Raw genomic sequence first — 56,411 nt, forward strand, 5'->3', positions numbered from 1 at the left:
AGGGCCTCGACGTCCCTCACCCCGCAGCCCAACTCACACCGGCGCGCCGCTCACCCCCACCGCAAGTAGGAAGAGCCGCATTCACTGCACGCTTCTTCGAGCTGCTTCCCGGATGCAAGTTGTCGTATTTGCCGACGCACACGATGATGCTGACCCTGGATGTCGCGCGCATGCTCGTTGCCGCGGCGGGTGCCCTGTTCGTTGCTGCAGAGATGACGAACTCTCCCGGAGTCAGTTTTACGTTGGCCGCAGATGCCAGTTGCTTGGCGGACGGCGCGGCCACGTGCTTACTGAGGACCGTTGTCGCCTGGGCGGTCGTTGCTCCAGCGGGCGCGGCACCAAGGCTGAGCAGCATGCCCAAGGCCAATGCGGTGGCAAGAATTCCGGCTCGTTTCTTCATGATTCCTCCAGTGGAAAGTTGACGACGCGGGCACCATAGCAAGTTAACTAACATCGTTCTATAACAGTTCTACAACCTAGGATGCCCGGCATGGACAACGGATGGGTGCGCAATGCGGCATCGTGGCTGGAGCGGGCGACGACGGATCGATTCGGGCGGCTCTACCCGGCCAGGGTCGCGATCTTGCCTCCGGGAACGCAGCAGGTCGACGATCCGGAGCTACCGTTTTCGGCCGGCAACCCGAACGACGAGCGAATGTCGGACGAGCAGGTGGCGCTCCTGAGTCGCTTGTTGCTTTCCGTCGGCGGGGCGGGGCAGGCGGTCACGGCTGCCCTGTACGCGGGCTTCCTCCGGGCCGACGAGCTACCGCGAGAGCGGGACGGAAGCCAGTGGGATCCCGCGTGGATGGACGTCTACTCCCTGCGCTTCGCGGTGGTTCAAGGGGCGCTCGGGGAGCTGATTCCAGCAAGCAGCCTCGAGCGCTGGGGCCCCTGGATAGAGCTGAGCTATCTGTGGGCCGACGACGGCTCCTGGGGCCTGACCTCGCCACCCGACCTCGCCTTCAGCCAGCTGGGCGGGAGCGAGGAGCTGATCGCCAGCGCGCTCGCGACGCCCGGGCTTCACGCCGTGCCCTGGCCCGAGTAGTCGGCCGTTCAGGCCGCTGCAGCGGCGGCCCGCTCGAGCCGGCCCAGGTGTTCCATCCAGCCGTCGCGGTGCTCGCCGTGCAGGCGCGCGCCGTCGGCGAGGGCGCTGAATCCGGATTCGACGAGGAAGAGCTGGGTGCCGTGGGTGGCCGGGGTGAGGACGAATTCGACGGTCAGCGGCGCCTCCCAGCCGTCATCGATCCAGTCGAAGCCGAGTCGGCGGTCGGGGTCGGCCAGGGTCACGGTCCCGCTCGACTCGTGCGTCACGCCGGCATGGTCAACCCACGTTTCATGCAGCACGGCCCCGGCATGGGGCTCGAAGCGCATGTTGCTCCACCAGCGCGCCCGCCCGGTCGTGAGCGCGTGCCACACGCGTTCCGGGGTGGAGGACAGCGTGACGCTGAGCGTGATCTGGTCGGGGCACGTGGCGGTGGAAACCATCCGAGCAGTCCATCACTTGAGGCCGCGCTTGAAAAGAGAGGGATGGGTCGATGCACTGTGATCACGCGGATTCTTCTTCAAAGTCTGGACGGTTCGTCGGCGCGTCGCGCGGCGTGGTGTGCCTGGTTTGTGAACGGCGTGAGGGAAAGTTCCCGGCGCCGCGATGCCGGGCCGGGAGCTGACCCTCCAGCGCCAGCGCCTCGGCGCTGGCGGTGGCCACCTCACGCTCCCGGTGTGCGTCCCACGGCAGGGGAGCGCCGTGGCCGGGGATGGCCTCGGCGAGCGTGTCGCGCCAGCCCGCGGCCCACCGCTCGGGGAAGCAGGTCTCGAGGAGCTCGAGCATGATCGGCACGCCCGTGGACGCGCCGGGGGACGCACCCAGGAGGCCGGAGACGGACCCGTCGGCGGAGGTGACGAGCTCTGTGCCCTGGCGCAGCTCGCCCGCCACGCCCCGGCCCGGCGCCACGAGCTGGGCGCGCTGGCCAGCGGGGATGAGCTCCCACTGGGCGTCCTTGGCCTCGGGGTAGTAGCGGAGCAGGGCCGCGAGCTTCTTGGAGCGCGGCTTGAGCAGCTCGGAGACGAGGTGGCGGATGAGCGGCACGTTGCGGACCGCGGCCGAGGCGACGGTCTTGAGGTTGCCCCAGCGCACGGTGGAGAAGAAGTCGCCCCAGCTGCCGGCCTTGAGCAGCTTGGTGGAAAAGGTGGTGTAGGGGCCAAACATGAGGGCGCCCGCGCCGTCCACGACGCGGGCGTCGAGGTGCTGGACCGACATGGGCGGGGCGCCGATCTCGGCCTGGCCATAGACCTTGGCTCGGTGCTTGGCGACGACCTCCGGGTCGGTGCAGCGCAGGAACGCGGCGCCCACCGGGAGCACGCCGTAGCCCTTCACCTCGTCGATGCCCGTGGCTTGGAGCAGGCGCAGCGCCATGCCGCCGGCGCCGACAAACACGTGCTTGGCGCGCCATTGGCGCGTGGCACCCGTGGCGAGGTCGCGCGCCGTCACGAGCCACCCGCCGTCGGGCGTCGTGGTCACCTCGGTGACCTTGGTTCCGGTGTGGAGCGAGCCGGCCGGGAGCATCGCGAGCATGGAGCGAGTGAGCGCGCCGAAGTCCACGTCGGTGCCGAAGGGGTGGCGCGTGGCGGCGACGCGCTCGCCGGGGGCGCGGCCGGCCATGGTGAGCGGCGCCCAGCCCGCGATGGTCGCGGGGTCCTCGCTGTGCTCGAGGCCCTCGAAGAGCGGGTCCTCACAGAGGGTGGCGTGGCGCGCGGCGAGGTAGTCGGCGTCGGTCTCGCCGAAGACGAGGTCCATGTGCGCCGTGGTGTGGATGAAGTCGCCCGGCGTGAGGCTGCCCCGGCGCGCCAGATGCGCCCACCATCCGCGGGTCAGATGGAACTGGCGCACGATGTCGGCGGCCTTGACGCCGTTGGCCGGATCCGGCATGTAGTTCAGCTCGCAGTAGCCGCTGTGGCCGGTGCCGGCGTTGTTCCACGGGTCGCTGGACTCGGTGCCGGGCTGCGCCTGGCGCTCGAGGACCGTGATGCTGAGGCTCGGGTCCAGGGTGGTGAGCATGGAGGCGAGGGTCGCCGACATGATGCCGGCGCCGATAAGCACGACGTCGGTGGGCTGGGCTTCGCTGCTGGGAGCGCTCATGAGGGTCCTCGGCTTCGTTGACGGGGTGGGTGATGCTCGCTTCCCTCATGGTGGGCGTTCGTCATTTGTGCCGTCCAATGAACGATCGTCTGGTTATGATCCGTTCATGGAACAGTGGACGGTTCGTCTTGCGCCGCACCTGCGCGCGTTGGTGGAGCTCGACTCGGCCGGCGGGCATATGCGGCAGGCCGCCTCGGAGCTCGGGATTCCCCAGAGCTCCATGTCGCGGCGCATCAAGACGCTGGAGGACGAACTGGGCGTGCCGCTGCTGATCCACGAGGGGCGGACCGTGCGGTTGTCGGATCCGGCGGTGGAACTGGTGCGGCGCGTGCGCGGGCCGCTTCGGCAGGTGGACGAGGCGCTCGCCGGGGCCGTGGCCGGGGTGGACGCGGCGCACGGGACGGTGCGCTTTGGCTTCCCGCTGACGCTCGGTGCCGCGCGCACCGCTGACCTCTTGGCGGGGTTCCGGGCCTCGCATCCCAAGGTGCGGCTGCACCTGAAGCAGGCGCACGCGGCGCTGCTGCGCGGGGATCTGGGGGACGGGTCCTTGGATGTGGCTTTGGTGATCCCGCCGCCGCCGGGGTTTGCCGGAGACGTGGTGGCGTCGCAGCAGATCGTGGCCGTGGTCGGGGCCGGGCACGCGTTGGCTGATCGGTCGTCGCTGGCGCTGTCGGAGCTGGCGTCGGAGCCGTTTGTCTTGAATCCAACGTCCTACCAGCTGCGCTCAGTGACGGAGGAGTGGTGCCGGGAGGCGGGGTTTGCCCCGGATGTTGCCATGGAGGTCACGGAGTTCTCGACGATGCGCGAGCTCGTGGCGCGCGGCCTGGGCGTGGCAATGTTGCCGGCACATGAGGCGGCGGTGGCCGGCGTGGTCGAGGTGCCGCTGTCCGGCGGGCCGTACCAGCGCGACATCGCCCTGGTCCGCTCGCAGACGAGCCACACGCCCGTGGTGGAGGCGTTTGCCGAGTACCTGCGCGGGGAGTTTGCGTGACGGTCGGCGGTGGCGTGGAGCTGAGGAAGGCCGAGGCCAGCGATGCCGCAACCTTTGCCGCCTGGGAGCTGGATCCAGTGTTCTGCGCGCACAACGACTGGAGCTTCGGGAGCCCGCAGGACGAATCCATCGAGTGGTGGACGCGGTCGCTCGGTCAGCCCGATGTCGAGCTGACGAGGCTCGTGGCTCTCGTTGAGGGTGAGGTCGTCGGCTACGTGGACCTGCACGGAGCCGAAGCTGACATCAAGGAACTGGGCTACGCGGTGGCGCCGTCGGAGCGGTGGGGGACCGGGATGGGCACCGCTCTGGCGCGCACAGGGCTGGCGTACGGCTTTGAGCAGCTGCGGCTCGAGCGGATCTGGGCCGAAGCGATCGAGGCGAACGCGGCGTCCGTTCGGATTCTCGAACGCGTGGGGATGCGGGAGATCGGACCGGGGGAACCCGCGGTGTTGCTAGGACAGACGTCGCGCTACCGTCGCATTGAGATCAGCCGGGTGGAGTTCCTGGCTGCGGCACCTGGATGACATCACCGTCAGGGCCGGGCGGAGCGGGCATGAACGCCCGAGTGTTCCTAGTGGGTCCCCAGGGCAAGGGTCTCCTTGGCAGTCAGTGACGACCCGCAAGCCTCGCCCTCGTCAGAATCGGTCCAGTCGAGGGTGGCGAGGCCGGTGCCCACGGTTTTTCCGTGTCGATCGAGGGCCCGGAGTTCAACGACGAGTGGTGCGTACGAGGTCTTTTCGTAGGCAGCCTCGCCCAGGTCAGCCAGCCACGCTCCGTCACGTTTCTCCGAGGACATGTAGTCCTCCCATGGGGCACAACCGGGATTACTCAGGGGAGAGGCGGTGACGGCTGAGACCTGTCCGTCGTCGCCGAGCACCGTCACGGAGAGCGTGGAGACCCACTTCGCGTCGGCGCATCGATCGCTCAACCCGCATGCGCTTGCGTTGAGAAGCACCGCGCCGGCGATCAGCGCGACAGCGGAGCGGAGGGCTGCCCTGAGGACTCGCGTCATCCGCGCTCCCACTTGGTCTCAGTGAGAGACACGGTGGCTGTGGCCTTGAAGGTGCTGCCGCACTGCTCGTCCGCCTGGTCGGTGGTCCAGACGAGGGAGACGCGCTGCTTCGTGAGGACCTTGTCGTTCGCGTCGACGGCGTAGACGTCGACCTCGGACGGCTTCTCGCCGGCCGGGCTGACGTTCATCATCCGGGGGCCGGGCGCGCGTGAGGCGTATGGATCCCCCGGCTGGCGCGGGACCACACAGTCCTTGACGGTCGTGGCGCAGACGAAGACGCGATCGACCTGGGAATCGTCGCCGTCCAGCGTGACGGTCACCGTGTTCGCCCTGAGCGCGGTGTCGCAGGCGACCTGTGCTTGGCACGCGCTCAGCGTGGCGGCGAGGGTGAGCAGCCCGACGGCGGCCAGGCCGCGGAGGGTGAGCGAAGCGTTCATTGAATGCTCCCGATGGTCAGATTGGCAAGGGCGACACTGCTGGAACCGCAGGCGTCGTTGGGCCGCTCGAGCTTCCATGAGAGGGTGACAGTGGCCTGGGCAAGCACCTTTCCGTGCTTGTCGAGGGCGCGGAGCTGCATCTTGTCCACGTCCGGCGGACCGCTGCCGTCCTTCCGATACCCAAGGGTCACGTTGTAGCGCCCAACGGCGTTCTTGACCGCCGGTTCCGCGGGCAGCCCGTCGACGCAATCCAGCGTGTCGAGCGGGCAGGCCGTGACGGCATGGAGCTGTGAGGTGTCGCCGTAGACCGACGCCTGGATGAAGGGCATGTGGGCGATCGCGGGGCACGCCTGAAATTCGGCGCACGAGGACAGAGCCAGCGGCATGGCGAGGGCCGCCGCGCACGTGACGGCCCAGGCCGAGCGCTCTCGTTTCATCCCACGATGCTAGGGAAGGGCGGTGGACTGACCTAGGGTTCGACGCCGATCGTGATGCCTCGGTGATGGGTGTTGCCGCGCCGAGACGCAACGGTGACCGGGTACGCCCGAGGCCTACTTCGGCTCGTCTGGATTCTCAGCTGTGCCACCGAGCAATCGGTGCAGGCCTGGAGACGCAGCTAGCCCCATTCGAGGTCGTGGTCCCAGGCGGGATGGCCACCCATGCCGCGGACGGTGTCGTTCCGGGCACCGGCGCGCCTGTGCGCCGCCGCGACCCAGCTCCGGCCACGTGGCGCCCGCGAGAATCGAGCTAACACCGTAAAATCCCTTCCCGCAATGGCGAGAAGGGATTCACATGGTGCCCTCGAAAGGATTCGAACCTTCGACCTTCCGCTCCGGAGGCGGACGCTCTATCCACTGAGCTACGAGGGCCTGTTCCGCAACCGGTGTCAGCGGAACGTGTTCAACCCTAGCACCCGCGCGGGGCTGGTCCGCACAGCGGGCTGCGCCGCGTCGGGCGCACGATGATGAGTCGTGAGGTCACCCAAGCCCGCCGCCGCCCAGGCGGCGCCGGGCGCCCAACCCGGCTACCCGCCGTCGTGCATCCCACAGTGCTGGCGGGATCTGAACCCGCTAGCCGCCCGGTAGAATCACGCGAGTGACTCCTGAAGAACTCTCCGCAGCCCTCGTCCGCATCCTGAACGCCCTGGCCTCCGATGGCCGAGTGAGCGTCGAGATCCCCGAGACGGTGCGAGTGGAGCGACCCAAGAACAGGGAGCACGGCGACTGGGCCACCAACATCGCGCTGCAGCTCGGCAAGAAGGCCGGCATGAACCCGCGCGAGTTCGCCCAGCTGGTCGCCGACGAGCTGGCCAAGGAGCCGGGCGTGTCAAAGGTGGACATCGCCGGCCCGGGCTTCATCAACATCACCCTGGACGCGGCCGCCGCCGGCGAGCTTGCCAAGGCGATCGTCGAGGCGGGCGCCTCCTACGGCACCAACGACACGCTGACCGGCCACAAGATCAACATGGAGTTCGTCTCCGCGAACCCCACGGGCCCGCTGCACATCGGCCACACCCGTTGGGCCGCGCTCGGCGACGCGATTGTGCGCGTGCTGCGCGCCTCGGGCGCGGAGGTCTCCGCCGAGTACTACATCAACGACGCCGGCAACCAGATGAACACCTTCGCGCTGTCCATCTACAACCGCCTGCACGGCCTGCCGGTGCAGGAGGGTGGTTACCCGGGCGAGTACATCCAGGAGCTGGCCGACGCCATCGCCAAGGATCACCCGGAGGTGAAGGGCCTCACCGAGGAGGCTGCCATCCCGGTGCTGCGCCAGTTCGGCTACGAGCTGCAGATGGCCGACATCAAGAAGACCCTCGCGGACTTCGGCGTCTCCTTCGACACCTACTTCTCCGAGTCCACGCTGCACGAGTCGGGCGCCATCGAGTCCTCGGTGGAGCGCCTGCGCGAGCAGGGGCACGTCTTCGACGAGGAGGGCGCGGTCTGGCTGCGCACCACCACGTTCGGGGACGACAAGGACCGCGTCATGATCCGCGCCAACGGCGAGCCCACCTACTTCGCCGCTGATGCCGCGTACTACCTGAACAAGAAGGACCGCGGCTTCCCGGAGAAGATGTACCTCCTCGGCGCCGATCACCACGGCTACGTGGGTCGCCTCAAGGCGATCGCCGCCGCCGCGGGTGACGATCCGGAGTTCAACATCGAGATCCTGATCGGCCAGCTCATGTCGGTCAACGGCGCCCGCCTGTCCAAGCGCGCCGGCAACATCATCGAGCTGCGCGACCTGATCGATTGGCTCGGCTCCGATGCCCTGCGTTACTCGCTCGAGCGCGTTCCGGCCGATTCCCCGATCACGGTTGACCCGGAGCTGCTGAAGAAGGCCTCCAACGACAACCCGGTCTTCTACATTCAGTACGCGCACGCCCGCTCCCGCCAGGCCGCGCGCCAGGCCGAGGCCCGCGGCGTTGACCGTTCGGTCTTCGACGCCTCGCTGCTGACCGATCCCACCGAGAACGAGCTGCTGGCCGCGCTGGGCCAGTTCCCGTCCGTGGTGGCCGGCGCCGCCGCGTCGCGCGAGCCGCACCGCGTGGCGCGCCACATCGAGGCCGTCGCCTCCGCGTACCACTCCTGGTACGCCGCCTGCCGCATCACGCCCGTGGGTGAGGACGCCGTGGAGCCCGTGCACAACACGCGCCTGTGGCTCAACGACGCCGCCACCCAGGTGATCGCGAACGGCCTGGGCCTGCTTGGCGTTTCGGCGCCGGAGAAGATGTGATTTCTCGCCTTTCCTAAGGGAAGGCCCGACGCCGCCCTTCCGCGCTTTGGCGCGGGAGGGCGGCGTCGTTCTGTCTAGGCTTCTGGCATGAGCGAGAAGCGGAGCGAGTGGGTCACGCAGACCCATGTGTGGGCGAGCGACGTCGACCCCGCGCATCTGGAGCAGGCGCGGCGGGAACCGCCGTCGCTGGTGCACAGCGTGCTGGAGATCCTGGCCTACGCGAACGACGAGGCGGAGTCCCAAGGCCGCCGTGGCCGGGCGGTGGTGAGCCTGGGACCCGGCGATGTTCGGGTGGACGACGACGGGCGCGGAACGGACACCCGCTTCGACGAGGCCGGGCGCGCCGTGCGCAAGCCGGTGATGGCCACCCGCGACGTCCGCTTCTTCGGGGTGAGCGACGCGCCGTTGTTGCCGGACGGTGAGCCGCGGCGGGGAATGTCGAGCGTGGCGGCAAACGTGCAGCGGCTGTGGCATGAAAACCACCGGGAGAACGGGGCCTGGCGCCAAGAGTATCGCTGGGGTGTTCCGGTGGATGAGTTGGTCGAGGTGCCGTTCCGCGGGAGCACGGGGACATGTGTGGAGCTGGGCGTCGGCGAGCCGGGCGCATCCGAGCCGGCGGCGCTCTCGGAGCGCGAGGTGGAGCGGCTTGCGCTCGGCTTCGGCTGGCTTGAGGTGACGGTGTGGCGTGAGGGGAGCGCCTCCTAGGCCACGGAGCACGACGTCGCCCTTCCGTGCTGTGAGCGCGGAAGGCGGCGTCGTGCCGTGTCAGGGCTGTTGTGGTGCCCGACGACGCGTGGCCCGGCTGGGCGCCGGGCCGCGCGTTAGGGCGTCACTTGGTGACGGTCTTCGAGGTCTTGCCGATCACGGTGCTCGTGGCCTTGAAGGTGATGCGGTAGCTCTTCTTGGCCTTCTGGCTCACCTTGACGACGGCGGTGCCCTTCTTGAAGGTCACCTTCTTGTTGACCTTGACCCACTTGGAGCCCTGCTTGACCTGGACCGTCGCGCCCTTGGGGTTGTAGGCGGTGGTCTTGCCCGTCTTGACGCTGAAGTACGTGGCCTTGGCGGTCAGCGTGACGGTCTTGCCGGAGCGCTTGGCCGTGAGGGTCGTGGCAGCGTCCTGGCGGATCTTGAAGGAGCCGGTGACCTTGGTGGGGTTCGTGAACTCATTCTTGAAGTTGAAGTCGGTGGAGCCAACCACCGCGAAGTCGATGCGCCCCGCGCGGTCGCAGACGAAGGCGGATGCGCCAGTGGTGGCGAGCGTCTTGCTGCCAGCCATGGCGGGAGCGAGATAGACGAACTCCGGCTCGGCGGCGTAGCGATTCCCCATCGCGACGGCGCCGATCCAATCCAAGTGGGCATTCTTCTTGTACTCGGTGTACTTCAGGCTCATGGGCACGTTGAAACAGCGCTTGCCGAGGCCGGAGATCCTCTGGACCTTGGTGCTCTTCTTGATGACGACGTCCTTGACGATCACCTTGGTGATGTCGACGGGCTTGTCCTTGCTCGCGGCGGCCTGGGCGGGGGCGGCCATGGACGTGGCGATGAGCGCGCCGGCGGCCAGAGCGGCAGCAGCGGCGGAAAGGCGCTGCAGGGTGCGCACGGATCCTCCTGGAGTATCGATGAATAACATTTCCTAGCCTAGTGGCTGAGGTCTCACAAGGCGCATTCGCGGCGCCTGTGGACAGTATCGAACTGTGAGGGAAAAGCTTCGAAAGTATCTTCGAGAAAAGTGTGTTTTGGCCCGGAAATCCGTGGATCTTCGGAGGCGGTTCTGGGAGAATGGATGAGGTCAGGCGGGGGAGGGGGACTCCGCGAAACTGCTGGTTCCGGAGCAGAGGTTCGGGGGTGGTTGTGGTGTTGGACGTGGAAGCGATCCGCAACGCGACCACCCTGCTGCGTTTTGTCACCGAGGTGGGCCCGGAAGCATGGGATGGCGCGCCGGAAGAGAATGTGGTCCAGGGGCTCCAGGCCGTGGCCGAGGCCGCTCGCGTCATGGATGCGCTCAAGGTCTCGGCCGCCGGCGCCGTGGAGCGGCGCAGCGACAAGTACACGCGGGCCGAGTCGCTGTGCAGCCGGCTTGGCTACGGCGGCACGCGCGGGCTCATCGCAGACGTCTTCGGGACGGGTTACTACCAAGCCAAGGCCTTCCTGGATCTCGCCGCCGACACCCACTTGGCCACGGGATCCTGGGCTCCTCGGCGTCCGGCCCTGGCCGAGGCGCTGAGACGGGGTGAGCTGAGCGTCGACACGGCCAAGACCATCAGGGATGCGCTGGACGAGGTGACGTCCGAGTCCATTCCGGGCGGCACGCTGGCCGCCGAAGCCACGCTGGTGGCCAACGCGACGGCCGGACGGGTGAACCTCTTTGCGCGGCAACTCCGCGCGGCCGCGGTCCCTGCAAGCACCGGAGACTCCGGCGACGAGTTCTGGCGACTTCAACGCGCCGACGGAACCGCGGATGAGGCCGGCGAGGCGGGCGCCGGTGGCCCCAGCGGACCCGGTGTTCCTGGTGGACCCGTCGGGGCTCACGGTGCGGTGCCCGCGTCGGGGGCGGCGGCGGGCCATGGTGTCGCTCCGGGCCAGGGGACCGGGACGGATTATTGGCCAGTGGTCCCGCCGCGCACCTCGGAAGAGCTTGGGCAGGCCGCGGTACTGGGCGCGGGCGGTGGAGCAGGCGGCCTGGATGATGCCGGTGCTCCCGAGAGTGTTGGAGGTTTGTTCCTGCAGGCTGCTTCCGCTGAGCGCCCGGACGGACGCGCTGGCGAGACGTCCGGTGAGTTCCACGGCGGTCAGCCGGAGCGGAAGCCTGGTGTGACGACGGGTTCAGGCGTGGGTTCTGCCGCTGGCGCGGGCCTGGGCGCCGGCGCCGGTATCGGCGGGCGCGGGGGATGGCGTGGCGCGCCCCAACGCGGGGGAGTGTTCCAAGGTGCTGGAACGCCAGCGGCCGGTGGACGTCCCTCGCTGAAGAACGTGAAGCAGCAAGCCAAGGGCTGGGGCGACATCCTCGAGCCGCGCAAGACGGAGCTCAACCACGCGGCGCAGCAACGCGCCCGCAGCTTCAGCATCACGCCGGCCGATGGCGGCGGCTTCAAGATCGCGGGCTACGCGCCGGAGGTCGAGGGTCAGGCGATCCTCACCGTGCTCGACGCCTACCTCTCGCCGCGCTCCGCCGATCCCGTGGAGTCGGGAGCGCCCTGGTCGGCTTCGGAGCCCGATGGAGTGGGGGCTGAAGGCGCGAGCGCGGCCAAGGGTGCCGGGACGGGTGCTGGTGGGTCCAGGGACGGCAGGAGCCGCGCGCAGAAGTCCTTCGATGCGCTGGCACAGGTGTTCCGCTCCCATGCGGCATCGGACGACGTGCCGCAGGCCGCCGGCGGTGCACCCACCCTGCTCATCACCGCGACTCTCGAGGCGCTGGACGCACACCTGCGGGAGTGCGCCGATCATGAACGTGGCGAGGGCGCGGTAGGGCTTGAACACGGAGCCGCTTGCGGCGGCCCTGGCGCCGGTCATGGCGGCGGTCTTGGCCGGGGGAGGGGTTCGTCGAGTGGAGACGACGGCCAGGGCGGTCTCGGCAAGGGCGGTGGAACGGGCTTTGTGGGAGGTGCGCGTTCCGGGAGCGGCTGTGGCGCATCCCCGGGGCACGGCTGGTGGCCAACGAGCGTCGCCGACTTGCCGCTGGACCCGAACGGCATCCCGGACGCAGAAGCGCTGATTGATCTGCGCTTCGCCCGGATCGGGCAGGAGGGGCTGCCGGTGCCGTTCTCGGCCGTGGCTCACCTGCTGTGCGACGCCTCGATACAGATGTTGCTCCAAGATCCAGGCGGGATACCCCTGAAACTGGGACGGACCAGAAGGACCTTCAGCAAGGACCAAAGAAGGGTCTTGGCTGCGAGGGATAGGCATTGCAGGGCGCCGGGGTGTGAGATCCCAGCCAAGTGGTGCGAGGTGCACCATGTGACACCGTGGAATCAGGGCGGCAAGACCGACGTGGACAACGGGATCCTGCTGTGTTCGTTCCACCATCACGAAATCGACCGCGGTCGGCTCAGGGTAGAGGCCGTCCACGACCAAAGCGGTGGGTTCCGCGAGCGGCATCGTGTACGCATGCCGAGGGTGGGGTCCGCACGAGAAGCCTTGCTACCCGACCTCGGGGTCGGCGCGGCGTAGGCGCCGCGGCAACGCAGTATCCCGGCAAGGCAAGGCCGCCAAGGCGCGGCGAGCCACGGCGGCGTGGGGCCCGGAACGGCAGAGCGGGGACAAGCATGGCCGGGCAGGGGGAGTGCTGGGGAAGGTGGCACTGCGCAAGGTGGGGGCGGCCCGAGGCGGACCCGGGTTGCGTGCCCGGGGTGCGGTGCGGGTAGTCGGGTCTTACTTCAGCGGGAATACTTCGCCGCAGCCGCCCTGCTTGGCCGACCAGCAGAACTGGGTGTTGCTGTCGATCGTCTGGGGGTGCCGCCCACCTCGTAGGTGATGCGCAGGCCCTGGATCGCGCCGATCCAATCCTCGGCCGGGTTGGGCTTCACCTCGGCGGCGACACCGACCGACACGGATGTGCCCGGCTGATAGCCGGAGGCGCCAACGGTCCACTCATTGGGAAGCTCGGCGCCGACGGCAAACATTGAGTGCCCCGGCTTGTCCGTGCTCTTGCTGACCGTCTGGAACGCCGTGAGGCCAATGGACTTGATCGGTTCAACCGACTTCACGGTGATCGTCTCGTCCCCGGCGATCGTGAGGGCATCTGAAGCCGCAACAAACTCACCGGCGCGCACGTTGACTGCCGATGAATCAAAGACCAGAGCACCGCCGTCGTCGTTCGGCTCACCGAACAGCACGACCATCCCTGGGTGCACGAGTTGCGAACTACGCGGCGAAGCACCTGATCCGGACGAGCAGGCGGTGGCGGCAGCAAGCAGTCCGAGGGCGGCGAGAGCGGCCGCTGCGCGATGCAGATTTCCCATGGGGCCTGTCTATCAGCCCCGAATCTGAGCCCGTCAGCGTGCCCGACGCCTTGGTACCGCATCGTTACCGGGGGACCGCTCACGGACGTTGGTCGCCGATCGGTGGGCCGCATGCCGGTAGGGGGCCCCTGCCCGGGGCAGGCCTTGAACGATTCGGGAGGGCGGCGAAGCATGCTGGGCATGGTCCAGGGTGTGGAGTTTGTGGAGGGTCGACAGCTGCGGATCGCGTGCGAGCGCTCCGGGACGAACGGCGGCTGGCCGGTTGTGCTGCTCCACGGCTTTCCGTACGACCCGCGGCGCTACGACGACGCCGCGTCGCCGCGCTCCGGGGAACCGGGGGCCCGCGCGGACCACTAGCCGCGCGGTGCGCCCGTCACCGAGGCGTGGGCCTGGGGGATGCGCGCGGCATCGGCCTCGGGTGCCAGGGGTGCGCGGGCACCGCTAGGCCCGCAGGGCGCCCATGACGAAGTCGATGGCCTCGGAGATGCGCTGGCCGCCCGTCTCGGGGGATTCGAGCACGTTCTCCACGGCGGTGACAAGCGCGCCGGCGATGAGGTCGAAGAGGAAGGCAGTGTCGGCGAAGGCGCGGAAGACGCCGCCCTGCACGCCGTCGTCGATGGCCTCCACGAGGAACGGGATCAGCTCCTGCGATCCCTGCGCGGCGACGTCGAGATCCGCCTCGGTGCCGTGGTGCATGAGCGCCTTGAAGACCGTGGGGCTGATGGGGGAGTCGAGGAAGCTGGACATGGCGACCTCCAGCATCCCGCGCAGACGAAGCGCAGCGTCCTGCACCTGGGAGGCCTGCTGCAGCGGCAGGAACAGCCGGCCGATGTGGCGCTGGGCCGCGGCGGTGAGCAGCTCCGACTTGTCGCTCGCGTAGTTGTAGACCGTGTTCCTCGCGACGCCGGCGCGGGCCGCCACCGCCGCGATGGAGACCTCCTCGTAGCTCTGCGCGAGCAGGAGCTCCTCGAAGGCATCGAGCAGCTGGGTGCGCACGAGCGCCTTATGGGCGCTCAGATTGCTGGCGCGGATCTTGGGCACGGTGCTCCTCAAGCAAGCTCATGTGACGAGCGTTACCTTCTCCCGTCACCCACCATTTTACGACGGGGTGTCATGATTATTCGTGGCACACCGTCGCAAAAGCGCCGTTCCCGCGCGTGCGTCGGCCCTCCCAACCCCAAGGAATCGCAGTGGCTGAACTCCTATACCGACTCGGAAAGTGGTCCGCCCGCCGGGCCAAGACCGTCCTGGCCCTCTGGCTCGCGCTCCTCGTGGCGCTCGCCGCCGTCGTCGGCGCGGTGGGGATCAACCTCTCTGAGAACCTCGACGTGGGCCAGACCGAGACCACGCAGGTGGCCGACCGCCTGCAGGCGGTCATGGCCTCCTCGGAGCGCGAGGGTGGAACCGACTCGGTGCAGATGGTCGCCTCGACGGCGAACGGCGAGCCCTTCACGGACGCCCAGAAGGCCGGCATCGAGGAGAACATCGCCGCGGCCAAGAAGGTCGAGATGGTCTCCGATGTGGTGAGCCCCTTCGCGACAGAGCAGGAGCGCACGGACCAGGCCCAGCAGATCGCTGACGGCCAGAAGCAGCTGGACGCCGCCAAGGACAAGCTGCAGGAGGGGCGCGAGCAGCTCAAGGCCGGCGCGAGCCAGGCCGAGGCGGCTGAGGCCCAGCTGGAGGCCGCCCGCAAGCAGGCGCAGGCCGCCGGCGAGGCCGCCTACGCCGCGGCCAAGCCGCAGCTCGATGCGCAGCAGGCCCAGTTGGACGCGGCCGACGAGAAGCTGCAGGCCAGCCACGAGCAGCTTGACTCGGGCGAGCGCGAGGTCCAGGCCAGGCAGAAGCAGCTGGACCAGGGCGCGGAGCTGATGAATCTGGCCAAGGGCATCAAGCTCGTCTCCGACGACGGCAGCACGGCCATCGTGACGGTCACCTTCACCACGAGCACGGGCACGGCCCCGGCCGCCGCCCAGAACGGCATCGACGCCGTCTTCCAGGACAACGCGGTGGACGGCGTCGACTTCAAGCTCTCCGCGGGCGCCTCGGCGGACGCCTCCAAGCTCATGGGCCCGGGTGAGGTGATCGGCCTCGTCATCGCCGCCATCGTCCTGGTCATCATGCTCGGCACCCTGCTCGCCGCGGGCCTGCCCATCCTTACCGCCCTGCTGGGCGTCGGCGTCGGCATGATGATCACCGTGGCCCTGGGTTCCTTCCTCGAGGTCGCCTCCGTCACCCCGATGCTCGGGCTCATGCTGGGCCTGGCCGTGGGCATCGACTATTCGCTCTTCATCGTCAACCGCCACCGCCGCCAACTGCGTCAGGGCCACGGCGTCATCGAGTCGGTCGGCCTCGCGACGGGGACCTCAGGCAACGCCGTGGTCTTCGCCGGCGCCACCGTCATCGTGGCGCTCCTGGGCCTGAACATCACGGGCCTGCCGTTCCTTGGCCTCATGGGCACCTCCGCCGCGGTCTGCGTGCTCATCGCCGTGCTCATGGCGATCACGCTCACGCCGGCGCTGCTGGGCCTGGCCAAGGAGCGCGTGCTGCGCAAGGCGGAACGCGCCGCGGCCCGCGCCGCCACCCCCGCCGCCTCGGCCGAGGAACACCACGCCGAGGAGGCCGCCGCGATCAAGGTGCTGCCGCGCTGGAAGGCGGCCCTCGCCGTCGTCGCCGGTGTGGTGGTGCTGGGCGTCTGCGCCCTGCCGGTCACCGATCTGCGCACCGGCCTGCCGGACAACGGCAGCGAGGCGCACGACTCCTCCGCCTACCAGGCCTACACGACCCTCGCCGAGAAGTTTGGAGCGGGTCAGAACAGCCCGCTGGTGGTCCTGGCGGACCTCCCCGCGGGGCTCGACGACGCCGGGGTCACCCAGGCGCAGCTGCACATCGCCCGCGCGCTCAAGGGCATGGACAACGTCACCGCCGTGGCACCTGCAGCGACGGCCGAGGACAAGAGCGCCGTCGTGTTCCAAGTGATCCCCTCCGAGGGTCCCTCAGCCGAGTCGACGGAGGAGCTCGTGCACGCGCTGCGCGCGGCCTCGCCGCTGGAGGGCGAGTACCCGATCGGCGTGGCAGGCATGGCCGCCGCGAACATCGACATGTCCGCCAAGATCGTCTCGACCCTGCCCGCCTACCTCGGCGTGGTCATCGGGCTCTCGTTCCTGATCCTGGTCCTCGTCTTCCGCTCGCTCCTGGTCCCGCTCATCGCGACCCTGGGGTTCGTGCTCTCTTACGCGGCGGCGCTCGGGGGCGTGGTCGCGATCTTCCAGTGGGGCTGGCTCGGCGAGTTCCTGAGCCTCGGCACGCCCGGCCCGATCCTGAGCTTCCTACCGACCATCATGCTCGGCATCCTGTTCGGCCTGGCGATGGACTACATGCTCTTCCTCGGATCCGGCATGCGCGAGGCGTACGCCCACGGCACGGAGGCGCGCGCCGCCGTGGTGCAGGGCGTGCGGGCTGGCCGCTCGGTGGTGATCGCCGCCGCGATCATCATGATCTCGGTGTTCGGCGGCTTCCTGTTCTCCCACATGAGCATGGTCCGGCCCATCGGTTTCGCCCTCGCCTTCGGCGTGCTGGCCGACGCGTTTGTGGTGCGCCTCGTCATCATCCCCGCCCTCATGACCATCCTCGGCAAGAGCGCCTGGTGGCTGCCGCGCTGGCTCGACAGGATCCTGCCGAACGTGGACGTCGAGGGCGCGGGGCTGGAGGCCCGCCACCCCAAGGTGGAAGCCTCACCCGCAGCGGCACCCGAAGCCGCGGCTAGCGCGGAAGCGGCGAGCGTCGGGAGGTAGCGGCGGCTCAGCGGGTCACCTCGAACCGCAGGCCGTAGCGCTTGGCGGTCCGCTCGAGCCCCTTCACGTCGGAGCCGCCGACCACCCAGTTCTTGCCGATGATCAGCCCCACGGGGCTTTCGCCGAACTGTTCCCCCGCGGCTCCGGTATTCGTGCCGCCCTCGTACAGAATGACGCTCGACGTGGTGACGACGTAGAAGGCCTTCGCGGTCACGCGCAGCTCGGAGTTCGGGCGCACCTCGTAGCGCACCTTGGTCAGCGGCGTCCTGGGATCCGCCCAGCCCGCAGCCTCGGAGGTGAAGGCGCCCTGCAGCTGGGTGAGGGCGTCGCTGATCGGGTTGGCGTGATCGTGCACTCCCTCGATGGGCGGCGTGACGTCGGCGGTGAGGTGTGCTGCGGTGGTCTTCGGGAGCCCCTCCGGCTTCGCCTCGAATCCGTCCTGGTACACCGACAACACGAGGTCCTCGGCCGGCGCGAGGACCTCGTGCTTGGCCACGTCTGTGTCCCCGGCCCAGGTGCCCGTCTGAGCGTTCGCGTAGTCGCCGACGCCGATCGTGAGCTGGATGAACTCGCCCGTCTTCGCGTTGACCGAGCGCAACACGGGGGAGTAGCTGCGTTCCAGTTGCCTGTTGGTTTCCCACGGAAGGGGCTCGGCGAGCCCGGGCCCGCTGCCCGTGTAGGTGTCCCTGCACCGGATCACACCGGCCTCCGGGGCGATCGGCTTGAGTTCATTGACCGTGCAGAATTGCCCGGCGGCGGCCACCTTCTCGGCGAAGTCCTGGGCCGCCCGCTGGGCCGGGGTGGTGGGGGTCCAAGACCACGACGTCGACGGGACCGGGTCCTCGCCCGACGTCGGCTGGGGCGATCCCTCGCCGGGTGACGGGCCGGAACCCGTCGGGCTGACGACGATCTCGGTCGCCGTGGCTCCCGGGCCCGTGCCGCCGCTGGGGGCGTCCGTGGCCCCCGGCACGCCCGGGAGCCCGGACGTGGAGCAGGCGGCGAGGCCCACGGCGGACGCCACGAGCGTCGCGGCGACGGCGGGCCTGAGCGAATTCCCGCGATGCACGATGTTCCCCCCCAACACTGTTGCGATTGCGTGCACCGAGTCTGGCACAGGCCGCCGCCGTTCGCCGCGCCCGCGTCAGGCGATGAGTTCCTTGACCGGGCCCTCGTGCACGGCGAGGTAGACCTCGTCGCGCAGGGCGTTGGCCTCGGCCGAGGTGAGGGTGCGCTCGAGCGGGCGGATGACGACGCGCAGGAGGGCGTTGACCTGCCCCTCGCGCACGCGCAAGCGCTCGCGTGCGGCGGGCGGCAGTTCGGCCGCGGGGGTGCGGGCGAGGAGCACGACGGACTCGAGATCCCCGGCCCGCTCGCCGAGCGCCTCCCGCACGGTGTCGCCGATCGCCTCGTCCGTGACCTGCTCGTCCACGACCACGGAGAGATCGCGCGCGATCGCCGGCTGATGTGACACGGGCCGATAGCGGCCGAGGTCCAGCATCTGCGAGGCCACGCGCTCGTCGGTGGAGCGCAGGAGGCGGATGTCGTCGATGCCCTTGCGCAGCATGAGCGCCCGATCCAGGCCCATGCCGAGGGCGAGGCCGCCGTAGGCGTTGGGCGAGAGCCCTGCCTGCGCCAGGAGCCGCGGCGCCACCGGGCCGCACTCGGCCAGCTCCAGCCAGGCGCCGTCGACCCAGACGTCCACCTGCCGCCCGCCCTGGGTGTACGGGTGCGCGGAGGCGACGGTGCGCCAGCGCGCCCCCGGCAGCACGGCGTTGACGACCGAGGCGACCATGGCCTCCATCGCCGCGTCCGCTCCAGCGTTGCCGGCGCGGCCGGCGGGACCCAAGCCCGCGGCGTCGAGCTTGTCCCGCGGTCCGATCCGCCACAGGTCCACCTGGTGCGGCTCGCCCACGTGCGTGCGGTCGATGCCGTCGCGGCGGTAGACCAGGCCGGGCAGGACGTGCAGGGCGTCGGGCCACTGCTGGGTGTCGAGCCCGCGGAGCAGGGGAGGGATGCCTGCGCTCGTGTGGCTGCGCAACATGACCGTCTCCGAGGCGTAGCGCGAGTAGCGCCGATCGCGCGTGACGTCGTCGGCGCTGAAGCCGAGGCGGTCGTAGTTGTCCTCGACGCTCACGAGCGCGGGCGTGCGGTGCCGGGCGGCCGGGATGACCCAGGCGGAGCAGAGCGCCTGGACGACGTCGGCGAGGAGCGCCTGCATCGCGTGGGGGCCGTGGGTCGGATCGCTGAGATCACGCAGCGTGAGGGCGGCCGTGAGCTGGGCGGGGGAGAGATACATGGTGGGTCCTTCGGGAATCGATGTCGGTGGGGAGGATCTCCCTCGACCGGCATCTACGAGGACCCGAGAATCAGACGCGCGCGTGCGGCCCCGGGCCTTTGACCGGCCGAGGGCGACTAAATCGCTGGATCGTCTGCATGCCCACCACGGTACACGCGCCGGGACAACGCGCCCGCGGAACGTGACCACCCGCCGTCGGGCAGGAGCGGCGCCACGACAGACGAAGCGGCGCTGCCTCCCCGGTGAGGGGAGGCAGCGCCGCCGTGGCTGAGGCCGTGTTCCGGGGGTCAGTTGCCCCCGAAGAGCTTGCCCAGGTTGGCCTCGAGGGAATCGCCGAAGCCCTCGTCGCCGGAGCCGCCGGCCCCGTAGTCGTAGCCTTCCTCGCCGCCGTCGAGGTTCTCGCCCTCCATGCCAGAATCGGTGCCGTAGTCGTAGTCCTCGTAGCCGCCGGTGGCGGAGCCGAAGGGGTCGAGCGGGCCGAAGTTCTCTATCTCGTCCGTCAGGTCCTTGCCGGTGATCTGCTCGGCCGAGTCGAAGACGAACATGAGTCCGCCCAGGATGGCGCGGCTACGCTCGTCCACATCCGACCACTTGAAGCCGTTGTCCTCGCCGACCTTGGTGATGAGCTTCTCGGCGAGGCCCACGCCGCGTTCGTTGCCGTGAAGGGCCGCAAGGTTGGTGAGCGTGTCGAGGGTGGACACGTGCCACGTGCCGTTCTCACGCACCGTCGCGACGCCGAGGCGGTTCGGGTTGGTGAGCACGCGCCCGAAATCGACGGTCTTGCCCTCGGAGGTGACCTTGGCGCCGTCGAAGGTGACGGTGTCGCTGGAATCTCCGTTGAAGGTGAGCTTGGAGGTGCCCGGACCCACGATCGCCAGATTGTCGTTGACCTTGTGCTCGCTCAGGCGCCACTCGGCCTTGAAGTGCTCGGGGCGACCCTGCTCCTCGTTGAGGTCGCTGCTCCCGTTGATCGCGTTGCCGTAGACCATGAGCATGCGGCGCTCGGGCAGGGCCAGGAGCGAGGCGAAGTCGTCGGAAAGCAGATCGTTCGGGCCCGAGAGCGTGCGCAGCTTCTCGGCGACGGCCTGCACGGCCTCGCTCGGGGAGCCCTGGCCCGCCGCGCCCTCGACGTTGGCGTCGTAGCGCGGTGCAGTCTGGCCGTCCGTCGAGCGGTAGGCCGCCTCGGCCGCCGTCATGAGCGGGGAGAAGTACCAGCGATCGGCCTCCTTGACGAGGGCGATCGAGGCCTTGTTGCTGGACTCTCCCACGACGTCGCCGTCGTAGCTCATGTCCTCGTCCTTGAGGGCCTTGGTCATCTCCTCGCGCAGCTTGGCCGTGTCCTTGGCGCCGCTGCGCTCCTGGAGGTTGATGACGGCGTCGACGAACTTGCCCTTGTCGACGGAGAGCTTGAGCTTCCAGGACGTGAGCTCGGCCAGCGCGATCGTGGAGGACTTCTCCGAGACGGTGAAGTCCATCTTCGAGTTCTCGATCGTGATGGAGTCGAAGATCTGCTGCATGCCCTCGACGTCAAGCTCCCCGAAGGGCACCTTGGAGTTCGAGGAGAGCTTGTCCAGACCGGAATCGATGCCGAACGCCTTGAGGTTCTCGAAGAACGGACGCGCCTCGGAGGGGGACACCAACTTGGCCAGCTCCATGAGGTTCTTCTCGCGGAAGCCCTTGTCGAGCCGCTCGATCGCTGAGGTGGCGGAATCCGCGCCGCGCTGGCTGGCCTGGGCCACGAGGGCGAAGCCGCCGAAGCCAGCCGCGGCGAGGGCGACCGCGGTGCCGCCGGCGGTCCAGGCGATGACGCGTCCGCGGCGGCGGCGCGGCGGCTCGGGCGCGCCGAACGGCGACTGGCCGGAGGGCGGCAGGCCGGAGCCGCCGCCGTCGCTCAGCGGCTGGCCGTACTGACCGGGCTGACCGGGCTGACCGGGCTGGCCGTAGGCGCCCGGCTGGCCGTACTGGCCCTGCGCGGAGGGGTTCGGCTGCTGCGGCTGGGCGGCCGGGCCGCCCGCAAAGCCGGGGGCGCCGGCCGCGCTCGGCACGCCGGGCGCGCCGGCGGCGCTGGGCTGGGCAAAGGAGGCGCCGCCCTGCTGCGGGTACTGCAGCGGCTGTCCGTAGGGGGTGGGCTGCTGGCCCGGAGTGGGCTCGGGGCCGGAGGTGGGCGTGGACATCGAGTATCTCCAATTGCTCGACTGACATGACTCGAGTGATGCATAGCCTAACGAACACCGTCAGGTTTTTCTGTCTCGGCTCGGTCACAAGTCCCTGGGGATCGGCCCCGAATCACCCGTCGTCACGGAAGGGGAGACTCGGCGCGCACCCCGGTAGGCTCGGTGCACGTTCGACGCTGTTTTCGCGACCGCGACGCAGCGACAAGCCGACCTCGTTCAACCCCTAGGTGTCATGACTGCTTCACCCCTTGCCCCGGCCTGGCTCAGCGTGCCCGCGGACCTGAACGATCCGCGCCCGGCAGGCCGCGCCCCGCTCTTCCCCGCCTCCACGCGCCGCGTGGACGGCGCCCTGGAGATCGGCGGCGTGAGCGTCAAGGAGCTGCAGGCGGCCTACGGCACCCCGCTCTACGTCGTGGACGAGGGCGAACTGCGCTCCCGCGCCGCGGCCTTCAAGCGTGCCTACGACGCCGCGTTCGCCCCGCTCTGCGGCGGCGCCGACGTCTATTACGCGGGCAAGGTCTTCCTCAACACCTCCGTGGCCCGCTGGGTCGCCGAGGAGGGCCTGCGCCTGGACACGGCCTCGGGCGGCGAGCTCGCCGTGGCCCTGGCCGCCGGCGTCGCCCCCGAGCTGATCGGCCTGCACGGCAACAACAAGTCGGACGCGGAGATCGAGCGCGCCCTCACCCTGGGCCTCGGCCGCATCATCTCCGACTCCCTCGACGAGGTGCGCCGCGTGGCCGCCGCGGCCGAGCGCCTCGGCGTCACGGCCCAGCTCATGCTGCGCCTCACCCCGGGCGTGCACGCCTCCACCCACGAGTTCATCGCCACGGCGCACGAGGACCAGAAGTTCGGCCTCTCGCTGCACCCGCGCGCCGGGCAGGAGCGCTCGGACGCGGCCGAGGCCGTCGCCGAGGCGCTCGCGAGCGAGCACGTCCACCTCCTGGGCCTGCACTGCCACATCGGCTCCCAGATCTTCGAGTCGGCCGGCTTCGCCGAGGCCGCACGCCGCCTCATCGCCTTCCTGGGCGAGGTCAAGGCCCGGCACGGCGTCCAGCTGCCCGAGCTGGACCTCGGCGGCGGCTACGGCATCGCCTACACCGAGCAGGACACCCCGAGCACCCCCGAGGTGCTCGCCGCCGAGACCGCTGCGGTCGTGGCCGAGGCCTGCGCCGCGGCCGGCATCGACGTCCCGCGCATCAGCATCGAGCCCGGCCGCGCCATCGCCGGCCCGGCGGGCGTCACCCTGTACTCGGTTGGCGTCCAGAAGGACGTCGAGGTGGAAACCGCCGGCGGCGAAGCCGCCCCGCGGCGCTACGTCGCGGTGGACGGCGGCATGAGCGATAACGCCCGCCCCGTGCTCTACGACGCCGACTACTCGGCCCTGATCGCCTCGCGCGAGAGCGATGCGGAGCCGCTCCTGGCCCGCGTGGTCGGCAAGCACTGCGAGTCCGGCGACATCGTGGTTCGCGACGCCTACCTGCCCGCCGACCTGGGCCGAGGCGATCTGCTCGCGGTGCCCGCGACGGGCGCCTACTGCTGGTCCCTGGCCAGCAACTACAACTACCTGCCCCGCCCCGCCGTTGTGGCGGTCACCGGGGGAACGCACCGCGTGATCGTGCGCGGTGAGACCGAGACCGATCTGCTCTCCCGCGACGCGGGCATCGCCTGAGGTGAGCCGGGCACCCGAGCCCGCTGAGGCGTCGTCGGGCCGTGAAAGGCCCGCCGCCCACCCCACCAGCACTGAGAAGCAGAGGAAAAGAGGACCCATGACCATCACGCTCAAGGTGGCGCTGCTCGGAGCCGGCACCGTCGGCGCCGAGGTGGCCCGCATCCTGACCCAGGACGCCGCCCAGCTGCAGGCCCGCAGCGGGGCCGCGCTCGAGCTCTCCGCCGTGGTGGTGCGCGACACCGCCGCCGATCGCGGCCCGCACATCCCGCGCGAGCTCGTCAGCTCCGACGCGGAGGCCGCCATCGACGGCGCCGACCTCGTGATCGAGCTTATGGGCGGCCTCGAGCCGGCCTCCACCTACATCCGCCGCGCGCTCTCGCGCGGCGCGAGCGTCGTGACGGGAAACAAGGCCCTCCTCGCCGAGCAGGGCCCCGAGCTCTTCGCCCTCGCCGCCGAGAACGGCGCCGAGCTCTCCTTCGAGGCCGCTGTGGCCGGCGCCATCCCGATCCTGCGCCCGCTCGCCGAGTCGCTCGCCGGCGACACCGTGACCAAGGTGATGGGCATCGTCAACGGCTCCACCAACTTCATTCTGGACAAGATGGACCGCGAGGGCGCGGACCTCGAGGCCGTCATGGCCGAGGCCTCGGCGCTGGGCTACCTCGAGGCGGATCCGTCCGCCGACGTGGAGGGGCACGACGCCGCCGCCAAGGCCGCCCTGCTCGCGACTCTCGCCTTTGGCTCGGGCTTCTCGATCGATCAGGTGCACACCGAGGGCATCACGGCCGTCACGGCCGCCGATGTCGAGGCAGCGCGCGCCGCCGATCAGGTCATCAAGCTGCTCGCCGTGGTGGAGCGCTCGGAGGCGGGCGTGCTCATGCGCGTGCACCCCACCCTGATCTCCCGCGAGCACCCGCTGGCCGCCGTCCACGGCGCGTTCAACGCCGTGTTCGTCGAGGCGCAGAACGCCGGCGAGCTCATGTTCTACGGCCCGGGCGCCGGCGGGGCCCCCACGGCCTCCGCCGTCATGGGTGACCTGGTCATGGCCGCGCGCCACCGCCTCGCCGGTTCCGCCGAGCCCACCCGCCTGGCCGCCGAGCCGATCGCCGCCCTGCCAGTGCAGGACGCGATCACGCGCTACGCGCTGGCCCTCGACGTCGCCGACGCGCCGGGCGTGCTCGCCCGGATCGCCCAGGTCTTCGCCGATCACGGCGTCTCCATCGAGGCCATGCGCCAGAACGGCCACCTGGACGGTGCCGCCGAGCTGCGCATCATCACCCACGCTGGCACGCAGCGCGCGCTCGACGCGACCGTGGCAGCCGTCAACAAACTCGACGTGGTCACCGGGATCACGTCCGTCATGCGAGTCGAAGGGAACTGAGCACACCATGGCTCACCAGTGGCGCGGAGTCATCCGCGAATACGCAGATCGCCTGCCCGTTGAGGACGGCGACACCATCGTCACCCTCGGCGAGGGTGGCACGCCCCTCGTCTACGCCCCGGCCCTCTCCGCCGAGACCGGCAACGAGGTCTACCTCAAGGTCGAGGGCATGAACCCGACCGGTTCCTTCAAGGACCGAGGCATGACCATGGCCGTCACGGCCGCCGTCAAGGCCGGCGCCAAGGCCGTCGTGTGCGCCTCCACTGGCAACACCTCCGCCTCCGCCGCCGCGTTTGCCAAGCAGGCCGGCATCACGTGCGCCGTGCTCGTCCCGGACGGCAAGATCTCCATGGGCAAGCTCTCGCAGGCCGTGGCCCACGGCGCCAAGATCATCCAGGTGGACGGCAACTTCGACAACTGCCTCGAGGTCGCCCGCAAGCTCTCCGAGAACTACCCGGTGTACCTGGTCAACTCGGTCAACCCGGCCCGCATCGAGGGCCAGAAGACCGGCGCCTTCGAGGTGGTCGACTTCCTGGGCGACGCCCCGGACTACCACCTGCTGCCCGTCGGCAATGCAGGCAACATCACGGCCTACTGGAAGGGTTACAAGGAGTACGCCTCCGAGTACACCAACCAGGCCGGCGCCGTGCTGCCCGCCGTCTCCACCAAGACCCCCATCATGTGGGGCTTCCAGGCCGCCGGCTCGGCACCCATCGTGGACGGTCACCCGATCCTCGAGCCCGAGACGATCGCCACCGCGATCCGCATCGGCAACCCCGCCTCGTGGGAGTTCGCCGAGGCCGCGCGCGACGAGTCCGGCGGGCTCATCGACGCCGTCACCGACGAGGAGATCCTCGAGGCGCACCGCTGGCTCTCCTCCCGCGAGGGAGTCTTCGTGGAGCCCGCCTCCGCCGCCGGTGCCGCCGGCCTGCTCAAGCACCACCGCGCGGGCACGGCCCCCACGGGCAAGAAGATCGTCATCACCGTCACCGGCCACGGCCTGAAGGACCCCGAGTGGGCCGTCAAGGGCGCGGGCGAGGACGCCTCGCCCGTCAAGGTCGAGTTCGACGTCGTGTCGGTCGCCGACGCCCTCGGGCTGAAGTGAGCGCGGGGGTGGCCGAGCGCAGCACGGCGGGACTCCCGCTGGCCTTCAGCGTGCCCACCGGCACGACGCCGCAGGGCGGGGTGAGTGCCTCCGTGCACGTCCCGGCCACCTCCGCGAACCTGGGGCCGGGTTTCGATGCCTTGGGCCTCGCCCTCGCCTACGGCGACGAGCTGGTGGCCTCCGTGGCCGCCGGCTCGCCCGCGGGCGACCGGGTGGACATCAGCGGCGCGGGGGAGGGCTGCCTTCCCACGGACGGAAGCCACCTTGCCGTCCGCACCATCCGCGACGCGTGGGATGCCTGGGGCGTGGACCACGCCGGCGTGGCGCTCAGCCTGCACGCGACGAACCGCACGCCGCATGGCCGCGGCCAGGGCTCCTCGGCCGCCGTGATCGTGGCGGCCCTGACCGCCGCCGCCGCGCTGCTGCCGGAGGGCCTGCGCCCTGACCGCGACGACGTGTTCGAGCTGGCGGCCCGCATCGAGGGGCACCCCGACAACGTGGCCCCGGCCGTCTATGGCGGCCTGACCATCTCCTGGGGCGGCGAGGACGGCGGATCCGCCCCGGCCCCGCGCGGCGAGGCAGCCGAGGGGCGCGCCTTCCGCACCGCCGTGCTGCGCCCCCACGAGGAGCTCGTGGCCCTCGTCGCCATCCCGGATGTGAAGCTCGCCACGGCGCTGGCCCGAGGCCTGCTCCCCGCGCAGCTTCCGCACGCCGCCGCGGCGGCGAACTCGGGCCGCTCTGCCCTGCTGATCCACGCGCTCACCGCGGCCCCCGAGCTGCTCGGCGTGGCCACCGAGGACCGCCTGCACGAGTCCTTCCGCGCGCCCGCCATGCCCGCGTCCGCGGCGCTGATCGGGGCCCTGCGCGCGCAGGGCTTCGCCGCGACGGTCTCTGGCGCCGGCCCCACGGTGCTGGTCCTGGCCCGCGCGGGCGAGGAGGCGGAACTGGCCAAGGCCGAGCTGCTGCGCCTGAGCCAGGCCGAGGGGGCCACCCGGATTGGCGCCGAGGGCGAAGCTGTGAACTGGCGTGTCCTGGAACCCGGCTTGGATACGGCAGGTGCTACAGTGATTGTGCATCGAACGGTGGGCTGAGCCTCCTTTCACCGCGCTTGACGCGAGGGGGAGCTAGCCGCCGCAGGGAGTGAAGTCAGCCCGTGCCACTCGGTCCGGGCCTTCCCCCTCACGTCAGGGGCCAGCCGGCCCCTTCAGGAAACGCGATGCTCCTCGTTTCGCCGTGCGCCCTGCACTGCCACCGCGGTTTGCCTGCGGTGCCATCAGGCCCACCCCAAGCGAGGGTTCGGCCCCATGTGGCGCGCGAAGTGAGCGCGCTCAGGGCCGTCCCTCCCGCCGGTTCTTCCTTGCCGCGCGGAGGGCACCACATCAGCAGCGGGCCGCCACCACTACCGTGGACCCGCCCAACGAGGGGGAAGGAACCTTCGTGACCGTCACCACCGACGTGGACAACTCTTCAGCTGCGCCCAAGCAGAGCGGCCTCTCCGCTCTCAAGCTGGCTCAGCTCCAGGAACTCGCGGGCCAGCTGGGGATCGCCGGCGCCAAGCGCCTGCGCAAGGCCGAGCTCGTCGAGGCCATCTCCGATCATCAGCGCGGCGGCTCCGTGGCCGACCGCGACGCCGCCGAGGCCAAGAAGAAGGCCGAGGCCGCCGCCCAGGCCGAGGCGAAGAAGGCGGAGGCCGCAAAGGCCGCCGCCGAGCCGGCCAAGAAGGCCGACGCCTCCGAGGCCCCGGCCGAGGAGCAGCGCCCCACGCGCAGCCGCGTTCGCGGCCGCCGGGCCGCCTCCTCCGAGGCCGGTTCGCCGACCCGCGCGACGCGCACCGTCACCTCGGACGAGACTCCCGCCGAGCAGCAGGCCCCGGCCGCCGGCCGTGCCAACAGCACGCGCGGCAACCGCAGCTCGGCCCGCGCCGAGGCCAAGGTTGAGGCCGCCCCGGCCGCCGCCCAGGACGAGGTAGCCGAGGAGCAGCCCGCCCGCCAGCTCTCCGTCAAGGAGCGCGCCCTGGCCCAGGCCGCGCTGCGCGCCGAGCGCGACGAGGCCATCGCCGCCGCCGAGCAGGCCGGCAACCCGCGCCGCAACCGTCGCGGTCGCCGCGCCGCCTCCTCCGAGGCCGGCCAGAACGCCGCGTCCTCCGAGCGCAACGAGGCCCCCGAGGCCTCGGAGCAGGGCGAGAACGCCGAGGAGAACGGCAACCGCAACCAGCGCGGCAACCGTGAGAACGGCAACCGCGAGAACAACGGGGAGACCCGCAATCAGCGCCGCCGCAACCGCCGCGGCGAGGAGCGCGCGGAGTCCGAGGGCACGGAGGAGAACTCCTCCGAGCGCGCCCAGGGCGAGCGCGCCGAGAAGCGCGAGAACACCCGCGAGGCCCGCGAGCCGCGCCAGGGGAACCAGGCCCGCCAGGAGGAGCAGCGCTCCTCCCGCCGCGATCGCCAGCGCGAGCGCAACGAGCGCCAGCGCAACGACCGCAACGAGCGTAACGGCCGCAACAACCGCCGCGGCCGCGGCGCGGTCGAGGTGGACGACACCGAGCTGACCGAGGACGACGTCCTGATGCCGGTGGCCGGCATCCTCGACGTGGGCGATCAGCACGCCTTCGTTCGCACCTCCGGCTACCTGCCGGGCCCGAACGATGTGTACGTGACCCTGCAGCAGGTCCGCCGCGCGAACCTGCGCAAGGGCGACGCCGTGGTCGGCGCCATCCGCGCCCCCCGCGAGGGCGAGGACCGCAGCGGTGCCAACGGCCGCACCAAGTACGCCCCGCTCGTGCGCATCGCCACGGTCAACGGCGTGCCGGTCGAGGAGAACAAGGATCGCGTCGAGTTCAACAAGCTCGTTCCGCTCTACCCCTCCGAGCGCCTGCGCCTCGAGACCGACCCCAAGAAGGTCGGCCCCCGCGTCATCGACCTGATCTCCCCGATCGGTAAGGGCCAGCGCGGCCTCATCGTCTCCCCGCCGAAGGCCGGTAAGACGATGATCCTGCAGTCGATCGCCGCCGCGATCACGCAGAACAACCCCGAGGTCCACCTCATGATGGTGCTCGTCGACGAGCGCCCCGAAGAGGTCACCGACATGCAGCGCTCGGTGCACGGCGAGGTCATCGCCTCGACGTTCGATCGCCCGGCCGACGACCACACCACGGTCGCCGAGCTGGCCATCGAGCGCGCCAAGCGCCTCGTGGAGCAGGGCAAGGATGTCGTGGTCCTCCTCGACTCCATGACCCGCCTGGGCCGTGCCTACAACCAGGCCGCCCCGGCCTCGGGCCGCATCCTCTCCGGTGGCGTCGACGCCGCCGCGCTCTACCCGCCGAAGCGCTTCTTCGGTGCCGCCCGCAACATCGAGAACGGCGGCTCGCTGACCATCCTGGCCACGGCCCTGGTGGAGACCGGTTCCAAGATGGACGAGGTCATCTTCGAGGAGTTCAAGGGCACCGGCAACATGGAGCTGCGCCTCTCCCGCCACCTGGCTGACAAGCGCATCTTCCCGGCCGTGGACGTCAACGCGTCCTCGACCCGCCGCGAGGAGAACCTGCTCAGCCCCGAGGAGGTGCGCATCATGTGGCGCCTGCGCCGCGTGCTCTCCGGCCTGGAGCAGCAGCAGGCCCTCGAGCTGCTCACCTCCAAGATTCGCGACACCCAGTCGAACGCTGAGTTCCTCATGGTCGTGAACCGCACCACCCTCGGCGACTCCAAGAAGTAGCCAGGCTCAACGCGCCCGGACGGACGGCGCCCCTCACCCCACCAGCCCCGGCTGGTAGGGGTGAGGGGCGCCGGACGCCGGGCGCGTCGTCGTACTGGGCCCTCACGTCCCGCCTTTTTCGCCCCATCCCGCCCCTTCTGGCCGGGATTCAACGAAAAGTGCGGGAGGCAAGCGGGGCCTCCGGGCCTCCGCTAGGAGGCGCCCCCACAGCAGCAGGCGCGACCACCCGAAGGTCGGCAGCAGGAAGCAGGAGACATGTTCGAGTCCGTTCAGGGCCTCGTCGACGAGCACGCCCAGATCCAGGAACGGCTCGCCGACCCCTCGGTCTACCAGGACCAGGGCCTGGCCAAGCGCCTCGGCCGCCGCGGCGCCGAGCTCAACGCGATCGTGGAGACCTACCGGCGCTGGCTCCAGCTGCAGGAAGACCTCGAGGCGGCCCGCGAGATGGCGGCGCTTGACGCCGAGTTCGCGCAGGAGGCCAAGGACATCGAGGAGGAACTCCCGGTCCTGGCTGAGAAGCTGCGCCGCCTGCTCATCCCGCGCGATCCCAACGACGGCCGCGACGCGATCCTCGAGGTCAAGGGCGGCGAGGGCGGCGAGGAGGCTGCCCTGTTTGCCGCCGACCTGCTGCGCATGTACACGCGCTACGCCGAGGCCCGCGGCTGGAAGGTCGAGTTCATCTCCTCGACGGATTCGGACCTGGGCGGCTACAAGGACGCGCAGATCGCGATCAAGGGCGAGGGCTCCGAGCCGGCCGAGGGCGTCTACGCCGCCCTCAAGTACGAGGGCGGCGTGCACCGCGTGCAGCGCGTCCCCGTGACGGAGTCGCAGGGGCGCATCCACACCTCCGCCGCCGGCGTGCTGGTCTTCCCCGAGGTCGACGAGCCCGAGGAGATCGAGATCCAGCAGAACGATCTCAAGATCGACGTCTACCGCTCCTCGGGCCCCGGCGGCCAGAGCGTCAACACGACCGACTCGGCCGTGCGCATCACCCACCTGCCCACGGGCATCGTGGTGGCCATGCAGAACGAGAAGTCCCAGCTGCAGAACCGCGAGGCCGCCATGCGCGTGCTGCGCTCGCGCCTCCTGGCCCACCAGCAGGAGCAGATCGACGCCGCGAACGCCGATGTGCGCCACTCGCAGGTGCGCACCATGGACCGTTCCGAGCGCATCCGCACCTACAACTTCCCGGAGAACCGCATCGCGGATCACCGCACCGGCTACAAGTCCTACAACCTTGACGCGGTCCTGAACGGCGAGCTGCAGCCCGTCATCGACTCCTGCATCCAGATGGACGAGGAGTCCCGGCTGGCCGCGCTCGGCGAGGAGGACTGAGCCGTGGCCGGCGAGTTCGTTGGCCTGCCCGGCCTGGGCGACGCCCTGCCCGGCGTCCCGCCGCTTCCCGGTTTCGGGGCGGCCACGCCGGCCGTTCCGGCCGCCGTGTCACAGGTGCACGACGGCGTGGTGGCCGGTTCGCTCGAGGGCGTGGCTTCCAGCGTGGACGGCGCGGGCGAGCTGCGCGCGGCCCTGCGCGTGGCCGCCGCCGCGCTCAACGCCGCGGGCGTCGAGTCGCCGCGCGCCGACGCCGAACTGCTCGCCGGGCACCTGCTGGGGCAGGATCGCGGCCGCTTGGCCGTCACGGCGCTCATGGGGGCGCCCGTACCCGCGGGCTACGGCGAGCTCGTGGCCGCCCGTGCCTCGCGCATTCCCCTGCAACACCTCACGGGCGGCGCCCCCTTTCGCTCCCTGAGCCTCGCTGTGGGCCCCGGCGTCTTTGTCCCGCGCCCCGAGACCGAGCTCGTGGCGCAGGCGGCCATCGACGAGGCGCGCGCCGTGCTGGCCGCCGGGCGGGAGCCGCTCGTGGTGGACGCCTGCACCGGCTCCGGCGCCATCGCCGCCGCCGTGGCCACCGAGGTGCCAGGCGCCGTGGTGCACGCGATCGAGCTGCACGAGGCCGCCCACGCCTACGCCGCCAAGAACCTGGCCGGCACCGGAGCTCGACTTCACCTCGGCGACGCGCTGACGGCGCTCGAGGAGCTGGCCGGAACGGTCGACGTCCTGGTCTCCAATCCGCCTTACGTCCCGCCGCGCGAGCACGCCGATCCCGAGGTGCAGCTGCACGATCCGGACACGGCGCTCTACGGCGGGGGAGCTGACGGCATGGACTTCCCGCGGGCACTCGCCCTGCGCGCCGCCCAACTGCTGCGCACCGGCGGGCTCTTTGTCATGGAGCACGACGAGACGCAGGAGAATGCCGTCCTGGCGCTCTTCGGCGCCGTGGCCGCGGCCGGGGCGTGGGCCGAGGCGACCGTGCTGCCCGATCTCGCCGGGCGCCCGCGCTTTGTCGTGGCCCGGCGCTCCTAAGGCGCCTGCGGCTGGGACTGACCCACGCGCCGTCGTGCGCTGAAACGGAGCGTCAGCCCCACCCTGTCGGGCGTCCGCGCGTCGTCGTGGCCCGGCGCTCTTAAGGTGCCTGCGGCTGGGACTGACCCACCCGCCGTCGTCCTCCGAAGCGGTCCGTCGGCGCCGGCCCTGCCTGCCCCGCCGGGCGCGCCGGGCACACCGGCGAGGGAAAGCCCTTGTGGCGTGGGAGAATCACTGACGTGAGTGAGACTTTTGATTGCCAGGATCCCGCCGCCCGCGCGGAGGGAATCGCCGCCGCGCAGGTGGCCGTCGCCGCCAAGTCCTGCGTCGTGATCCCCACGGACACGGTCTACGGCATCGGTGCCGACGCCTTCTCCCCGCAGGCCGTCGCGACCCTCCTGGCCGCCAAGGGCCGGGGCCGGCAGATGCCGCCGCCCGTCCTGATCCCGCGCCTGGCCACCCTGGACGGCCTCGCGACCGACGTGCCCGAGGGCGCCCGCGCCCTCGCCGAGCGCTTCTGGCCCGGTGCCCTGACCCTCATCCTTCACGCGCAGCCCTCCCTCACCTGGGACCTTGGCGAGACCCGCGGGACCGTGGCCCTGCGCATGCCCGACGACGCCGTGGCGCGCGAGCTGCTCGACGCGACCGGCCCGCTCGCCGTGTCCTCCGCCAACCGCACGGGCGTTGCCACGGGCCCCACGGCGGCCGACGCGCGCGAGCAGCTGGCCGACTCGGTGGCCGTCTACCTCGAGGACGGGCAGCGTCCCGCCGCCGGGGGAGTGCCCACGCCGTCCACGATCGTCGACTACACCACCGAGCCACCGCTCATCCGCCGCCTCGGCGCGCTCTCCCTCGAGACGCTGCGCGAGGTCGCCCCGAGCATCGTCGCCGAGGGGAACTGACGGCGTCCCATGAGGGTCTACCTGCTCATCACGGCCGTCGCCTTTGTGGTGGCGGCCGCGCTGACGCCCGCCCTGCGCGCGCTCGGCCAGCGGACCATGGCGGACATCCCGCTGCGCGCCCGCGATATGCACACGGAGCACATCCCCAAACTCGGCGGCGTCGCCATGGTCGGCGGCCTGCTGGCCGGCCTCGGGGTGGCGAGCCAGTCTCCCTTCCTCTCCGGCGTCTTCACCAAGCCGGACGTGATCCTGGGCCTCGTGCTCGCGTGCCTGCTGATCCTCGTGATCGGCGTGGCGGACGACCTCTACGACATTCGCTGGTACTACAAGCTCCTGGCCCAGCTCGGGGCGGCGCTCGTCATGGCGCTCTCGGGCGTGCGGCTCGAGGTGCTGCCCGTGGGCTGGTGGCACGTGAGCGATCCGTTCTGGCAGATCTCCCTGGCCATGTTCCTCATGGTGCTCACTATGAACGCCATCAACTTCGTGGACGGGCTGGACGGCCTCGCCGCCGGCATCTCGGTGATCGGCTCCAGCGCCTTCTTCCTGTACTGCTACATGATGGCGCGCGAGGTGAACCAGTACGACCACGCAAACCTGGGCGCGCTGCTCATGGCGGTGCTGCTCGGCGCCTCGCTCGGCTTCCTGGTCCACAACTTCAACCCGGCCAAGATCTTCATGGGGGAGACCGGTGCCATGCTCATCGGCCTCGTCATGGCGGTGGCCGCGATCGTGGTGACGACGGACCTGCAGGCCCTCGATCGCATGCGCTTTAGGAACGTGCCGGCCTACATGCCGATCCTGCTGCCGCTGGCCGTGGTGCTCCTGCCGGTGCTCGACCTCTCGCTGTCGGTGGTGCGCCGTACGGCCCGCGGCAAGTCGCCCTTCAGCGCCGACCGCGGTCACCTGCACCACAAGCTCGTGGACGGCGGCTACACGCACCGCGGCGCCGTGCTGGTGCTCTACCTGTGGTCGGGCTTGCTGGCCTTCGGCGCCGTGGCGCTGAACCGGATCCCGGCGAACATCCTGCTGCCCATCTGGGGCGTGCTCCTGCTGGGCGCGGGCGCACTGACGGTCCACCCGTGGGTACGGCGCAAGCTCTCCGTGCGTTCGGTGGCCAAGGCGCGCAAGCTCGCGATCGAGCGCCGAGGGCGGCTGTAGGGCGTCGTGTGTGGCCCGCGTGTCGGGATCTTTCCGGCTTGAGGTCCGGAGATGCCGGCCCGGGGGAGCCCGCGTGTGCGAAACGACTTCGACAGCGGGTAGAATGTCTAGGGTGTGTGGCGAGTAGCCAAACGCGTACCCCATGTCCGGAGGACAAGATGCCAAAGACGACGCCTACACCCGAGGGTGCACCGGTGTCTCATGGCGACGTCCTTCCCTGGACGGGGATCCTGAAGTGGTGCCTCGCCCTGACCGTTCCGGCCGTGCTCATCGCCGCCGTGATCGGCTTCTTCGTGGCTGGCGTGCCCGGGCTCGTCTCGACGCTGGCCTCCGCCGGCGTCGTCGTGCTCTTCTTCGCCATCTCGCTCGTGGTCGGCCACTTTGTTGGCCACCTCGCCCCCAAGGCCTTGCTCGGCGCCTTTGCCCTCACCTACCTCATCAAGGTGATCGGCTTTGGCGCCTTTTTGCTGGTCCCGACCGACCCGTCCTGGTTCTCCAGGACCTGGGCCACGGTCGGCGCCGTCCTGGCCTTGATCGTGTGGCAGGGCACCGAGATGTACCGCTTCTCCCAGCTGCGCCTGCGCGTCTTCGACGATCCGCAGGCCCCCACCACCACCCGGAAGGAGGGCTCATGAGCCAGGACAAATCCTCGTGGCAGGACGATCTTTCCGACCACCCAGCCCGCGAGTACATCACCTACATCATTGCCGGGGTCATCAGCCTCGGTTTGGTAGGCTGGCTCCTGGGTATGGTCTTGTCTCTTCCCTGGATCCTGTTCGTTGGCCTTGGCCTGGGAGCAGCGCTCGGAGCGTACATCGCCTGGCGACATCTGGTGGACCACAAGAGGTCCAAAGAGAAGAGCGACCCATCATGACCCACCGTATGGTCACCGCACGGGAGCGGACTTACCTCCCGTGTGCGTCGGCACCTGACAGCAGAGAGGAAACGCGTTGATCGCGCTTGCGCTTCCGACCGCAACCGAGGGCGAGGGCTTCCAGGCCCCGGGCATCTCGGACCTTCACCTTCCTGACATCCTGCCTTGGGGTGCCGAATATGGCACCGGCTTCGGCAAGCAGATGCTCCTGGTGCTTCTTTCGGTCGTCCTGATTGCTTGGTTCATGGTCGCCGCTGCGCGCAAGCGCCAGCTCGTGCCCGGCAAGTTCCAGTTCCTGGGCGAGTCGATCTATGGCTTTGCTCGGAACGCCATTGGCCGCGACATGCTTGGCGAGAAGGACTTCCGCAAGTACACGCCGCTCCTGACGACCCTGTTGCTCTTCATCTTGTTGAACAACTTGATGGGCGCCATCCCGTTCCTGCAGATCCCGACGCCGTCTCACGTGGGTACCGCCTACGCGCTGGCCGGCCTGGTCTACGTGTACTGGATCTTCCTGGGCTTCAAGACCCACGGCATCAAGTACTTCAAGGTGTCAGTGGTTCCCTCTGGCGTGCCGAAGGCCTTCCTGGTGCCGGTCGTCATCATCGAGATCGTGTCGACCTTCCTGGTCCGCCCCATGACGCACTCCCTGCGTCTCTTCGCCACCATGCTTTCCGGTCACATGATCGTGGCCCTCACCGCCGCCGCCATGAGCTACATGTTCACCGGCCTCGGCGAGTGGTGGGGCTACCCGCTCGGCTCCCTCATCTTTGTGGGCGGCCTGGCCATGTACCTCTTCGAGATCTTCATCATGGTCCTGCAGGCCTACGTCTTCACCCTGCTGACCGCGGTGTACATCCAGGGCTCCATCTCGGACGCCCACTAACCCCACCTTCGTCCCCTGGTGACCCAGGGGTACACCAACCGCCCTGTCGGTGGCAGCAGCGCCCCGGCATCGTGAAAGGAAAACAATGGAAATCTCCGGTTCCCTCAACGCCATCGGTTACGGCCTCTCCGCCATCGGCGGCGGCATCGGCGTGGGCCTGGTCTTCGCGGCCTTCATCCAGGGTGTCGCTCGTCAGCCGGAGGCCCAGCGCGTCCTGCAGCCGCTGGCCTTCATGGGCCTGGCCTTCACCGAGGCGCTCGCGATCCTCGGCCTCGTGTTCGCCTTCGTCTGGAAGCTCTGACCGGACCTGCTCCAACCAGCAGTCCCAACTCAGAAGAAGAAAGACGGGTGAAACATGGACAACGCAGTCATCCTGGCGTCTGCTGAGGGCGCCAACCCCCTCATGCCGAACTGGTGGGAGGTGCTCGTCACCCTCGTCGGTTTCCTGATCCTGCTGTTCATCGTCAGCAAGTTCGTCGTGCCGATGTTCGAGAAGACCTTCGAGGAGCGGCACGCCGCCATCGAGGGTGGCATCGAGAAGGCAGCGGCCGCCCAGGCCGAGGCCAACGCGGCCCTCGAGGAGTACAAGCAGCAGCTCTCCGACGCTCGCACCGAGGCCAACCGCATCCGTGAGGAAGCGCGTTCCGAAGGTGCCGAGATCCTCGCCGAGCTCAAGGCCAAGGCCGCCTCCGAGTCCGCTCGTATCACCGAGCAGGCTCAGGTCGCCATCGCGGCCGAGCGCACCGCCGCCCAGTCGTCGCTGCGCACCGAGGTCGGCACCCTCGCCACCCAGCTCGCCGGCAAGATCGTCGGCGAGGCCCTGGACGACGACGCTCGCTCCGCGCGCGTGGTTGACCGCTTCCTGAGCGACCTCGAGTCCCAGCAGGCGGGTGCGGCGAAGTAATGGCAGCAACAACGAGTGAGTCACGCGATCGTGCTCTGACCGCGCTGGAGGCCAAGCTGGGCGGGGCGGATCTTTCGCTCTCCCAGGAGCTGTTCTCCGTGCTCGGTGTGCTCGATTCCAACGCCGCCCTGCGCCGCGCCCTGACCGACCCTTCGGGGACGGTCGAGGCGAAGCAGGCCCTCGTGAAGCAGCTCTTCGCCGGCAAAGTGTCCGAGGACGCGGTGGAGATCACCGCTGCCCTGGCCGCCGAGCGCTGGAGCACTGAGCGAGACCTGGGCGACACGCTCGAGGAGCTCGCCGCCACGGTCGCCACCGCGGTGGCCGAGCGTCAGGGCACCCAGGGGCTCGACGATCTGCAGGCCCAGCTGCTCGGCTTCAACGATGCCGTCGCAGCCAACCACGACCTGCAGTGGGCCCTCGAGGACCGCACCGCACCGGCCGCCTCCAAGGTGGCCCTCGCGGAGAAGCTGGTTCCCGGAGCCTCGGACGTGGCTCGCTCGCTGATCGCCCAGGCGGTCTCGGCCCCGCGCGGACTGCGCCCCACCGCCCTGGTGGAGCGCTTCGTGCAGGCCGTGGCCAAGCGGCAGCGCCGGTGGATCGCCAACGTGAGCGTCACCCGTCCGCTGACGGATGAGCAAAAGAGCCGGCTGGAGGCTGGCCTAAACAAGGCCTACGGCCGCGACCTTCGCCTGAACGTCGTGCAGGACCCGTCCCTCGTGGGTGGCCTGCGCGTCGAGGTGGGCGACGATGTCGTGGACGCCTCCGCCGCTACTCGCCTGGCCGAGCTCAAGCGCCGACTCGTCGGCTGAGCCTCACGGCGAAGAGACAACAAGACTGAATACCTCGGTCGGGACCCCACGTCACCGGCCGGATGAACCCAAGAGAGCAGGGACTGCAGATGGCCGATCTGACCATCAATGCCGACGACGTCCGCAACGCCCTCAACGACTTCGCCAAGTCCTACGAACCGGACGCGGCGCAGCGAGTTGAGGTCGGACACGTCGTCTCGGCTGGTGACGGCATCGCCCATGTCGAGGGCCTCCCCTCGGTCATGGCCAACGAGCTGGTGCGCTTCGAAGATGGCACCCTGGGCCTGGCCCAGAACCTTGACCGCCGCGAAATCGGCGTCGTCGTCCTCGGCGACTACTACGGCATCGAAGAGGGCCAGGAAGTCCACCGCACCGGTGAGATCCTTTCCGTCCCGGTCGGTGACAACTTCCTGGGTCGCGTCGTCGACCCGCTGGGTAACCCCATCGATGACCAGGGCGAGATCGTGCCCGAGGGCCGCCGCGCCCTCGAGCTCCAGGCCCCCACGGTCACGCAGCGCCAGTCGGTTGGCGAGCCGCTGCAGACCGGCCTGAAGGCCATCGACGCGATGATCCCGATCGGCCGTGGGCAGCGTCAGCTGATCATTGGCGACCGCCAGACCGGCAAGACCGCCATCGCGATCGACGCCATCCTGAACCAGAAGGCCAACTGGGCCTCGGGCGACGTCACCAAGCAGGTGCGCTGCGTGTACGTCGCGATCGGCCAGAAGGCCTCCACGATCGCGGCCGTGCGCCAGACCCTCGAGGAGAAGGGCGCCCTGGAGTACACGACGATCGTGGCCTCCCCGGCCTCCGACGCCGCGGGCTTCAAGTACCTGGCCCCCTACGCCGGTTCGGCCATCGGCCAGCACTGGATGTACGGCGGCAAGCACGTTCTGATCGTGTTTGATGACCTGTCCAAGCAGGCCGAGGCCTACCGCTCCGTGTCGCTGCTGCTGCGCCGTCCGCCGGGACGCGAGGCCTACCCGGGCGACGTGTTCTACCTGCACTCCCGCCTGCTCGAGAGGTGCGCCAAGCTCTCCGACGAGATGGGTGCCGGCTCCATGACGGGTCTGCCGATCATCGAGACGAAGGCCAACGACGTCTCGGCGTTCATCCCGACGAACGTCATCTCCATCACCGACGGCCAGATCTTCCTGCAGTCGGACCTCTTCAACGCCAACCAGCGTCCCGCCGTGGACGTGGGCGTGTCCGTCTCCCGCGTGGGTGGCGCCGCTCAGGTCAAGGCCATGAAGAAGGTCTCCGGCACGCTGAAGCTCTCGCTGGCTCAGTACCGCGACATGGCGGCCTTCGCCATGTTCGCCTCGGATCTGGATGCCGCCTCCAAGCAGCAGCTGACCCGTGGCGCGCGCCTGATGGAGCTGCTGAAGCAGGGCCAGTACCAGCCGTACCCGGTCGAGGACCAGGTCGTCTCGATCTGGGCCGGCACCAACGGCTACCTGGACGACGTTCCGGTCGAGGATGTCCTGCGCTTCGAGCGCGAGTTCATCGACGCCCTGCGTCGCCGCACCTCCGTGCTGACCACGATCGCCCAGACCGGCAAGCTCGAGGACGAGACGGTGGATGCCATGAAGGCCGCCATCGCCGAGTTCAAGGCCGGCTTCTTCGGTGAGGGCGATGACCAACTGGTCGCCGCCGGTCACGAGGAGCACGCTGCTCTCTCGGCCGAAGAGGTCGAGCAGGAGCAGATCGTCACTCAGAAGCGCTGACCGCTTCCCGTGAGGGCGGGCGGGGGAAACCCCGCCCGCCCGACCGGGGGAGGAAAGGACATCCATGGGAGCCCAGATTCGGGTTTACCGCCAGAAGATCAGCTCGACGTCGTCGATGCAGAAGATCTTCAAGGCGATGGAGCTGATTGCTACCTCGCGTATCGGCAAGGCGCGCGCCCGCGTGGCCGCCTCGCTGCCGTACGCGAAGGCGATCACCCGCGCCGTCTCGGCCGTCGCTTCTCAGTCCGAGGTTGACCACCCGCTCACCCGTGAGCCGGAGACCAGCACCCGCAGCGCCGTCGTGATTTGCACGTCGGACCGCGGCCTGGCCGGTTCCTACTCCTCGAGCGTGCTCAAGGAGGCCGAGGAGCTTCTCACGAAGCTCGCGGCGGAGGGCAAGCAGGTCGACGTGTACCTCTACGGCCGCAAGGCCGAGGCGTACTTCGAGTTCCGCGGGCGCGAGTACAAGCGCGTGTGGACCGGTCACACTGACGAGCCGCTGTTTGAGACCGCCAAGGAGATCGGCGCCGCCGTTCTCGAGGCCTTCAACACCGACACCACCGCCGGCGGCGTGGACGAGATTCACCTCGTCTACACGCAGTTCAAGTCGATGGTTGTGCAGGAGCCCAACGTCGTCCGCCTGCTGCCGCTGGAGGTCGTCGAGGAGAAGGTCACGGAGAACACCGCCGACATCCTTCCGCTCTACGAGTACGAGCCGGAGCCGGAGCAGGTTCTTGACGCCCTGCTTCCGCGCTACATCGACTCGCGCGTGTTCGCTGCCCTGCTGCAGGCAGCGGCTTCGGAGCTGGCCGCGCGTCAGCGTGCGATGAAGACGGCCGGCGACAACGCCACCGAACTCATCAAGAAGTACACGCGACTGCGCAACAACGCCCGCCAGGCCGAGATCACGCAGGAGCTCACCGAGATCGTCGCCGGCGCTGATTCGCTCAGCTCCTGACACGATCCAACGAAGACTACGCAGCCCACACCAAGTGAAGTGAGAGAGATGACTGCTCAAGTTACCGAAGCGGGGACGACCGCTGTGCCGGGTGCCACCGGCCGCATCGCCCGCGTCATCGGCCCGGTCGTCGACGTCGAGTTCCCGGCGGACGCGATCCCGGCCATCTACAACGCCCTGTCCACGGAGGTCACCCTCGCGGGTGTCACCCGTACGATCACCTTCGAGACCTCCCAGCACCTGGGTGACAACCTCGTTCGTGCCATCTCCCTGCAGACGACCGACGGCCTGGTCCGCGGCGCCACCGTGCAGGACCTGGGTGCCCCCATCTCCGTCCCGGTTGGCGACGGCGTGAAGGGTCACATCTTCAACGTCCTGGGCGAGTCCCTGGACGTCCCCAACGATCAGATCGTTGCGTCTGAGCGTTGGCCCATCCACCGCAAGCCCCCGCACTTCTCCGAGCTCGAGGGCTCGACGGAGATGCTGGAGACCGGCATCAAGGTCATCGACCTGCTGACCCCCTACATCAAGGGCGGCAAGATCGGCCTGTTCGGCGGCGCCGGCGTGGGCAAGACCGTGCTCATCCAGGAGATGATCACCCGTGTTGCTCGCAACTTCGGTGGTACCTCCGTGTTCGCCGGTGTCGGCGAGCGTACCCGTGAGGGCAACGACCTCTGGGTTGAAATGGAAGAGGCGGGTGTTCTGAAGGACACCGCCCTCGTGTTCGGCCAGATGGACGAGCCGCCGGGAACGCGCCTGCGCGTGGCCCTGACCGGCCTGACCATGGCGGAGTACTTCCGCGATGTGCAGAACCAGGACGTGCTGCTCTTCATCGACAACATCTTCCGCTTCACGCAGGCCGGTTCAGAGGTCTCCACGCTGCTGGGCCGCATGCCCTCCGCCGTGGGTTACCAGCCGAACCTGGCCGACGAGATGGGCCTCCTGCAGGAGCGCATCACCTCGACGAAGGGTCACTCGATTACGTCGATGCAGGCCATCTACGTGCCGGCCGATGACTACACCGACCCGGCCCCGGCCACGACGTTCGCGCACCTGGATGCGACCACCGAGCTCTCCCGTGAGATCGCTTCGCGTGGCCTGTACCCGGCCGTGGACCCGCTGACCTCCACCTCCCGCATTCTGGACCCGCAGTACGTGGGTCAGGATCACTACGACACGGCCGTCCGCGTCAAGCAGATCCTCCAGAAGAACAAGGAGCTGCAGGACATCATCGCCATCCTCGGTGTCGATGAGCTCTCCGAAGAGGACAAGATCGTCGTGGCTCGCGCCCGCCGCATCCAGCAGTTCCTCTCGCAGAACACCTACACGGCCAAGCAGTTCACGGGCGTCGAGGGCTCCACGGTGTCCATCAAGGACACCATCGAGGGCTTCAAGGCGATCGCCGATGGCGAGCTCGACCACATCGCCGAGCAGGCCTTCTTCAACGTGGGTGGCCTGGACGACGTCGAGCGCCAGTGGGCCGAGATCCAGAAGGCCACGGCCTGATCATGGCGCAGCTGGACGTCGAGGTCGTCGCCGCGGACCACGCTGTGTGGTCCGGGGCGGCGCGCCGCGTGAATGCCTTCACGGTCAACGGTGACATCGGCGTGCTGCCGGGTCACACGCCCGTGATCGCCCTGCTGGCCGCCGGCCGCGTGGAGGTGCAGCCCCTCGAGGGCCCCCGCGTCCACATCAAGGCCGATGGTGGTTTCTTCTCCGTGGAGAACAACCGCGTCACCATCGTGGCCGACGACGCCGTCGTCGACGCCACGGCCTAGGGCGCGATAGTCACCTGACCTTGAGCGAGTTCGGTGTGATCGTCTGGTGCGTGCTGGGGCTTCTTGCCCTCGCGCTGATCGTGCTCGTGTTGCTCGGGGTGCGTCGTTCGCAATTGCGGCGCACCCTGGGCACCTTCGATGCCTCCCTCCGCGTGGGGGAGGGGCGCTGGAGTTCCGGGGTGTGCCGCTATGCGGATCACTCCCTCGAGTTCCTGCGCTGGCTGTCGCTGACCCCGGTCGCGGCCTACCGCTTCGAGCGGACGGGCCTCGAGCTGAAGGGCTGGCGCCAGCCCACGGACGCCGAGCGCCCGAGGCTTGCCTCGGACGCGATCCTGGTGGAGCTCGATTCTCCCCAGGGCCCCCTGCAGCTCGGCATGAGCTACGGCGCGTACACGGGCCTGTCGGCCTGGATCGAGGCCGGCCCCGTCGCCGGCGTCGGCACGTGGCGGCAGGCACCCTAGGATCACACCGGATTGGCCTCAAGCGGCTGACCCACTTGGTGTCGACGAAGGCCCCGTTCCTTTCCCGCAAGGGAAGGAACGGGGCCCTCGTTGCGTCTGGGCCCACTCCGATGCTGGTGGTGGGAGAGTCGGGTGCCCGACGGCGGGTGGTCGCCTGGGCGCGTGCTGTGGCCGGGCCGGGTGGTGCCGCGGCCGGGCCGCCAGCGAGTGCGCGCCTAGCGGCGCGGGGCGAGGGCGTCGAGGGCCGCGAGCCACTCGGCGGACATCTCGGCCAGCTCCTCGCGTTCGGCGAGCACCTCGAAGACGTCGGGCCAGGCCTCGGGAACCCGGGGCTCGTCGTCGCTCTGGGGCAGCACGACGGCCAGGCGCACGCCGTGCTCCTCCGCGCCGCGCAGCCCGAAGGCCAGCAGCGGCTCCGCGAAGTCGAGGAAGGTCAGCGGCGGTTCCGGGAGGGCCTCTGGTGCCGTGCGCGCGAGCGAGTCGAGCCAGACGCCCAGCGAGGCGGCCTCGGCCAGGCGCAGGCAGGGCTCGGTGAAGCGCGCCTCGAGCTCGGGCCCGCTCAGCCGCACGCCGATCTGCAGCCACTGCGAGTCGGGGTTCTCGGCGTCGGTGACCTCGGGGAACTCGTAGCCCTCGATCCACAGGTGGAGGGCGTGTCCTTCCTCGTCGGCGAGGACGAGCGGTGCGGGGGAGTCCTGCATCAGAAGAGGCGGGATTCGGCGTCGTCCACGCCGCGCATGGCGTCGTAGTCCAGGACGAGGCACTCGATGCCCCGATCCTCGGCGAGCGTGCGCGCCTGCGGCTTGATCTGCTGAGCCGCGAAGATGCCGCGCACTGGCGCGAGCAGGGGATCGCGGTTGAGGAGCTCGAGGTAGCGCGTGAGCTGCTCGACGCCGTCGATGTCTCCGCGGCGCTTGAGCTCGATGGCGACGGCGTGCGAGGACGCGTCGCGGGCGAGGATGTCCACGGGGCCGATGGCCGTCATGTACTCGCGGCGCACCAGGGTGGCGCCCGCACCGATGAGGTGGATCTGTTCGGCCAGGAGGCGCTGGAGATCCGACTCCACCCCGTCCTTGATGAGGCCGGGATCGAGGCCGAGCTCGTGGGCCGTGTCGGAGATCTTCTCCGTGATGCGGATCGTCAGGTGATCGTCGCTCTTGGAGTGCTGCACGCGCCAGACCTCGACGATGCCCTCGGCGCGCTCCTCATCCGAGGGGGCCGTGGAATGCATCGTGGCGGGCGGGCTCATCCAGTTCAGCGGCTTGTACGAGCCGCCGTCGGAGTGGATCAGGACGGAGCCGTCCGCCTTCACCATGAGCAGCCGCTTGGCCGAGGGGAGGTGCGCGCGCAGGCGCCCCTCATAGTCAACTGAACACTTCGCGATCACCAAACGCACCTGCGCAACTCTACCGGCCCGGGCCGCGCCCGCCGCGCGCGCCCCACGCGGTGGGGGAGAATGGGAACCATGCCACGCTCCAACCGCCCCCGCCGCACCACCTCGCGCCAGCGCTCCACCGGTGCCCCCGTGCAGAATCGCAGCTGGGACCTCGGCACGGACGGCTCGTGGCGGCATCACGGGGTCTCGACGCTGCAGGAGTTTTCCGACGGCGCGTGGCATGTGCGCGTCATCCCCTCCTACGGCGCGCTCAAGGACTACGTGTGCCCCGGTTGCTCGCAGCGCATCGCACCAGGCGTCTCCCATGTGGTGGCCTGGCGCGCTGACGGCGCCCGGTCGAACGCGCAGCAGGAGGCGGATCGCCGGCATTGGCACCAGCGCTGCTGGAACCACCACGCCGGGCGGGCCTGAGCCTCGCCCCTAGGATGGTCGCTGTGACTACGCCAGCTCCCGCGCCCCGCCCCGCCTACAAGCTGCACCGCGAGCCCACCGCGCTGCGCTCCAACACGATCCTCCCCGCCCAGCGCGAGGACATCGAGCTGCACACCGCGGACGGGCTCACGCTCGTGGGCGAGCTGGCCGTCCCGGCCGCCGTGACGCCCGTCGCGACGCTCGTGACGCTGCACCCGCTGCCCACGCACGGCGGCTTCATGGATTCCCACGTCTACAAGAAGGCCGCCTGGCGCCTGCCGGAGCTCGCCGGCATGGCGGTGCTGCGCTTCAACACCCGCGGCACGTGCTCCCCGCGCGGCTGCTCCGATGGACGCTTCGAGGAGGGGATCGGTGAGGCCGCCGACGTCGCCGCGGCCCTCGACTTTGTGCGCGAGCGCGGCCTGCCCAACCCCTGGCTCGTGGGCTGGAGCTTCGGGACCGAACTCACCCTCAAGTACGGTTCGCAGCCGCAGAACGCGGAGCAGATCCGCGGCTCGGTGCTGCTCTCCCCGCCGCTGCACCGCGCCGACGACGCCGATCTGGCGCGCTGGGCCGGCACCGGGCTCCCGCTGAGCGTTCTTGTCCCGGAGTTCGACGACTACCTGCGCCCGGCCGAGGCGGCGGAGCGCTTCGCGGCGGTGCCCCAGGCGCGGCTGATTCCCGTGGAGGGCGCCAAGCACCTGTGGGTCGGCGAGAAGTACGTGCAGCGCGTGCATCAGGAGATCGTGAACGCCGTGCTCGGGGCCGCGGCCCCCACGTTGCCCACCGAGGTCAGCGGCCCCGTGGCGCTGGCCCAGGGCTGAGGGCTTAGCGCGCGTCCTGGCGCTTGATCCACACCTCGCGCACGAGCAGCATCACCGAGGCCGCGATCGGGATCGCCATGAGCGCTCCTGCCACGCCGAGCAGCGTGCCGCCGGCGATGACGGCGATGACCGCCACGGCGCCCGGCACCTTGACGGCGCGCGCCATGATCTTGGGCGAGACGAAGTAGGCCTCCACCTGCAGGTAGGCGAAGTAGCAGATGGCGTAGAACAGGGCGACCTGCCATCCACCGCTAAAGAGCGCCACCACGATGACGAGCAGCCCGGCGAACACACCGCCCACGAGCGGGATGAACGCGAGGACGGCCACGCAGAGGGCAAGCAGGGCGGGGTAGGGCACCTTGAAGATCGTCATGAGGATGAACGCGATGATGGCGTTACACACCGCCACCGTGGCCTGCCCCATGACGTAGTTGCCCACGCTGCGCGTGATCTCCTCGCCGAGCTCGCGGGCCCTGCGCCGCTTGGAGCGCGGCGCAAGCGAGTACGCGAAGCGCTTCATGGCCGGCAGCGAGACGAGGAAGTAGATCGCCAGGACCAGCACGATCAGCGCGCCGAAGGCGAACTGGCCCACGAGGTTGCCGGCGCCGATGACGCCCGTGAAGACGCCGCCCACGGCGCTCGAGTCCTTGAGGATCTTCTCCAGCTGCTGCTGCGCCTGCTCCACGAGGTGGAACTGCGTGTCCCACGCCTGGATCGTCGGATTGTTGGTGAGCGAATCGACGATGGCCGGCGCGTTGCGGACCAGCGTGGTGATCTGCGCGATGAGGGCGGGGATCAGGGTCCCCAGGAACGCGCCGATGGCGCCGAGCAAGAGGACGACGACGATCGCGACGCCGGCCGGGCGCGGCCAGTTGCGCCGCTCGAAGAAGCGGACGATGGGGTCAAGGCCCAGCGCGATGAACAGGGCCACCGCGATCCACATGAGCAGCTGGGACAGGCTCGCGAGCGCGAGCCAGAGCATCAGGGCAAGCGCCACACCGATGGCCAGACCAAAGCCGAGCCGGACGGGGCGGATCGTGAAGAGCTCCTTGACGGAGTCCGGGACCTCCGGGTCCTCCTCTTCCTCGCCCTCGTGCTGCTGATGGAAGAGGCGCGAGAGCCACTTGGGCGCCCGTGTCGCCGCCCACGGGCCGAGGGTCCCGGCCCCGGCGGCACCGGCGATCGCCGCCTCGGTGGCCGCGGCGCCCTGGGCCTGGCCAGCGGGGGCCGCGCCGTCGACGGGTGCGGCGGCGTGAGCCGGCGTCCGGCCGGAAGCCGAGCCCGCGGCGTCGTCCACCGGTTCGGGCGGCGTGGGGGAGTCTGTGGGGCTCGTCATGGCCTCAGCGTAGGCAGGCTTTCCGCGCGTTTCCAGGATCGACACAGGCTCCCTGGCTAGGATGGTGCCAACGTGTGCTCCGTGAACCTGCGGGGCGCATGAACCTTGCCCTGTCATGGAACCCATCCCAGAGGATCGTCAGTGCGTCGTATCGTCTCCGTCTTGCTCTTCCTAGTCGCCGCCGCCGCGCTTGTCGTCGGCGTGGGCAAGGTCAGCTTCCTGTCCCCAGAGAAGACGCTCACCGCGTCCGTCTCCGGCGGATCGCAGGACGCCCCGGTCACCCTCCTGACGCAGTCTCTGCGCGATGCCACGGCGGGGGACGCCAAGGTGACGGTGCACGCCAAGGGCCCCTTCACGGCGGCGCTCGGACGCTCGGCCGACGTCGACGCGTGGGTGGCAGACGCCGCCGCCAACGTGGTGACGGGTGTGGACCGTACGTCCCATAGCTTCCAGGTGACCCACCGCAACGGTGTGGGCACCACCCCTAACCCCGCCGGCTCCGATCTGTGGATCACCGAAGAGAGCCACGAGGGCGACTGGGAGGCCTCTTGGACCGTCCCGAGTCAGGGCGAATGGACCATGCTCCTGGCCACGGACGGCGCCACCGCCGCTCCCATGAACATCTCCATGACCTGGGACAACCCCGCGGCGGAGACGGGCGCCAAGTGGCGCACCGCCCTGCCGTGGCTCGTGGGCGGCGTGTTGGCGCTCGCCCTGGGCGCCCTCGTGCTGATGTCCCGTCCCCGCCGCCCGCGCCGCAAGAAGGACCTCGCGTCCTCGCCGCGCCGCGCCGCGCGCTACGCGGCCGAGACCGGTCAGCTTCCCGTGGTGACGCCGGCCGTGCCGGGCGCCGCCGCTGCCGTCATTCCCGCCGGTGCCGAGGACCCCGCCGCGCTGGCCCCCAGCGTGCAGGCGGCCCGTGCCGCGGCCGAGGAGCCGCACGCGATGGACGAGACCATGATTCACCCGCGCCTTGTGGCGAGCGACGCCGCCGAGGCGCCGCTGCCGGCCGAGGACGCCTGGGGCACCGCCGCCGAGCGGGCCCAGGCCGGTGAGGCGGCTGAACTCACCGACGCCGATGCCGCGATCGACGAGGCCCTCGCGCCGTTTGCCGAGTCCGCCGCCGACCCCGCCGCCGCCTCCCGCGATGAGGAGCCGGGCGAGGACGAGGACCGCGACGGCGACGATTCCGGCGATGCCTCGGGCGGAACGCAGGACTACACGGGCCATCACCGCGCGCCGCTGGCCGGCGACGCCGACCCCACCGCGGACGAGCGTCCGGCCCGGTCCGAGCGCGTCGCCGCCCAGGCCTCTCCGCGCCGCCGCGCCTTGCACTTCGGCGCCGCCGTGCTCGCGGCCGTGGGCCTCGTGCTACCGGCCACCCCGGCCATCGCCGACGAGAGCACCCCCCCGAGCGACGCCTCGAGCACGCCGTCGGGCTCGGGCCAGAGCTCCGGCACCGACGCCGCGGGCAGCGCCGCGCTGCCCGTCATCCTGCAGGAGCAGCTCGACCGCATCCTGAAGGACGTCGCGGCCGGCGCCACGGCCGGGGACAAGTCCAAGGACGTCAAGGAGCTGCAGGCCCGCTTCAGCGGCTCCGCCCTCGAGGTGCGCAAGGAGTACTACGAGGCCGCAGCCAAGGGCGTGACCTTCTCCGCCGCTCCCGTGCAGGCCATCGTGGCCGAGCCGATCAAGGCCGCCGCCGTCACGACCACCACCCAGTGGCCGCGCACGGTCATGGTGGTCACGCAGGCCACGCCGGCCGATACCCCCGTGGTGCTCACGCTCGAGCAGCTCGACGCGCGCAGCAACTACAAGGTGATCTCGGCCGTGGGCATGGTCCCCGGCGTGTCCTTCCCCGGCGTGGCGCTCGGCTCCACGGGCGTGACGACCCAGGCAGACGACGTCTCGGGCCTCGTGGCCAAGCCCACCGAGGTGCTGGACGGCTTCAGCGATTGGGTCGGCAACGCCAAGAGCAGCTGGAACGACAAGTTCGAGGCGAGCGACTTCGTCACGGCCCTGCGTGAGCAGCTTGCCGCCGCCCAGAAGGCCAACGAGTCCGTGGAGCAGCGCGCCAAGAACCAGATGACCTTCGAGGCCGATCCGAGCGCCACGCGCGCGATCTCGGCCCCGCAGGGCGGCAGCCTGGTCACCGGCTACGTCACGGCCACGAACACCATCGCGCCCGACGACAACGGCACGGTGAGCCTCACGGATCAGCTCCAGAAGCTCACGGGCACCAAGGACAAGACGACCAAGAAGAACCTCGTGGTCACCTACCGCATGCCCGTGGTCTTCTACGTGCCGGCCTCCGGTTCCGGCGAGAAGATCCGCCTCGTGGCCGCCAGCTTCGTGCTGGCCAGCGCGTCCCTCAAGTAAGTCACCCACCGCGCCGCACCGCGGCGCCGAAGGAGCACCACCCAGCATGAGCACACCGTCCGAGCACGCCCAGCAGGCGCCGGCCCAGCCCGCCGACGCGAGGGGAGCTGTCGACCTCTCGAACCTCGGTTCCGCCGCGCAGGCAGCCCCCGCCGCACTCGCGGAGGGCGGGCCGGTGCTCGGCGCGTGGAGCGTCGATCTTGACGAGGCGACCTTCCAGGACCTGGTCCAGATCAGCGGCCGCGTCCCAGTGGTCCTCGCGGTCACGAACGATCGCGTGCAGGGCGGCGACGAGCTGCGCGCCGCCCTGGTGAGCGCCGTGGACGCCGAGCAGGGCCGCGTGGTCCTGGGCTTCGCCGATCCGGACACGCAGCCGCGCATCGCCCAGGCGCTGCAGGTGCAGCAGATGCCCACGGTCTTCGCCGTGCTGGGCGGTCGCCCCATGCCGCTCTTCGCCGGACCCGTTGACGGCACCCAGATCCAGGCCCTCCTCCAGGAGCTGCTGCAGGTGGCCCTCCAACAGGGCATGGCCGGAACGGTCCCGCCGTTCAGCCATCCGGAGGGCACCACGGTCCCGCCCTCGCGCTTCGCGCAGGCCGAAGAGCTCGTGGCACAGGGCGCCTACGCCGAGGCCGAGGCGCTCTACGAGGAGGCCCTGAAGCAGAACCCGGGCGACGACGACGCGGCCGTGGGCCTGCATCGCGCGCGCCTGCTCGAGCGTGTCGCGGGCATGGACGCCCAGGCCGTGCGCACGGCCGCCGCGTCTCAGCCGGACGCCGTGCAGGCCCAGCTCGACGTCGCCGATCTGGATGTCGTGGGCGGCCACGTCGAGGACGCCTTCCTGCGCCTGGTCCGCTTCATCGCCTCGCACGTCGACGAGGACCGCGAGGCGGCACGCTCGCACCTCGTGGAGCTCTTCGGCGTCGTGGGCCAGCGGGACCCGCGCGTCGTGAGCGCGCGCGGTCGTCTCGCCGCCGCCCTCTTCTAAACCGCGCCCCACGCACCTCCCGGCCCGGGACGGGCCGGCCGCCCCGCGTGGGGTGGCCGGACCGCCCCGGGCCGCCGTGCGTCGTCGTGCCTGACGGAGCCCTGCCCCGTGAACGCACGGCCACGCTGCCCACGAGGTTCGAGGCGGGGCGGCCGGTCCACCCCGCTCATCCGCGCGGATGATCTTCTCGGCCCTCGCGGATGAATCCGGCGCGCGCGGGCCCCGCGGGGGCCGCGGACGCGGTTGAATCGGTGCATGAGCCAGCCACTATTGCCGCCGCCGCCCGCCTCGCCGTTCCCGTCCATCGACCCGAACGCGGCCGTCAGCCTGCGCGGGCTCATGAAGAGCTTCGGCCCCAAGGTCGCCGTGGCGCCCTTCGGCCTCGACGTGCCCACCGGTTCGTTCTACGGGCTGGTGGGCCCCAACGGTGCGGGCAAGACCACGACGCTGTCCATGCTCACCGGCCTGCTGCGCCCCGACGCCGGCACGGCCGCGGTGCATGGCATCGACGTGTGGCAGCGCCCGCTGGAGGCGAAGGCGGCGCTCGGCGTGCTCGCCGACGGCGTGCGGCTCTTCGACCGGCTCTCCGGTCGCCAGCTCGTGACGTACTCCGGTCGCCTGCGCGGCATGCCGGCCGACGAGGTGGCCCAGCGCACCGAGGACCTGCTGCGCGTCATGGACCTGACGGACGCGGGCAACAAGCTGGTGGTTGACTACTCCGCTGGCATGCACAAGAAGATCTCGCTCGCCTGCGCCATGATTCACGCCCCGCGCGTGCTGGTGCTGGATGAGCCCTTCGAGGCCGTCGATCCGGTGTCGGCCGCCAACATCCGCGACATCCTCAACGACTACGTGCGCCACGGCGGCACGGTGCTGGTCTCCAGCCACGTCATGGATCTGGTCCAGCGCATGTGCACGCACGTTGCGGTGATCGCCGACGGCCAGCTGCGGGCGGCGGGCACGGTGGACCAGGTGCGCGGCGGGCTCTCGCTCGAGGAGCGCTTCGTCGATCTCGTGGGCGGGCGAGGCACGGGGGAGGGGCTCTCGTGGTTGCACAGCTGATCTCCCTGCGCTGGGCGCTCTTCGCCAACGGCCTCAAGCGCAACGTCTGGCAGCTCGTGGGCGTCATCGTTGGCGCCCTCTACGTGGTGGGCCTGCTCGTCCTCGCGGGCGTGGGCCTGGCGGCGCTGGGCGCCCACGACCTGGAGCTCGCCTCGATCGTGGCGGTGCTCGCGTGCGCGCTCATGACCCTGGGCTGGCTCGTGATTCCGGTGTTCTTCACGGGCATGGACGGCTCCATGGACCCGCAGCGCTTTGCGCTCTTCCCCATCAAGCCCGGAACGCTGGCCGCCGGCCTGCTCTTGGCTGGGTTCATCGGTGTCCCCGGCGTCGCGACGCTGCTCTTCTTCTGGCTCACCTCGCTCGCCTACCTGCACGAGCCGCTCGCGCTGGCGCTCTCCCTCGTGTGTGCGCTCGGCTCGGCGCTCGTGGCGCAGCTCCTGGCCCGCACGGGAACGGCGATCGCCACGACCTTCGCCGCACGTCGCGGCGTGCGCGAGGTCGCCTCGATCCTGCTCTTCCTGCCGATCTTCTTCCTGGGCCCGGCCATCGCCTCGCTCGCCGAGAACGCCGAGGCCGTGGGTCGCGCCCTGCCCGGCGTCGCGGGCTGGATCCGCTTCACGCCCTTCGGCGCCTTCGCCGGGGTCCCCGCGTCGGTGGCCCAGCACGACGTCGAGGGGGCCCTCGCGTGCCTCGCCGTGGGTCTCGTGACCCTCGTGGTCCTCTGGTGGGTTTACTCGCGCATGCTCAAGCGGGCCATCGTCACGCCGCCGCGCGTCAAGGCCGCGGCGGGCATCAAGGGGCTCGGCTGGTTCTCGCGCTTCCCCGCCACGCCGTGGGGCGCCGTCGCGGCCCGCAGCCTGACCTACTGGATCAAGGATCCGCGCTACGCCGCCTCGCTCGCGATCGTGCCCATGCTCGTGATCCTGTACGCCTTCATCATCCCGAACATCACCTCCGAGATCCCGCAGTTCGCGCTGATCCTCGGCCCGCTCGTAGGCATGCTGCTCGGCTTCTCCATCTCGGCCGACATCTCTTACGACTCCACGGCCTTTGCCCTCCACGTGCTGACGGGCGTGCGCGGCGTGGCCGACCGGCTGGGGCGCGTCGTGGCGCTCCTGTGCATCGGCCTGCCGCTGACGCTCATCGCCTCGGTGGTCCCGCCGATCGCCAGCGGATCGTGGGAGCTGCTGCCCGCCTCGCTCGGGGCGGGCCTGGGGACGCTCTTCGTCTCCGGCGGCCTCGCCTCCGTGGCCTCAGCCCGCTGGACGTATGCCGTGCCGCTGCCGGGGGAGTCCCCGTTCAAGACGCCGCAGGGCGCCGGCGCCCGCATGGCGTTGACGCAGAGCGCGCTCATGGTGGCCGTGGCGGTCGTCGCGGCCCCCGCGATTGGCCTGTTCATTGCGACCCTCATCACGGGATCGGCGCTGCTCGGCTGGCTCACGCTCGTCGTCGGCCTGCTCTGGGGCGCCGGGGTGCTGGTGCTCGGCGTCCGCATCGGCGGGCGCTGGATGGAGGCGCGTGAGCCCGAGCTCATGCAGGCCGTGATGCTCAACCGCTGAGTGTCGCCCGTGGGTTCTCATCGGGGTGCGCGGCTAGACTGGTCGGCATGAGCCTTCCTCCGGATCCGTTCCTCGACGACCCCACCACGCCGGTCGGCGGCGGCGCAGCCGTCATCGAGCGCGAGCGTCAGCTCCAGAACGCGGAGCCAGGCGATCACGAGCGCTTTGCCCACTACGTCCGCAAGGAAAAGATCATGGAGTCGGCGCTTTCCGGCGAGCCGGTGATCGCCCTGTGCGGCAAGGTGTGGGTGCCCGGTCGCGACCCGAACAAGTTCCCCGTCTGCCCGGACTGCAAGGCCATCTTCGATGGCCTGCGCCCCGGCGGCGACGACAAGGGCGGCAAGAAGCCCAAGAAGTGACGCCAACGCCTCACCCGCCCCTGGGCACCCAGGGCGGGTGAGGCGTCGTCGTGCCCCGTCCGCCCGCCCTGTCAGGCGCGGCGAGGGGCAAGCAGTACCACCAGCAGTCCACGTCAGGAGATGCCCACTTATGTCCGATGCCTTGTTCACCCTGGGCCAGGACATGCCACCGGCGTACCCGCAGAAGGCCGCGTGGGGCACCGCGACCAAACTGCGCCAGTGGCAGGCGGAGGCGCTGGAGAAGTTCTTCCAGAGCAACGAAAAGGACTTCCTGGCCGTCGCCACGCCCGGCGCCGGCAAGACGACCTTCGCCCTGCGCGTCGCAGCGATGCTCGTCGAGGCCGGGCGGATCAACCGGATCACCGTCGTGGCGCCCACCGATCACCTGAAGACGCAGTGGGCCGACGCCGCCGCGCGCATCGGGCTCTCGATCGACCCGAACTTTAAGAACGCCGACGGGCACCACGGCAAGGGCTTCATCGGGGTGGCCGTGACCTACGCGCAGGTGGCAAACAAACCGCTGCTGCACCGCGCCAAGACCGAGGCCGGCAAGACGCTCGTCATCCTCGATGAGGTGCACCACGCCGGCGACGCGCTCTCCTGGGGCGACGGCATCCGCGAGGCCTTCGAGCCGGCCGTCAAGCGGCTCGCGCTCACGGGCACGCCCTTCCGCTCCGACACGGCGCAGATCCCGTTTGTGGATTACCAGGAGGACCCCGACGGGATCCGCCGCTCCAAGGCCGACTACACCTACGGCTACGGCGACGCGCTCAAGGACCACGTGGTCCGCCCCGTGCTGTTCATGGCGTACTCCGGCAACATGCGCTGGCGCACCTCCTCGGGCGAGGAGATGGAGGCGCAGCTCGGCGGCGCCGCCACGAAGGACATCACGGCCCACGCGTGGCGCACGGCGCTGAACCCCGAGGGCGAGTGGATCCCCGCCGTGCTCGCGGCCGCCGATCGCCGCCTCACCGAGGTGCGCCGCTCCATCCCGGACGCCGGCGCGCTCGTCATCGCCACCGACCACGAGGACGCCAAGGCCTACGCCAAGCTCCTCAAAAAGATCTCCGGGGAGGCAGTGACGGTCATCCTCTCCGACGACGCCAAGGCCTCGAAGAAGATCGACGAGTTCTCCGCCGGCCAGCAGCGGTGGATGGTCGCGGTGCGCATGGTGTCCGAGGGCGTCGACGTGCCCCGACTGGCCGTGGGCGTCTACGCGACCTCCACGTCCACGCCGCTGTTCTTCGCGCAGGCGATTGGACGCTTCGTGCGCTCGCGCAAGCGCGGCGAGGTGGCCTCCATCTTCCTGCCGTCCGTGCCGATCCTCACCACCCTCGCCAACGAGATGGAGGTGGAGCGCGACCACGCCCTGGACAAGCCAAGCAACGGGCTGACCGAGGAGTTCTCCCCGGAGGAGGCCGAGGCGGCCGCCGCCGAGCGCGAGGACAAGGCCTCCGATGCGCTCACGCAGGGCAAGTTCGAGGCGCTCGAGTCCGACGCCTCCTTCGACCGCGTGCTCTTCGACGGCGGCGAGTTCGGCCTCGGCGGCGTGGTGGGCTCGGAGGACGAGCAGGACTTCCTGGGCATCCCCGGCCTGCTGGACGCCGATCAGGTGGGCGTGCTGCTGCGCCAGCGCCAGGCCGAGCAGGTCTCGCGGCGCAAGCGGCGCGGGCCGGAGGCCGGCCCCGTGGAGCCGCGCGAGGTGGTTGACCACCGCAAGCTCACGGAGCTGCGCAGCCAGCTGGCCAAGAACGTCGCCGCCTGGTCGGCGCGCACCGGGACCCCGCACGGGCAGGTGCACACCAAGCTGCGCTCCGTGTGCGGCGGCCCGGCCGTGGCTCAGGCGTCTCAGGCGCAGCTCGAGGCGCGCCTGGAGAAGCTGCAGGACTGGTTCGTGGGGCGCAAGTAGCGCGCCCCATCATCCGCACCTTGCCTTTGCACCCCCTCGGGAGCGGTGCAGGCACCACGTGCGGGAGGCAGATCCACAGCGTGGGCGGCAGAATGGGGCCATGACTGCCCGCGAGACGCTACCCACGTGCTGGATCTTCGACATGGACGGCACGCTCGCGCTCATGGAGGGCCGCTCGCCCTACGACATGCACCGCGTGGCCGAGGACGTCCCCAACCCGCCCGTGGTCCAGGTGGCGCAGGCGCTCGCGGCGCACCCGGGCGTGGACCGGATCGTCATCGCCTCGGGGCGCAACGAGGCGGCCCGGCGTGCAACGCAGGCCTGGCTGACCTTCAACGACGTCCCCTGGGACGCGCTCTATATGCGCCCCGACGGCGACCAGCGCCGGGACGACGCGGTCAAGGAGGAGATCCTGGACCGCGACATCTTGCCGCGCTACCGCGTGCTCGGCGTCGTGGACGACCGCCAGCAGGTCGTTGACATGTGGCGCCGCCGCGGCCTCTTCTGCCTGCAGGCCGCGCCAGGAGACTTCTAATCGTCCACGCGCACGCCCGCGGCGCGCAGCTCCTCGAGGACCGCCGACACGCCGTCGGGGTGCACAGCGGCCGTGAGGCCGGCGGCGACGCTGACCTCGAAACCCTCCCGCGCGGCGTCGAGCGCCGTGGCCTTGACGCAAAAATCGGTGGCGATCCCCGCCACGACCACGGAGTCCACGCCGCGCCCGCGCAGCCACTCGGCCAGCGGCGCGCCGGGGAGCGCCTCGCCCGGCGCCGGCTCCGGCGTCCCCACGGCCTCGTGGGCCGTGAGCGCGCGGCCCTGGAAGCCCGAGTAGGCGTCCTCGTAGCGGCCCTTGCGCACGAAGGCGTCGATGGAATGCACCACGGGATCCAGGCCTGGGTGCAGGGCGGCGCCCGGCGTTCCGGCCACACAGTGCACTGGCCAGGAGTGCTGGAAGTCGGGCTCCGCGGCGAAGTGCGAACCCGGATCGATGTGCCAATCCTGGGTCGCCACGACGGTGTCGAAGCCCGCGGACGCCGCGCCGTTGCCGAGCACCGCGGCGAGCGAGGAGGCCACGGCCGCGCCACCGGCCACGGCGAGGGAACCGCCCTCGCAGAAGTCGTTCTGCACATCGACGATGATCAGGGCCTTGGCCATGGTGCGCTCCTTCTGATCCCGCACTGATCCCGCACTTTTCGTCGAATCCCGCCCACAAGGGGAGGGAGGAGACGAAAAGTGCGGGAGGGCTGACTAGTTCTCGTCCACGTAGATGGTGGGGATGACCGGCTCGCCGCGCAGCATCTGCTTGGCGGCGCCCGGCAGCTCCTGGATGGAGGCCTCGCGGCGGGCGATGGCCGCCTTGACGCCCTCGGCGCCGGTGAAGCCCGGCTGCACCACACCGTCCACCACGAGCGGCACGATGAGCGAGCGATCGCGCTCGCCCAGCTCGGGCGCCTCGTCGATGCCGATGACCTCGGCCGTGGCGCGTCCACGCTCGTTGATGCGGCGGTAGGCGCTCTTGCGCCCGCCCACCGAGGCCTTGCCCGTGGCGGCCTTGGCCACGTCCTTCCACTCGCCGTCGTTGCCCTCGCGGGAGACGAGCTTGTAGACCATGCCGGCCGTGGGGGCGCCGGAGCCCGTGACGAGCTTGGTTCCCACGCCGTAGACGTCCACGGGGGCGGAGCGCAGCGCCGCGATGGCGTGCTCGTCCAGGTCGGAGGTGACGACGATCCGGGTCTTGGTGTTGCCGAGCGAGTCGAGCAGCTCGCGAACCCAGCGCGCCTGGTCCACGAGGTCGCCGGAGTCGAGGCGGACGCCGCCGAGCTCGGGGCCGGCGACCTCCACGGCGGTGCGCACGCCCTGCTCCACGTCGTAGGTGTCCACGAGCAGCGTGGTGCCCTTGCCGAGCGTGGCGACCTGCGCCTCGAAGGCCTCGCGCTCCGAATCGTGCAGGAGCGTGAAGGAGTGCGCGGCGG

53 protein-coding genes, 1 tRNA gene and 1 pseudogene (1 of these 55 running past the window's edge) are annotated in these 56,411 nt (G+C 70.2%); 37 read left to right on the top strand and 18 right to left on the bottom strand.

The features are described from left to right. Positions 1-16 precede the first annotated feature (16 nt). A complete protein-coding gene (locus DWB68_RS15960) occupies positions 17-400 on the bottom strand; it encodes a hypothetical protein (RefSeq protein ID WP_147391599.1) in 384 nt (127 codons plus the stop codon). 90 nt (positions 401-490) lie between these two features. Here DWB68_RS15960 and DWB68_RS05715 point away from each other — a divergent pair, with 90 nt between their 5' ends. Then, the gene (locus DWB68_RS05715) at positions 491-1,045 is read left to right on the top strand and encodes a hypothetical protein (RefSeq protein ID WP_119424189.1); all 555 of its coding nucleotides are present in this window, start codon (positions 491-493) and stop codon (positions 1,043-1,045) included. A gap of 8 nt (positions 1,046-1,053) precedes the next feature. Here DWB68_RS05715 and DWB68_RS05720 read toward each other — a convergent pair whose 3' ends face one another. Beyond that, positions 1,054-1,485: an SRPBCC family protein gene (locus DWB68_RS05720; RefSeq protein ID WP_119424190.1), complete on the bottom strand. Its 432-nt coding sequence runs from the start codon at positions 1,483-1,485 to the stop codon at positions 1,054-1,056. A 61-nt stretch (positions 1,486-1,546) separates the two neighbouring features. Further along, complete coding sequence (locus DWB68_RS05725; RefSeq protein ID WP_119424191.1) at positions 1,547-3,136, bottom strand: malate:quinone oxidoreductase; 1,590 nt, start codon at positions 3,134-3,136, stop codon at positions 1,547-1,549. A gap of 106 nt (positions 3,137-3,242) precedes the next feature. On the opposite strand from DWB68_RS05725, the gene DWB68_RS05730 reads away from it, so the two are divergent. Together DWB68_RS05730 and DWB68_RS05735 are read left to right on the top strand one after the other, a co-directional pair. Next, positions 3,243-4,127, top strand: coding sequence for a LysR family transcriptional regulator (locus DWB68_RS05730; protein ID WP_119424192.1), 885 nt, complete (start codon positions 3,243-3,245; stop codon positions 4,125-4,127). Further along, positions 4,124-4,651 (top strand): GNAT family N-acetyltransferase, encoded by a 528-nt coding sequence (locus DWB68_RS05735; protein ID WP_119424193.1) that lies wholly within the window; start codon positions 4,124-4,126, stop codon positions 4,649-4,651. Before DWB68_RS05730 ends, DWB68_RS05735 begins: the two co-directional genes overlap by 4 nt. Before the next feature lie 47 nt (positions 4,652-4,698). Here DWB68_RS05735 and DWB68_RS05740 read toward each other — a convergent pair whose 3' ends face one another. From DWB68_RS05740 to DWB68_RS05755, 4 genes are all read right to left on the bottom strand, one after another. After that, complete coding sequence (locus DWB68_RS05740; protein WP_119424194.1) at positions 4,699-5,139, bottom strand: hypothetical protein; 441 nt, start codon at positions 5,137-5,139, stop codon at positions 4,699-4,701. After that, positions 5,136-5,576 (bottom strand): hypothetical protein, encoded by a 441-nt coding sequence (locus DWB68_RS05745; RefSeq protein ID WP_119424195.1) that lies wholly within the window; start codon positions 5,574-5,576, stop codon positions 5,136-5,138. Before DWB68_RS05745 ends, DWB68_RS05740 begins: the two co-directional genes overlap by 4 nt. Then, positions 5,573-6,013, bottom strand: coding sequence for a hypothetical protein (locus DWB68_RS05750; protein ID WP_119424196.1), 441 nt, complete (start codon positions 6,011-6,013; stop codon positions 5,573-5,575). The genes DWB68_RS05745 and DWB68_RS05750 overlap by 4 nt, the downstream gene beginning before the upstream one ends. Positions 6,014-6,369: 356 nt before the next feature. Then, positions 6,370-6,445: transfer RNA gene (locus DWB68_RS05755), tRNA-Arg, on the bottom strand. 226 nt (positions 6,446-6,671) lie between these two features. On the opposite strand from DWB68_RS05755, the gene argS reads away from it, so the two are divergent. After that, positions 6,672-8,312, top strand: coding sequence for an arginine--tRNA ligase (argS, locus tag DWB68_RS05760; RefSeq protein ID WP_119424197.1), 1,641 nt, complete (start codon positions 6,672-6,674; stop codon positions 8,310-8,312). Positions 8,313-8,399: 87 nt separating this feature from the next. Further along, positions 8,400-9,017 carry an ATP-binding protein gene (locus tag DWB68_RS05765; RefSeq protein ID WP_119424198.1) on the top strand — a complete coding sequence of 206 codons (618 nt, stop codon included), beginning with the start codon at positions 8,400-8,402 and terminating at the stop codon, positions 9,015-9,017. A gap of 124 nt (positions 9,018-9,141) precedes the next feature. Here DWB68_RS05765 and DWB68_RS05770 read toward each other — a convergent pair whose 3' ends face one another. Then, positions 9,142-9,912 (bottom strand): hypothetical protein, encoded by a 771-nt coding sequence (locus DWB68_RS05770; protein WP_119424199.1) that lies wholly within the window; start codon positions 9,910-9,912, stop codon positions 9,142-9,144. Between the two features lie 263 nt (positions 9,913-10,175). Between DWB68_RS05770 and DWB68_RS05775 the strand changes: the two genes are divergently transcribed. Beyond that, on the top strand, positions 10,176-12,479 hold the full coding sequence (locus DWB68_RS05775; RefSeq protein WP_147391600.1) for an HNH endonuclease signature motif containing protein: 2,304 nt from the start codon (positions 10,176-10,178) through the stop codon (positions 12,477-12,479). 206 nt (positions 12,480-12,685) lie between these two features. Here the strand turns inward: DWB68_RS05775 and DWB68_RS05780 are convergent, their stop codons facing one another. Next, positions 12,686-13,270: a hypothetical protein gene (locus tag DWB68_RS05780; protein ID WP_147391601.1), complete on the bottom strand. Its 585-nt coding sequence runs from the start codon at positions 13,268-13,270 to the stop codon at positions 12,686-12,688. Between the two features lie 171 nt (positions 13,271-13,441). Between DWB68_RS05780 and DWB68_RS05785 the strand changes: the two genes are divergently transcribed. Continuing rightward, positions 13,442-13,627, top strand: a complete 186-nt coding sequence (locus DWB68_RS05785) for a hypothetical protein (protein WP_119424202.1) — start codon at positions 13,442-13,444, stop codon at positions 13,625-13,627. 84 nt (positions 13,628-13,711) lie between these two features. Here DWB68_RS05785 and DWB68_RS05790 read toward each other — a convergent pair whose 3' ends face one another. Continuing rightward, a complete protein-coding gene (locus DWB68_RS05790) occupies positions 13,712-14,311 on the bottom strand; it encodes a TetR/AcrR family transcriptional regulator (protein ID WP_158588221.1) in 600 nt (199 codons plus the stop codon). 149 nt (positions 14,312-14,460) lie between these two features. On the opposite strand from DWB68_RS05790, the gene DWB68_RS05795 reads away from it, so the two are divergent. Further along, entirely contained in the window at positions 14,461-17,061 is a 2,601-nt protein-coding gene (locus tag DWB68_RS05795) for an MMPL family transporter (RefSeq protein ID WP_119424204.1), read from the top strand. A gap of 7 nt (positions 17,062-17,068) precedes the next feature. On the opposite strand, the gene DWB68_RS05800 is transcribed toward DWB68_RS05795, so the two are convergent. The 3 genes from DWB68_RS05800 to DWB68_RS05810 all read right to left on the bottom strand — a co-directional run bounded on the left by DWB68_RS05800 (position 17,069) and on the right by DWB68_RS05810 (position 21,531). Next, the gene (locus tag DWB68_RS05800) at positions 17,069-18,127 is read right to left on the bottom strand and encodes a hypothetical protein (protein WP_119424205.1); all 1,059 of its coding nucleotides are present in this window, start codon (positions 18,125-18,127) and stop codon (positions 17,069-17,071) included. A 75-nt stretch (positions 18,128-18,202) separates the two neighbouring features. Next, the gene (srmL, locus tag DWB68_RS05805; protein WP_119424206.1) at positions 18,203-19,357 is read right to left on the bottom strand and encodes a PheS-related mystery ligase SrmL; all 1,155 of its coding nucleotides are present in this window, start codon (positions 19,355-19,357) and stop codon (positions 18,203-18,205) included. A gap of 287 nt (positions 19,358-19,644) precedes the next feature. Next, entirely contained in the window at positions 19,645-21,531 is a 1,887-nt protein-coding gene (locus DWB68_RS05810) for a proline-rich domain-containing protein (RefSeq protein WP_119424207.1), read from the bottom strand. A gap of 232 nt (positions 21,532-21,763) precedes the next feature. On the opposite strand from DWB68_RS05810, the gene lysA reads away from it, so the two are divergent. The 20 genes and pseudogenes from lysA to DWB68_RS05910 all read left to right on the top strand — a co-directional run bounded on the left by lysA (position 21,764) and on the right by DWB68_RS05910 (position 42,215). Then, on the top strand, positions 21,764-23,200 hold the full coding sequence (gene lysA / locus DWB68_RS05815; RefSeq protein ID WP_119424208.1) for a diaminopimelate decarboxylase: 1,437 nt from the start codon (positions 21,764-21,766) through the stop codon (positions 23,198-23,200). 97 nt (positions 23,201-23,297) lie between these two features. Continuing rightward, a complete protein-coding gene (locus DWB68_RS05820) occupies positions 23,298-24,578 on the top strand; it encodes a homoserine dehydrogenase (protein WP_119424209.1) in 1,281 nt (426 codons plus the stop codon). A 7-nt stretch (positions 24,579-24,585) separates the two neighbouring features. After that, a complete protein-coding gene (thrC, locus tag DWB68_RS05825) occupies positions 24,586-25,683 on the top strand; it encodes a threonine synthase (RefSeq protein ID WP_119424210.1) in 1,098 nt (365 codons plus the stop codon). An 8-nt stretch (positions 25,684-25,691) separates the two neighbouring features. Then, positions 25,692-26,774, top strand: a complete 1,083-nt coding sequence (thrB, locus tag DWB68_RS05830) for a homoserine kinase (protein WP_233548642.1) — start codon at positions 25,692-25,694, stop codon at positions 26,772-26,774. Positions 26,775-27,120: 346 nt separating this feature from the next. Further along, entirely contained in the window at positions 27,121-29,394 is a 2,274-nt protein-coding gene (gene rho, locus DWB68_RS05835; protein ID WP_119424211.1) for a transcription termination factor Rho, read from the top strand. Between the two features lie 255 nt (positions 29,395-29,649). Beyond that, entirely contained in the window at positions 29,650-30,729 is a 1,080-nt protein-coding gene (prfA, locus tag DWB68_RS05840; protein ID WP_119424212.1) for a peptide chain release factor 1, read from the top strand. A 3-nt stretch (positions 30,730-30,732) separates the two neighbouring features. After that, a complete protein-coding gene (gene prmC / locus DWB68_RS05845) occupies positions 30,733-31,758 on the top strand; it encodes a peptide chain release factor N(5)-glutamine methyltransferase (protein ID WP_407645658.1) in 1,026 nt (341 codons plus the stop codon). A 239-nt stretch (positions 31,759-31,997) separates the two neighbouring features. Then, a pseudogene (locus DWB68_RS05850) lies at positions 31,998-32,654 on the top strand (L-threonylcarbamoyladenylate synthase); the annotation flags it as partial. 15 nt (positions 32,655-32,669) lie between these two features. Further along, positions 32,670-33,818, top strand: a complete 1,149-nt coding sequence (locus tag DWB68_RS05855) for an MraY family glycosyltransferase (protein WP_119424214.1) — start codon at positions 32,670-32,672, stop codon at positions 33,816-33,818. 194 nt (positions 33,819-34,012) lie between these two features. After that, complete coding sequence (locus tag DWB68_RS05860) at positions 34,013-34,453, top strand: hypothetical protein (RefSeq protein WP_119424215.1); 441 nt, start codon at positions 34,013-34,015, stop codon at positions 34,451-34,453. Then, on the top strand, positions 34,450-34,692 hold the full coding sequence (locus tag DWB68_RS05865; RefSeq protein ID WP_119424216.1) for a hypothetical protein: 243 nt from the start codon (positions 34,450-34,452) through the stop codon (positions 34,690-34,692). The genes DWB68_RS05860 and DWB68_RS05865 overlap by 4 nt, the downstream gene beginning before the upstream one ends. 76 nt (positions 34,693-34,768) lie before the next feature. After that, positions 34,769-35,578, top strand: coding sequence for a F0F1 ATP synthase subunit A (gene atpB / locus DWB68_RS05870; RefSeq protein WP_119424217.1), 810 nt, complete (start codon positions 34,769-34,771; stop codon positions 35,576-35,578). Between the two features lie 85 nt (positions 35,579-35,663). Further along, positions 35,664-35,879 carry an ATP synthase subunit c family protein gene (locus DWB68_RS05875; protein ID WP_119424218.1) on the top strand — a complete coding sequence of 72 codons (216 nt, stop codon included), beginning with the start codon at positions 35,664-35,666 and terminating at the stop codon, positions 35,877-35,879. A 54-nt stretch (positions 35,880-35,933) separates the two neighbouring features. After that, on the top strand, positions 35,934-36,482 hold the full coding sequence (locus tag DWB68_RS05880; RefSeq protein WP_119424219.1) for a F0F1 ATP synthase subunit B: 549 nt from the start codon (positions 35,934-35,936) through the stop codon (positions 36,480-36,482). Then, positions 36,482-37,291: a F0F1 ATP synthase subunit delta gene (locus DWB68_RS05885; RefSeq protein ID WP_119424220.1), complete on the top strand. Its 810-nt coding sequence runs from the start codon at positions 36,482-36,484 to the stop codon at positions 37,289-37,291. Before DWB68_RS05880 ends, DWB68_RS05885 begins: the two co-directional genes overlap by 1 nt. Before the next feature lie 89 nt (positions 37,292-37,380). Further along, positions 37,381-39,018 (top strand): F0F1 ATP synthase subunit alpha, encoded by a 1,638-nt coding sequence (gene atpA, locus DWB68_RS05890; RefSeq protein ID WP_119424221.1) that lies wholly within the window; start codon positions 37,381-37,383, stop codon positions 39,016-39,018. Between the two features lie 64 nt (positions 39,019-39,082). Further along, positions 39,083-39,976 (top strand): F0F1 ATP synthase subunit gamma, encoded by an 894-nt coding sequence (locus DWB68_RS05895; RefSeq protein ID WP_119424222.1) that lies wholly within the window; start codon positions 39,083-39,085, stop codon positions 39,974-39,976. Between the two features lie 48 nt (positions 39,977-40,024). Next, on the top strand, positions 40,025-41,482 hold the full coding sequence (gene atpD, locus DWB68_RS05900; protein WP_119424223.1) for a F0F1 ATP synthase subunit beta: 1,458 nt from the start codon (positions 40,025-40,027) through the stop codon (positions 41,480-41,482). Positions 41,483-41,484: 2 nt separating this feature from the next. Continuing rightward, positions 41,485-41,754: a F0F1 ATP synthase subunit epsilon gene (locus DWB68_RS05905; protein WP_119424224.1), complete on the top strand. Its 270-nt coding sequence runs from the start codon at positions 41,485-41,487 to the stop codon at positions 41,752-41,754. A gap of 20 nt (positions 41,755-41,774) precedes the next feature. Next, positions 41,775-42,215 carry a DUF2550 domain-containing protein gene (locus DWB68_RS05910; RefSeq protein ID WP_119424225.1) on the top strand — a complete coding sequence of 147 codons (441 nt, stop codon included), beginning with the start codon at positions 41,775-41,777 and terminating at the stop codon, positions 42,213-42,215. A gap of 215 nt (positions 42,216-42,430) precedes the next feature. Here DWB68_RS05910 and DWB68_RS05915 read toward each other — a convergent pair whose 3' ends face one another. Beyond that, the gene (locus DWB68_RS05915) at positions 42,431-42,916 is read right to left on the bottom strand and encodes a WapI family immunity protein (protein WP_119424226.1); all 486 of its coding nucleotides are present in this window, start codon (positions 42,914-42,916) and stop codon (positions 42,431-42,433) included. After that, positions 42,916-43,611: an endonuclease NucS gene (gene nucS / locus DWB68_RS05920; RefSeq protein ID WP_119424227.1), complete on the bottom strand. Its 696-nt coding sequence runs from the start codon at positions 43,609-43,611 to the stop codon at positions 42,916-42,918. The genes DWB68_RS05915 and nucS overlap by 1 nt, the downstream gene beginning before the upstream one ends. 69 nt (positions 43,612-43,680) lie before the next feature. On the opposite strand from nucS, the gene DWB68_RS05925 reads away from it, so the two are divergent. Together DWB68_RS05925 and DWB68_RS05930 are read left to right on the top strand one after the other, a co-directional pair. Continuing rightward, positions 43,681-44,022, top strand: a complete 342-nt coding sequence (locus tag DWB68_RS05925; RefSeq protein WP_119424228.1) for a hypothetical protein — start codon at positions 43,681-43,683, stop codon at positions 44,020-44,022. Between the two features lie 14 nt (positions 44,023-44,036). After that, complete coding sequence (locus DWB68_RS05930; protein WP_119424229.1) at positions 44,037-44,846, top strand: alpha/beta hydrolase; 810 nt, start codon at positions 44,037-44,039, stop codon at positions 44,844-44,846. 4 nt (positions 44,847-44,850) lie between these two features. On the opposite strand, the gene DWB68_RS05935 is transcribed toward DWB68_RS05930, so the two are convergent. Beyond that, positions 44,851-46,182 carry an AI-2E family transporter gene (locus DWB68_RS05935; RefSeq protein ID WP_119424284.1) on the bottom strand — a complete coding sequence of 444 codons (1,332 nt, stop codon included), beginning with the start codon at positions 46,180-46,182 and terminating at the stop codon, positions 44,851-44,853. Positions 46,183-46,323: 141 nt separating this feature from the next. Between DWB68_RS05935 and DWB68_RS05940 the strand changes: the two genes are divergently transcribed. The 7 genes from DWB68_RS05940 to DWB68_RS05970 all read left to right on the top strand — a co-directional run bounded on the left by DWB68_RS05940 (position 46,324) and on the right by DWB68_RS05970 (position 54,973). Then, positions 46,324-48,561 carry a hypothetical protein gene (locus DWB68_RS05940; RefSeq protein ID WP_119424230.1) on the top strand — a complete coding sequence of 746 codons (2,238 nt, stop codon included), beginning with the start codon at positions 46,324-46,326 and terminating at the stop codon, positions 48,559-48,561. Between the two features lie 46 nt (positions 48,562-48,607). Next, positions 48,608-49,549: a co-chaperone YbbN gene (locus DWB68_RS05945; RefSeq protein WP_119424231.1), complete on the top strand. Its 942-nt coding sequence runs from the start codon at positions 48,608-48,610 to the stop codon at positions 49,547-49,549. A 255-nt stretch (positions 49,550-49,804) separates the two neighbouring features. After that, positions 49,805-50,611 (top strand): ABC transporter ATP-binding protein, encoded by an 807-nt coding sequence (locus DWB68_RS05950; RefSeq protein ID WP_119424232.1) that lies wholly within the window; start codon positions 49,805-49,807, stop codon positions 50,609-50,611. Further along, complete coding sequence (locus tag DWB68_RS05955; RefSeq protein ID WP_119424233.1) at positions 50,596-52,170, top strand: transporter; 1,575 nt, start codon at positions 50,596-50,598, stop codon at positions 52,168-52,170. Before DWB68_RS05950 ends, DWB68_RS05955 begins: the two co-directional genes overlap by 16 nt. A 47-nt stretch (positions 52,171-52,217) precedes the next feature. After that, the gene (locus tag DWB68_RS05960) at positions 52,218-52,529 is read left to right on the top strand and encodes a DUF3039 domain-containing protein (protein ID WP_119424234.1); all 312 of its coding nucleotides are present in this window, start codon (positions 52,218-52,220) and stop codon (positions 52,527-52,529) included. A 130-nt stretch (positions 52,530-52,659) separates the two neighbouring features. Beyond that, positions 52,660-54,438, top strand: a complete 1,779-nt coding sequence (locus DWB68_RS05965; protein WP_119424235.1) for a DEAD/DEAH box helicase — start codon at positions 52,660-52,662, stop codon at positions 54,436-54,438. Positions 54,439-54,538: 100 nt separating this feature from the next. Continuing rightward, entirely contained in the window at positions 54,539-54,973 is a 435-nt protein-coding gene (locus DWB68_RS05970; RefSeq protein WP_119424236.1) for a phosphatase domain-containing protein, read from the top strand. Here DWB68_RS05970 and DWB68_RS05975 read toward each other — a convergent pair. Together DWB68_RS05975 and DWB68_RS05980 are read right to left on the bottom strand one after the other, a co-directional pair. Further along, a complete protein-coding gene (locus tag DWB68_RS05975) occupies positions 54,970-55,593 on the bottom strand; it encodes an isochorismatase family protein (protein WP_119424237.1) in 624 nt (207 codons plus the stop codon). The genes DWB68_RS05970 and DWB68_RS05975 overlap by 4 nt on opposite strands. 93 nt (positions 55,594-55,686) lie before the next feature. Beyond that, positions 55,687-56,411, bottom strand: the 3' portion of a protein-coding gene (locus DWB68_RS05980) for a nicotinate phosphoribosyltransferase (RefSeq protein WP_119424238.1). 586 nt of this gene lie beyond the right edge of the window; 725 of the gene's 1,311 nt are visible here — the last part of the coding sequence; its start codon lies off the right edge, out of view — the gene reads right to left on this strand; its stop codon occupies positions 55,687-55,689.

It is taken from the genome of Galactobacter valiniphilus (genome assembly GCF_003575975.1).
Classification (GTDB): domain Bacteria; phylum Actinomycetota; class Actinomycetes; order Actinomycetales; family Micrococcaceae; genus Galactobacter; species Galactobacter valiniphilus.

Coding starts and splice junctions, on each gene's coding strand:
- DWB68_RS05935 (WP_119424284.1), bottom strand. CDS start 46,182: ATGACGAGCCCCACAGACTCCCCCACGCCGCCCGAACCGGTGGACGAC.
- DWB68_RS05785 (WP_119424202.1), top strand. CDS start 13,442: ATGCTGGGCATGGTCCAGGGTGTGGAGTTTGTGGAGGGTCGACAGCTG.
- DWB68_RS05855 (WP_119424214.1), top strand. CDS start 32,670: ATGAGGGTCTACCTGCTCATCACGGCCGTCGCCTTTGTGGTGGCGGCC.
- DWB68_RS05745 (WP_119424195.1), bottom strand. CDS start 5,576: ATGAACGCTTCGCTCACCCTCCGCGGCCTGGCCGCCGTCGGGCTGCTC.
- DWB68_RS05915 (WP_119424226.1), bottom strand. CDS start 42,916: ATGCAGGACTCCCCCGCACCGCTCGTCCTCGCCGACGAGGAAGGACAC.
- atpD (WP_119424223.1), top strand. CDS start 40,025: ATGACTGCTCAAGTTACCGAAGCGGGGACGACCGCTGTGCCGGGTGCC.
- atpA (WP_119424221.1), top strand. CDS start 37,381: ATGGCCGATCTGACCATCAATGCCGACGACGTCCGCAACGCCCTCAAC.
- DWB68_RS05970 (WP_119424236.1), top strand. CDS start 54,539: ATGACTGCCCGCGAGACGCTACCCACGTGCTGGATCTTCGACATGGAC.
- DWB68_RS05880 (WP_119424219.1), top strand. CDS start 35,934: ATGGACAACGCAGTCATCCTGGCGTCTGCTGAGGGCGCCAACCCCCTC.
- DWB68_RS05960 (WP_119424234.1), top strand. CDS start 52,218: ATGAGCCTTCCTCCGGATCCGTTCCTCGACGACCCCACCACGCCGGTC.
- DWB68_RS05965 (WP_119424235.1), top strand. CDS start 52,660: ATGTCCGATGCCTTGTTCACCCTGGGCCAGGACATGCCACCGGCGTAC.
- DWB68_RS05725 (WP_119424191.1), bottom strand. CDS start 3,136: ATGAGCGCTCCCAGCAGCGAAGCCCAGCCCACCGACGTCGTGCTTATC.
- srmL (WP_119424206.1), bottom strand. CDS start 19,357: ATGTATCTCTCCCCCGCCCAGCTCACGGCCGCCCTCACGCTGCGTGAT.
- DWB68_RS05895 (WP_119424222.1), top strand. CDS start 39,083: ATGGGAGCCCAGATTCGGGTTTACCGCCAGAAGATCAGCTCGACGTCG.
- DWB68_RS05930 (WP_119424229.1), top strand. CDS start 44,037: ATGGTCGCTGTGACTACGCCAGCTCCCGCGCCCCGCCCCGCCTACAAG.
- DWB68_RS05720 (WP_119424190.1), bottom strand. CDS start 1,485: ATGGTTTCCACCGCCACGTGCCCCGACCAGATCACGCTCAGCGTCACG.
- DWB68_RS05875 (WP_119424218.1), top strand. CDS start 35,664: ATGGAAATCTCCGGTTCCCTCAACGCCATCGGTTACGGCCTCTCCGCC.
- DWB68_RS05975 (WP_119424237.1), bottom strand. CDS start 55,593: ATGGCCAAGGCCCTGATCATCGTCGATGTGCAGAACGACTTCTGCGAG.
- DWB68_RS05780 (WP_147391601.1), bottom strand. CDS start 13,270: ATGGGAAATCTGCATCGCGCAGCGGCCGCTCTCGCCGCCCTCGGACTG.
- DWB68_RS05820 (WP_119424209.1), top strand. CDS start 23,298: ATGACCATCACGCTCAAGGTGGCGCTGCTCGGAGCCGGCACCGTCGGC.
- lysA (WP_119424208.1), top strand. CDS start 21,764: ATGACTGCTTCACCCCTTGCCCCGGCCTGGCTCAGCGTGCCCGCGGAC.
- DWB68_RS05885 (WP_119424220.1), top strand. CDS start 36,482: ATGGCAGCAACAACGAGTGAGTCACGCGATCGTGCTCTGACCGCGCTG.
- DWB68_RS15960 (WP_147391599.1), bottom strand. CDS start 400: ATGAAGAAACGAGCCGGAATTCTTGCCACCGCATTGGCCTTGGGCATG.
- DWB68_RS05750 (WP_119424196.1), bottom strand. CDS start 6,013: ATGAAACGAGAGCGCTCGGCCTGGGCCGTCACGTGCGCGGCGGCCCTC.
- DWB68_RS05925 (WP_119424228.1), top strand. CDS start 43,681: ATGCCACGCTCCAACCGCCCCCGCCGCACCACCTCGCGCCAGCGCTCC.
- DWB68_RS05865 (WP_119424216.1), top strand. CDS start 34,450: ATGAGCCAGGACAAATCCTCGTGGCAGGACGATCTTTCCGACCACCCA.
- DWB68_RS05730 (WP_119424192.1), top strand. CDS start 3,243: ATGGAACAGTGGACGGTTCGTCTTGCGCCGCACCTGCGCGCGTTGGTG.
- DWB68_RS05765 (WP_119424198.1), top strand. CDS start 8,400: ATGAGCGAGAAGCGGAGCGAGTGGGTCACGCAGACCCATGTGTGGGCG.
- prfA (WP_119424212.1), top strand. CDS start 29,650: ATGTTCGAGTCCGTTCAGGGCCTCGTCGACGAGCACGCCCAGATCCAG.
- thrC (WP_119424210.1), top strand. CDS start 24,586: ATGGCTCACCAGTGGCGCGGAGTCATCCGCGAATACGCAGATCGCCTG.
- DWB68_RS05950 (WP_119424232.1), top strand. CDS start 49,805: ATGAGCCAGCCACTATTGCCGCCGCCGCCCGCCTCGCCGTTCCCGTCC.
- DWB68_RS05905 (WP_119424224.1), top strand. CDS start 41,485: ATGGCGCAGCTGGACGTCGAGGTCGTCGCCGCGGACCACGCTGTGTGG.
- DWB68_RS05740 (WP_119424194.1), bottom strand. CDS start 5,139: ATGACGCGAGTCCTCAGGGCAGCCCTCCGCTCCGCTGTCGCGCTGATC.
- DWB68_RS05945 (WP_119424231.1), top strand. CDS start 48,608: ATGAGCACACCGTCCGAGCACGCCCAGCAGGCGCCGGCCCAGCCCGCC.
- DWB68_RS05715 (WP_119424189.1), top strand. CDS start 491: ATGGACAACGGATGGGTGCGCAATGCGGCATCGTGGCTGGAGCGGGCG.
- DWB68_RS05810 (WP_119424207.1), bottom strand. CDS start 21,531: ATGTCCACGCCCACCTCCGGCCCCGAGCCCACTCCGGGCCAGCAGCCC.